The 57671-nt window shown below is 59.1% G+C and carries 48 protein-coding genes and 9 tRNA genes (2 of these 57 running past the window's edge); 46 read left to right on the forward strand and 11 right to left on the reverse strand.

Annotation, left to right across the window (positions count from 1 at the left end):
* On the forward strand, positions 1-1468 hold the 3' portion of the coding sequence (locus H8B20_RS04075) for a nucleobase:cation symporter-2 family protein (RefSeq protein ID WP_210622420.1). Its footprint begins 59 nt before the window's first position; 1468 of the gene's 1527 nt are visible here — the last part of the coding sequence; the start codon falls outside the window, past its left edge; it ends in the stop codon at positions 1466-1468.
* A gap of 205 nt (positions 1469-1673) precedes the next feature.
* On the opposite strand, the gene H8B20_RS04080 is transcribed toward H8B20_RS04075, so the two are convergent.
* Positions 1674-1749, reverse strand: a tRNA-Asn gene (locus H8B20_RS04080).
* A gap of 219 nt (positions 1750-1968) precedes the next feature.
* Here H8B20_RS04080 and H8B20_RS04085 point away from each other — a divergent pair.
* The gene (locus H8B20_RS04085; RefSeq protein WP_042558588.1) at positions 1969-2199 is read left to right on the forward strand and encodes a hypothetical protein; all 231 of its coding nucleotides are present in this window, start codon (positions 1969-1971) and stop codon (positions 2197-2199) included.
* On the opposite strand, the gene H8B20_RS04090 is transcribed toward H8B20_RS04085, so the two are convergent.
* Both H8B20_RS04090 and H8B20_RS04095 read right to left on the reverse strand, forming a co-directional pair.
* On the reverse strand, positions 2196-2396 hold the full coding sequence (locus H8B20_RS04090; RefSeq protein ID WP_115147584.1) for a hypothetical protein: 201 nt from the start codon (positions 2394-2396) through the stop codon (positions 2196-2198). The genes H8B20_RS04085 and H8B20_RS04090 overlap by 4 nt on opposite strands.
* 223 nt (positions 2397-2619) lie before the next feature.
* Positions 2620-3816, reverse strand: coding sequence for an amino acid aminotransferase (locus tag H8B20_RS04095; protein ID WP_210622421.1), 1197 nt, complete (start codon positions 3814-3816; stop codon positions 2620-2622).
* A 336-nt stretch (positions 3817-4152) separates the two neighbouring features.
* Between H8B20_RS04095 and uvrB the strand changes: the two genes are divergently transcribed.
* From uvrB to H8B20_RS04160, 13 genes are all read left to right on the forward strand, one after another.
* On the forward strand, positions 4153-6168 hold the full coding sequence (uvrB, locus tag H8B20_RS04100) for an excinuclease ABC subunit UvrB (RefSeq protein WP_115147583.1): 2016 nt from the start codon (positions 4153-4155) through the stop codon (positions 6166-6168).
* A gap of 152 nt (positions 6169-6320) precedes the next feature.
* Positions 6321-7802 (forward strand): glutamate--tRNA ligase, encoded by a 1482-nt coding sequence (gene gltX / locus H8B20_RS04105; protein ID WP_210622422.1) that lies wholly within the window; start codon positions 6321-6323, stop codon positions 7800-7802.
* Between the two features lie 249 nt (positions 7803-8051).
* A tRNA-Ala gene (locus tag H8B20_RS04110) sits at positions 8052-8127 on the forward strand.
* Positions 8128-8206: 79 nt separating this feature from the next.
* A tRNA-Glu gene (locus H8B20_RS04115) sits at positions 8207-8282 on the forward strand.
* Positions 8283-8335: 53 nt separating this feature from the next.
* Positions 8336-8411 (forward strand) — tRNA-Ala (locus H8B20_RS04120).
* 81 nt (positions 8412-8492) lie between these two features.
* Positions 8493-8568, forward strand: a tRNA-Glu gene (locus H8B20_RS04125).
* 182 nt (positions 8569-8750) lie between these two features.
* Positions 8751-9290: a TetR/AcrR family transcriptional regulator gene (locus tag H8B20_RS04130; protein WP_150594676.1), complete on the forward strand. Its 540-nt coding sequence runs from the start codon at positions 8751-8753 to the stop codon at positions 9288-9290.
* A 30-nt stretch (positions 9291-9320) separates the two neighbouring features.
* Positions 9321-10154 (forward strand): alpha/beta fold hydrolase, encoded by an 834-nt coding sequence (locus H8B20_RS04135; RefSeq protein ID WP_042558594.1) that lies wholly within the window; start codon positions 9321-9323, stop codon positions 10152-10154.
* 45 nt (positions 10155-10199) lie between these two features.
* Positions 10200-10643, forward strand: a complete 444-nt coding sequence (locus tag H8B20_RS04140) for an acyl-CoA thioesterase (RefSeq protein WP_210622525.1) — start codon at positions 10200-10202, stop codon at positions 10641-10643.
* 79 nt (positions 10644-10722) lie between these two features.
* Complete coding sequence (locus tag H8B20_RS04145) at positions 10723-11682, forward strand: tRNA dihydrouridine synthase (RefSeq protein WP_210622423.1); 960 nt, start codon at positions 10723-10725, stop codon at positions 11680-11682.
* Positions 11683-11803: 121 nt separating this feature from the next.
* Positions 11804-12250 (forward strand): Hsp20 family protein, encoded by a 447-nt coding sequence (locus H8B20_RS04150; protein ID WP_042558597.1) that lies wholly within the window; start codon positions 11804-11806, stop codon positions 12248-12250.
* Between the two features lie 186 nt (positions 12251-12436).
* Positions 12437-13135, forward strand: a complete 699-nt coding sequence (locus H8B20_RS04155) for a DUF1266 domain-containing protein (RefSeq protein ID WP_210622424.1) — start codon at positions 12437-12439, stop codon at positions 13133-13135.
* Positions 13132-15837, forward strand: a complete 2706-nt coding sequence (locus tag H8B20_RS04160) for a J domain-containing protein (RefSeq protein ID WP_210622425.1) — start codon at positions 13132-13134, stop codon at positions 15835-15837. The genes H8B20_RS04155 and H8B20_RS04160 overlap by 4 nt, the downstream gene beginning before the upstream one ends.
* Here H8B20_RS04160 and H8B20_RS04165 read toward each other — a convergent pair.
* The 3 genes from H8B20_RS04165 to H8B20_RS04175 form a co-directional block, all read right to left on the reverse strand.
* Positions 15834-17525 carry a molecular chaperone HscC gene (locus H8B20_RS04165; RefSeq protein ID WP_115147580.1) on the reverse strand — a complete coding sequence of 564 codons (1692 nt, stop codon included), beginning with the start codon at positions 17523-17525 and terminating at the stop codon, positions 15834-15836. The genes H8B20_RS04160 and H8B20_RS04165 overlap by 4 nt on opposite strands.
* Before the next feature lie 86 nt (positions 17526-17611).
* Complete coding sequence (locus H8B20_RS04170) at positions 17612-20890, reverse strand: sensor domain-containing protein (RefSeq protein WP_210622426.1); 3279 nt, start codon at positions 20888-20890, stop codon at positions 17612-17614.
* Positions 20891-20959: 69 nt separating this feature from the next.
* Complete coding sequence (locus tag H8B20_RS04175) at positions 20960-21850, reverse strand: LysR family transcriptional regulator (RefSeq protein ID WP_210622427.1); 891 nt, start codon at positions 21848-21850, stop codon at positions 20960-20962.
* A 148-nt stretch (positions 21851-21998) separates the two neighbouring features.
* Between H8B20_RS04175 and leuC the strand changes: the two genes are divergently transcribed.
* The 23 genes from leuC to H8B20_RS04290 all read left to right on the forward strand — a co-directional run bounded on the left by leuC (position 21999) and on the right by H8B20_RS04290 (position 47121).
* Positions 21999-23417, forward strand: coding sequence for a 3-isopropylmalate dehydratase large subunit (gene leuC, locus H8B20_RS04180; protein WP_210622428.1), 1419 nt, complete (start codon positions 21999-22001; stop codon positions 23415-23417).
* 10 nt (positions 23418-23427) lie between these two features.
* Positions 23428-24072, forward strand: coding sequence for a 3-isopropylmalate dehydratase small subunit (gene leuD / locus H8B20_RS04185; RefSeq protein WP_047300452.1), 645 nt, complete (start codon positions 23428-23430; stop codon positions 24070-24072).
* Positions 24073-24209: 137 nt separating this feature from the next.
* Positions 24210-24983, forward strand: coding sequence for a class I SAM-dependent methyltransferase (locus H8B20_RS04190; RefSeq protein ID WP_210622429.1), 774 nt, complete (start codon positions 24210-24212; stop codon positions 24981-24983).
* Between the two features lie 63 nt (positions 24984-25046).
* Entirely contained in the window at positions 25047-26129 is a 1083-nt protein-coding gene (gene leuB / locus H8B20_RS04195; RefSeq protein WP_042558606.1) for a 3-isopropylmalate dehydrogenase, read from the forward strand.
* A gap of 66 nt (positions 26130-26195) precedes the next feature.
* Positions 26196-27308 (forward strand): aspartate-semialdehyde dehydrogenase, encoded by a 1113-nt coding sequence (gene asd, locus H8B20_RS04200; protein WP_042558607.1) that lies wholly within the window; start codon positions 26196-26198, stop codon positions 27306-27308.
* 248 nt (positions 27309-27556) lie between these two features.
* Positions 27557-28567, forward strand: a complete 1011-nt coding sequence (locus H8B20_RS04205) for an aspartate-semialdehyde dehydrogenase (protein WP_042558608.1) — start codon at positions 27557-27559, stop codon at positions 28565-28567.
* 209 nt (positions 28568-28776) lie between these two features.
* Positions 28777-31428, forward strand: a complete 2652-nt coding sequence (locus H8B20_RS04210) for a motility hub landmark protein FimV (RefSeq protein ID WP_210622430.1) — start codon at positions 28777-28779, stop codon at positions 31426-31428.
* 226 nt (positions 31429-31654) lie between these two features.
* Positions 31655-32479 carry a tRNA pseudouridine(38-40) synthase TruA gene (truA, locus tag H8B20_RS04215; protein ID WP_210622526.1) on the forward strand — a complete coding sequence of 275 codons (825 nt, stop codon included), beginning with the start codon at positions 31655-31657 and terminating at the stop codon, positions 32477-32479.
* A 65-nt stretch (positions 32480-32544) separates the two neighbouring features.
* Complete coding sequence (locus H8B20_RS04220) at positions 32545-33165, forward strand: phosphoribosylanthranilate isomerase (RefSeq protein ID WP_210622431.1); 621 nt, start codon at positions 32545-32547, stop codon at positions 33163-33165.
* A gap of 200 nt (positions 33166-33365) precedes the next feature.
* On the forward strand, positions 33366-34286 hold the full coding sequence (gene accD / locus H8B20_RS04225) for an acetyl-CoA carboxylase, carboxyltransferase subunit beta (RefSeq protein WP_042558612.1): 921 nt from the start codon (positions 33366-33368) through the stop codon (positions 34284-34286).
* Positions 34283-35590, forward strand: coding sequence for a bifunctional tetrahydrofolate synthase/dihydrofolate synthase (folC, locus tag H8B20_RS04230; RefSeq protein ID WP_210622432.1), 1308 nt, complete (start codon positions 34283-34285; stop codon positions 35588-35590). Before accD ends, folC begins: the two co-directional genes overlap by 4 nt.
* Entirely contained in the window at positions 35574-36224 is a 651-nt protein-coding gene (locus H8B20_RS04235; protein WP_210622433.1) for an SPOR domain-containing protein, read from the forward strand. Before folC ends, H8B20_RS04235 begins: the two co-directional genes overlap by 17 nt.
* A 98-nt stretch (positions 36225-36322) precedes the next feature.
* Positions 36323-36883 (forward strand): CvpA family protein, encoded by a 561-nt coding sequence (locus H8B20_RS04240; RefSeq protein WP_042558615.1) that lies wholly within the window; start codon positions 36323-36325, stop codon positions 36881-36883.
* Positions 36884-36924: 41 nt separating this feature from the next.
* Entirely contained in the window at positions 36925-38430 is a 1506-nt protein-coding gene (gene purF, locus H8B20_RS04245; protein WP_042558616.1) for an amidophosphoribosyltransferase, read from the forward strand.
* A gap of 80 nt (positions 38431-38510) precedes the next feature.
* Entirely contained in the window at positions 38511-39722 is a 1212-nt protein-coding gene (locus tag H8B20_RS04250) for an O-succinylhomoserine sulfhydrylase (protein WP_210622434.1), read from the forward strand.
* A complete protein-coding gene (locus H8B20_RS04255) occupies positions 39719-40495 on the forward strand; it encodes an SDR family oxidoreductase (RefSeq protein WP_210622435.1) in 777 nt (258 codons plus the stop codon). Before H8B20_RS04250 ends, H8B20_RS04255 begins: the two co-directional genes overlap by 4 nt.
* 183 nt (positions 40496-40678) lie before the next feature.
* A tRNA-Val gene (locus H8B20_RS04260) sits at positions 40679-40754 on the forward strand.
* 55 nt (positions 40755-40809) lie between these two features.
* Positions 40810-40886, forward strand: a tRNA-Asp gene (locus H8B20_RS04265).
* Between the two features lie 93 nt (positions 40887-40979).
* Positions 40980-41056 (forward strand) — tRNA-Asp (locus H8B20_RS04270).
* A gap of 490 nt (positions 41057-41546) precedes the next feature.
* Complete coding sequence (locus H8B20_RS04275; protein WP_210622436.1) at positions 41547-44378, forward strand: xanthine dehydrogenase family protein molybdopterin-binding subunit; 2832 nt, start codon at positions 41547-41549, stop codon at positions 44376-44378.
* On the forward strand, positions 44371-44910 hold the full coding sequence (locus H8B20_RS04280) for a (2Fe-2S)-binding protein (RefSeq protein WP_042558620.1): 540 nt from the start codon (positions 44371-44373) through the stop codon (positions 44908-44910). The genes H8B20_RS04275 and H8B20_RS04280 overlap by 8 nt, the downstream gene beginning before the upstream one ends.
* Before the next feature lie 2 nt (positions 44911-44912).
* Complete coding sequence (locus H8B20_RS04285; RefSeq protein WP_210622437.1) at positions 44913-46148, forward strand: c-type cytochrome; 1236 nt, start codon at positions 44913-44915, stop codon at positions 46146-46148.
* Between the two features lies 1 nt (position 46149).
* On the forward strand, positions 46150-47121 hold the full coding sequence (locus tag H8B20_RS04290) for an XdhC family protein (protein ID WP_047300463.1): 972 nt from the start codon (positions 46150-46152) through the stop codon (positions 47119-47121).
* A gap of 82 nt (positions 47122-47203) precedes the next feature.
* Here H8B20_RS04290 and H8B20_RS04295 read toward each other — a convergent pair whose 3' ends face one another.
* Positions 47204-48487 carry an NAD(P)/FAD-dependent oxidoreductase gene (locus H8B20_RS04295; RefSeq protein WP_210622438.1) on the reverse strand — a complete coding sequence of 428 codons (1284 nt, stop codon included), beginning with the start codon at positions 48485-48487 and terminating at the stop codon, positions 47204-47206.
* Positions 48488-48669: 182 nt separating this feature from the next.
* Here H8B20_RS04295 and H8B20_RS04300 point away from each other — a divergent pair.
* A tRNA-Val gene (locus tag H8B20_RS04300) sits at positions 48670-48746 on the forward strand.
* A 536-nt stretch (positions 48747-49282) separates the two neighbouring features.
* Positions 49283-49738 carry a DUF2214 family protein gene (locus H8B20_RS04305; RefSeq protein ID WP_210622439.1) on the forward strand — a complete coding sequence of 152 codons (456 nt, stop codon included), beginning with the start codon at positions 49283-49285 and terminating at the stop codon, positions 49736-49738.
* Positions 49739-49960: 222 nt separating this feature from the next.
* On the opposite strand, the gene csrA is transcribed toward H8B20_RS04305, so the two are convergent.
* On the reverse strand, positions 49961-50155 hold the full coding sequence (gene csrA, locus H8B20_RS04310) for a carbon storage regulator CsrA (protein ID WP_003179932.1): 195 nt from the start codon (positions 50153-50155) through the stop codon (positions 49961-49963).
* Positions 50156-50405: 250 nt separating this feature from the next.
* Here csrA and H8B20_RS04315 point away from each other — a divergent pair, with 250 nt between their 5' ends.
* Complete coding sequence (locus tag H8B20_RS04315; RefSeq protein ID WP_042558677.1) at positions 50406-50774, forward strand: SPOR domain-containing protein; 369 nt, start codon at positions 50406-50408, stop codon at positions 50772-50774.
* Positions 50775-50860: 86 nt separating this feature from the next.
* Positions 50861-51772, forward strand: a complete 912-nt coding sequence (locus H8B20_RS04320; protein WP_210622440.1) for a siderophore-interacting protein — start codon at positions 50861-50863, stop codon at positions 51770-51772.
* Positions 51773-51823: 51 nt separating this feature from the next.
* Here the strand turns inward: H8B20_RS04320 and H8B20_RS04325 are convergent, their stop codons facing one another.
* The 3 genes from H8B20_RS04325 to H8B20_RS04335 all read right to left on the reverse strand — a co-directional run bounded on the left by H8B20_RS04325 (position 51824) and on the right by H8B20_RS04335 (position 54074).
* The gene (locus tag H8B20_RS04325; RefSeq protein ID WP_210622441.1) at positions 51824-52513 is read right to left on the reverse strand and encodes an endonuclease; all 690 of its coding nucleotides are present in this window, start codon (positions 52511-52513) and stop codon (positions 51824-51826) included.
* A gap of 4 nt (positions 52514-52517) precedes the next feature.
* Positions 52518-52718: a DUF1654 domain-containing protein gene (locus H8B20_RS04330; RefSeq protein ID WP_210622527.1), complete on the reverse strand. Its 201-nt coding sequence runs from the start codon at positions 52716-52718 to the stop codon at positions 52518-52520.
* A 267-nt stretch (positions 52719-52985) separates the two neighbouring features.
* Entirely contained in the window at positions 52986-54074 is a 1089-nt protein-coding gene (locus H8B20_RS04335; protein ID WP_210622442.1) for an asparaginase, read from the reverse strand.
* A 348-nt stretch (positions 54075-54422) separates the two neighbouring features.
* Between H8B20_RS04335 and H8B20_RS04340 the strand changes: the two genes are divergently transcribed.
* The 4 genes from H8B20_RS04340 to H8B20_RS04355 form a co-directional block, all read left to right on the forward strand.
* The gene (locus H8B20_RS04340; RefSeq protein ID WP_042558681.1) at positions 54423-54869 is read left to right on the forward strand and encodes a hypothetical protein; all 447 of its coding nucleotides are present in this window, start codon (positions 54423-54425) and stop codon (positions 54867-54869) included.
* A gap of 201 nt (positions 54870-55070) precedes the next feature.
* Entirely contained in the window at positions 55071-56027 is a 957-nt protein-coding gene (locus tag H8B20_RS04345) for a sugar ABC transporter substrate-binding protein (protein ID WP_042558682.1), read from the forward strand.
* Between the two features lie 55 nt (positions 56028-56082).
* Positions 56083-57636 (forward strand): sugar ABC transporter ATP-binding protein, encoded by a 1554-nt coding sequence (locus H8B20_RS04350; RefSeq protein WP_210622443.1) that lies wholly within the window; start codon positions 56083-56085, stop codon positions 57634-57636.
* On the forward strand, positions 57633-57671 hold the beginning of the coding sequence (locus H8B20_RS04355) for an ABC transporter permease (RefSeq protein WP_042558684.1). Its footprint extends 939 nt past the window's final position; the window shows 39 of its 978 coding nt (coding positions 1-39); the start codon lies at positions 57633-57635; the stop codon falls past the right edge of the window. The genes H8B20_RS04350 and H8B20_RS04355 overlap by 4 nt, the downstream gene beginning before the upstream one ends.

Below are 57671 nucleotides of genomic sequence, written 5' to 3' on the forward strand. Positions count from 1 at the left end.
GAATATGGCTTACGGCCTGCAACATGTTCTGACCATGTATGGCGGTATCGTCGCGGTGCCACTGATCATCGGTCAGGCGGCCGGGCTGTCGCCCGCAGACATTGGTTTGTTGATTGCTGCTTCATTGTTTGCGGGGGGGCTGGCGACGCTGCTGCAAACCCTGGGTCTACCGTTTTTCGGCTGTCAGTTGCCGCTGGTACAGGGTGTGTCGTTTTCCGGCGTTGCGACCATGGTCGCGATCGTCAGCAGTGGCGGGGAGGGTGGCTTCCAGTCGGTGCTTGGCGCGGTGATTGCCGCGTCGCTGATCGGTCTGTTGATTACCCCGGTGTTCTCGCGCATTACCAAGTTCTTCCCGCCGCTGGTGACCGGCATTGTGATCACTACCATCGGCCTCACTCTGATGCCGGTGGCCGCGCGCTGGGCCATGGGCGGTAATAGCCACGCGCCGGACTTCGGCAGCATGCAGAACATTGGTCTGGCGGCGGTCACGCTGGTGCTGGTGTTACTGCTGAGCAAGGTCGGCAGCTCGACCATCTCGCGCTTGTCGATCCTGTTGGCGATGGTGATCGGCACCGTGCTGGCCGTGTTCCTTGGCATGGCCGACTTCTCTGGCGTCACCACCGGCCCGATGTTCGGCTTCCCGACGCCGTTCCATTTCGGCATGCCGACTTTCCACTTCGCAGCGATCCTGTCGATGTGCATCGTGGTCATGGTGACGCTTGTGGAAACCTCGGCGGACATTCTCGCGGTGGGTGAAATCATTGGCACCAAGGTCGATTCCAAACGTCTGGGCAATGGACTGCGCGCGGACATGCTGTCGAGCATGTTTGCGCCGATCTTCGGCTCGTTCACCCAGAGCGCCTTCGCCCAGAACGTCGGCCTGGTGGCGGTGACCGGGATCAAGAGTCGTTTTGTGGTCGCCACCGGTGGTCTGTTTCTGGTAGTCCTCGGCCTGCTGCCATTCATGGGCCGAGTGATCGCGGCAGTGCCGACTTCGGTACTCGGCGGCGCAGGTATTGTGTTGTTTGGCACCGTGGCCGCGAGTGGTATCCGTACGTTGTCGAAGGTTGACTACCGTAACAACGTCAATCTGATCATCGTCGCGACCTCGATTGGTTTTGGCATGATCCCGATTGCTGCGCCGAGCTTCTACGATCAATTTCCGAGCTGGTTTGCGACCATTTTCCACTCGGGCATCAGCTCGTCGGCGATCATGGCGATCCTGCTTAACCTGGCGTTCAACCACTTCACTACCGGCAACTCTGACCAGCAGTCGGTGTTTGCGGTGGCGGAGGAGCGAACTCTGCGCTATCGCGATCTGGCGGCGCTGCGTGAGGGTGACTACTTCAGCGACGGCAAACTGCATGACTGCGATGGCAAGGAAGTGCCGGTGATCGAAGTGGACGCGGATCACGACCATGGTCACGGTGCACCGAAGGTGCAGATGAAAAGCAGCGAGCATGTTTGATCGCTGATCGAATAAAAAGGCCGATCTGTCGGAAGGCAGATCGGCCTTTTCGTTTTCGTGGAGATCAAAAGATCGCAGCCTTCGGCAGCTCCATCAGGGGGAATGCATTTCAAATTGTAGGAGCTGCCGCAGGCTGCGATCTTTTGATCTTTCCGAGCGCCCACAAAAAAGCCCCTGAACCTTTCGATTCAGGGGCTTTGCTATTTGGCTCCACAACCTGGACTCGAACCAGGGACCCAGTGATTAACAGTCACTTGCTCTACCAACTGAGCTATTGCGGAATTGGTGCGTATGTTACTGATTCAAAAAGAGAAGTCAAGCGTCTGTTGTTGAATTGTGCAATTCGTCAGGACGGACGGTGGTTTACCGGCAATTGGCGGTTACCAGAATCGCCTCAGGGGTCTACCATGGCCGCCCGGAAGTGGTCACACGCGCTGCCGGCCATTCGCCGAAAAGGTACGCGCCATGAATCACACATCACTGTACATCGAGGTGCTCGCATGACCACCGCTCAAATCAGCCTGCCAAAAGGCGTCGGCCCGCACGCCGAAAAACTCTTCGATGCAATCACTCAGGCCAGCACCGCTGAAGAATTGAATCGCGCTGGCGGCAAGGCTGAGGGTTTTGTCCTCGGCCTGGAAACTGCCAAGGCCATCAAAAGCCAGATTGCCGAATCGCTTTACGTTGTCTATGACGATGCCGCCAGCCAGCGTGCGAGCGAACTGGCTTAACTGCCGAAAGTGATGGTCCCCATCATCAACTTGGCGTAAGCCGCGGTGGTTGCCAGTTGCACCAGCCACAAGACCAGGCCGCCGAGAAACACCCCGGTCGCCACTTGCAGCACCAGGCTTTTTTCGCGTTTGGCCGGGGCGCGCGGGATGAAATCATCCATTTCGTCACGGTCGGCGCGCAGGTTGTCGTTTTTCATGTTGGCTCTCGCAGAATTCTCGGGTTGACTCATACCCTGTGGGAGCGAGCCTGCTCGCGAAGGCTTTGTGTCAGTCGACAATAAGTTGAATGACACAGCGCTTTCGCGAGCTGGCTCGCTCCCACAGTTAAATCTGTGTGCAGTTTAGAGGGTGTGGACTGTTTACCGGGACAAATAAAAACGGGAAGCCAGAAGGCTTCCCGTTTTTCATCACAATGCGAAATCAGATGACCTGAACAATCGCATCGGTTACAGCCTTGATGTTGCTCTGGTTCAGCGCAGCGACGCAGATGCGGCCGGTGTCCAGGGCGTAGATGCCGAACTCGTTGCGCAGGCGATGAACCTGTTCAGTGGTCAGGCCAGAGTAGGAGAACATGCCACGCTGACGGCCGACGAAGCTGAAGTCGCGCTGCGGTGCTTTTTCTGCCAGCAGGCTGACCATTTGCTCGCGCATGCCACGAATACGCAGGCGCATTTCCGCCAGTTCGGCTTCCCACTGCGCGCGCAGTTCCGGGCTGTTCAACACGGCGGCGACGATGCTTGCACCGTGGGTCGGCGGGTTGGAGTAGTTGGTGCGGATCACGCGTTTGACTTGCGACAGCACGCGCGCGCTTTCTTCTTTCGACTCGCTGATGATCGACAGTGCACCCACGCGCTCGCCATACAGCGAAAACGACTTGGAGAACGAGCTCGAAACGAAGAAGGTCAGGCCCGATTCTGCGAACAGGCGCACAGCCGCGGCGTCTTCGTCGATGCCGTCGCCGAAGCCCTGGTAAGCCATGTCGAGGAACGGCACGTGACCTTTGACTTTTACCACTTCCAGCACGTTGTTCCAGTCCGCCGGGGTCAGGTCGACACCGGTCGGGTTGTGGCAGCAGGCGTGCAGGATAACGATCGAGCCGTTTGGCAGGGCGTTGAGGTCCTCGAGCATGCCGGCACGGTTCACGTCGTGGGTGGCGGCATCGTAGTAACGGTAGTTCTGCACCGGGAAACCGGCGGTTTCGAACAGCGCACGGTGGTTTTCCCAGCTCGGGTCGCTGATCGCCACAACCGCGTTCGGCAGCAGTTGCTTGAGGAAGTCGGCACCGATTTTAAGTGCGCCGGTCCCGCCGACGGCCTGAGTGGTGATGACACGACCGGCGCTGATCAGCGGCGAGTCGTTACCGAACAGCAGCTTTTGCACGGCCTGGTCGTAGGCAGCGATGCCATCGATCGGCAGGTAACCGCGCGAAGCGTGTTGAGCGACGCGGATCGTTTCGGCTTCGATAACGGCGCGCAGAAGTGGAATTCGCCCCTCTTCGTTGCAGTAAACACCTACGCCCAGGTTGACCTTCGTGGTCCGGGTATCGGCGTTGAATGCTTCGTTGAGGCCCAGGATTGGATCGCGGGGTGCCATTTCGACAGCGGAGAACAGGCTCATTTTTGCGGCGGCTCTGAATGGAGAGTGGAGGGACGTGTCGCGCTCCAGCCGGTTGCACTAGAGCGGTGCACAAACGGGGAGCTAGTATAGAGGCCATCACCGAGCAATGGCGACAGGCGATTCGGCTTTTAGGGTAAGTTTTTCCGATTATTTCTTGACCGTTAGTCGATTGAACGTGTCAGAGTTTTTACCGGATGTAGGACGTTTGCCTTGAAAGCCAAGGCAATCGCCACCACATTCAGCACAATCCAGATTTTTCTTGCGCGACATCGGTCGTTTGCGGTCGTCCCCGTGGTGTTCCGCTTTACTCGGAACCCCGCGATCCCAGAGGTGTGTATGTCCGAATTCCAGCTAGTCACCCGCTTTGAGCCCGCCGGCGATCAGCCGGAAGCCATCCGCCAGTTGGTTGAGGGCATCGAGGCCGGGTTGGCGCACCAGACGCTGCTCGGTGTGACCGGCTCGGGAAAGACCTTCAGCATCGCCAATGTCATCGCGCAAATTCAGCGCCCGACTCTGGTGCTGGCGCCGAACAAGACCTTGGCCGCGCAGCTGTACGGCGAGTTCAAGGCGTTTTTCCCGAACAACTCGGTCGAGTACTTTGTTTCCTACTACGACTACTACCAACCCGAAGCGTATGTGCCGTCGTCCGACACCTTCATCGAGAAGGATGCGTCGATCAACGACCACATTGAACAGATGCGCCTTTCCGCGACCAAAGCACTGCTTGAGCGCAAGGACTCGATCATCGTTACCACGGTGTCTTGCATCTATGGTCTGGGTAGCCCGGAAACCTATTTGAAGATGGTGTTGCACGTCGATCGCGGCGACAAACTTGATCAGCGTGCGCTGCTGCGGCGTCTGGCCGATCTGCAATACACCCGCAATGACATGGATTTTGCCCGCGCGACCTTTCGCGTGCGCGGCGATGTGATCGACATCTACCCGGCGGAATCGGATCTGGAAGCCATCCGCATCGAGCTGTTCGATGACGAGGTCGAGAGTATTTCCGCGTTCGATCCGCTGACAGGCGAAGTCATCCGCAAGATGCCGCGCTTCACGTTTTACCCGAAAAGCCACTACGTGACGCCGCGCGAAACCCTGCTTGGCGCCATCGAGGGCATCAAGGTCGAGTTGCAGGAGCGTCTCGAATACCTGCGCAGCAACAACAAACTGGTGGAAGCCCAGCGTCTGGAGCAGCGCACTCGTTTCGATCTGGAGATGATTCTTGAGCTGGGCTACTGCAACGGCATCGAAAACTACTCGCGTTACCTGTCGGGTCGCGACTCCGGTCAGGCGCCGCCGACCTTGTTCGACTACCTGCCGGCCGACGCCTTGCTGGTGATCGACGAATCCCACGTCAGCGTGCCGCAGGTCGGCGCGATGTATAAAGGTGACCGCTCGCGTAAAGAAACTCTGGTGGAGTACGGTTTTCGTCTGCCATCGGCGCTGGACAACCGGCCTATGCGTTTCGACGAATTCGAAGGCATCAGCCCGCAAACGATTTTCGTCTCGGCCACGCCTGGCAATTACGAGGCGGAACACGCCGGTCGCGTTGTCGAGCAACTGGTGCGTCCGACCGGCTTGGTGGACCCGCAAATCGAAATCCGTCCGGCGTTGACTCAGGTTGATGATCTGCTCTCGGAAATCACCAAGCGTGTGGCGCTGGAAGAGCGCGTGTTGGTCACCACGCTGACCAAGCGCATGTCGGAGGATTTGACCGATTACCTCGCCGACCACGGCGTGCGTGTGCGTTATCTGCACTCGGATATCGACACCGTCGAGCGGGTTGAAATCATCCGTGACCTGCGCCTCGGCACTTTTGATGTACTGGTCGGGATCAACCTGTTGCGTGAAGGCCTGGACATGCCGGAGGTGTCGCTGGTAGCGATCCTCGATGCGGACAAGGAAGGCTTCCTGCGCTCCGAGCGCTCGCTGATCCAGACCATCGGCCGTGCGGCGCGTAATCTCAATGGCCGGGCGATTCTCTACGCCGATCGCATTACCGGTTCGATGGAGCGCGCGATTGGCGAAACCGAACGCCGTCGCGACAAGCAGATCGCTTTCAACCTGGCCAATGGCATCACGCCTAAGGGTGTGTTCAAGGACGTTGCCGACATCATGGAAGGCGCCACGGTGCCTGGCTCGCGCAGCAAGAAGCGCAAGGGCATGGCCAAGGCCGCCGAAGAAAACGCCAAGTACGAGGCCGAATTGCGCTCGCCAAGCGAGATCACCAAGCGGATTCGGGCGCTGGAAGAGAAGATGTATCAGCTTGCTCGGGACCTGGAGTTTGAAGCGGCGGCGCAGATGCGTGATGAAATTGCCAAGCTGCGCGAGCGTCTTTTGGCTGTGTGATTGTGCGGTGAGCTATCCGCCCTCATCGCGGCCAACGGACCTGACGGACATAAACCTGGCTTAAATACCCTGCCCGCTGGAGCGGGGCGGGTGTCGCCTGTTACCATTCGCCGCTTATTGATCTTTGCTTTTCATTCTTTTCGAGACATGCCATGACCACCGTCCGCACTCGCATCGCGCCATCGCCTACCGGGGATCCCCATGTAGGTACCGCTTACATCGCATTGTTCAACTACTGCTTTGCCAAGCAGCATGGCGGTGAGTTCATCCTGCGGATCGAAGACACCGATCAGTTGCGTTCGACCCGCGAGTCCGAACAGCAGATCTTCGACGCCCTGCGCTGGCTCGGCATCGAGTGGAGCGAAGGCCCGGACGTCGGCGGCCCGCACGGCCCGTATCGCCAGAGCGAGCGTGGCGATATCTACCAGAAATATTGCCAGCAACTGGTTGAGCTGGGTCACGCTTTCCCGTGCTTCTGCACGGCAGAAGAGCTGGACCAGATGCGCGCCGAGCAACAGGCGCGTGGCGAAACTCCACGTTACGACGGCCGCGCGCTGCTGCTGTCCAAAGAAGAAGTTGCCGCACGTCTGGCCGCTGGCGAGCCTCACGTGATCCGCATGAAAGTGCCGAGCGAAGGCGTCTGCGTGGTGCCGGACATGCTGCGTGGTGATGTCGAGATCCCGTGGGACCGCATGGACATGCAAGTGCTGATGAAGACCGACGGCCTGCCGACGTACTTCCTCGCCAACGTGGTCGACGATCACTTGATGGGCATCACCCACGTACTGCGCGGCGAAGAATGGCTGCCGTCGGCGCCAAAACTGATCCTGCTTTACGAGTACTTCGGCTGGGAACAACCGGAGCTGTGCTACATGCCGCTGCTGCGTAACCCGGACAAGAGCAAGCTGTCCAAGCGCAAGAACCCGACCTCGGTGACTTTCTACGAGCGCATGGGCTTCATGCCGGAAGCGATGCTCAACTACCTGGGCCGCATGGGCTGGTCGATGCCGGACGAGCGCGAAAAGTTCTCGCTTCAGGAAATGGTCGACAACTTCGACCTCAAGCGTGTGTCCCTCGGCGGACCGATCTTCGACATCGAGAAACTGTCGTGGCTCAATGGCCAGTGGCTGCGTGATCTGCCGGTCGAAGAGTTCGCCAGCCGTTTGCAGACCTGGGCACTGAACCCGGAATACATGATGAAGATCGCGCCGCACGTGCAGGGCCGTGTTGAAACCTTCAGCCAGGTCGCACCGTTGGCCGGGTTCTTCTTCGCCGGCGGTGTTAATCCGGATGCCAAGCTGTTTGAATCGAAAAAGCTCTCGGGTGATCAGGTTCGGCAGTTGATGCAGTTGATTCTGTGGAAGCTGGAAAGCCTGCGTCAGTGGGAGAAGGACAGCATCACCGCGACGATTCAGGCGGTGGTTGAGTCGCTGGAGCTGAAACTGCGTGATGCGATGCCGTTGATGTTCGCGGCAATCACCGGGCAGGCGAGTTCGGTGTCGGTGCTCGATGCGATGGAAATCCTCGGGCCGGACCTGACCCGCTTCCGTCTGCGTCAGGCGATCGACCTGCTGGGCGGCGTGTCGAAGAAAGAAAACAAAGAGTGGGAAAAACTGCTGGCCGCCATCGCCTGATTCCCCTGTTGGCGTGGCGGCACGCTGCGATCTTTTGACGTTGGTTTTTAAAAACAGGATCAAAAGATCGCAGCCTTTGGCAGCTCCTACCGTTCTGCGCAGGTTGTAAACCTCCCGAATTTACGGGGGGAGGGCGGTAAGTGATTGTTATGTCGGCAAAAAACTTTGATTTTTTTTAAAAATAAGTTTGACAGCCCTCCGAAGCGCCATTAAGATTCGCCCCGTCCTCAGCGATGACATCAACGATGAGGGGCTATAGCTCAGCTGGGAGAGCGCCTGCATGGCATGCAGGAGGTCAGCGGTTCGATCCCGCTTAGCTCCACCAATTTACACTTCAAGGTCTGGCCACACCGGCCTTGAAGCGATCAACACTCAGCGTTGATCAGTTGTATAGAAGGGTTTGCGTCCCCTTCGTCTAGTGGCCTAGGACACCGCCCTTTCACGGCGGTAACAGGGGTTCGAGTCCCCTAGGGGACGCCAGTTTTACAGAAGTGATGTTGCAAGATGTCACTCCGCCGCGAGGCGAAAAATCCGGGGCTTTAGCTCAGCTGGGAGAGCGCCTGCATGGCATGCAGGAGGTCAGCGGTTCGATCCCGCTAAGCTCCACCAATTTTACAAGTTCAAGGTCTGGCCACACCGACCTTGAATCGATCAGCTCTCAGCACTGATCAGTTGTATAGAAGGGTTTGTGTCCCCTTCGTCTAGTGGCCTAGGACACCGCCCTTTCACGGCGGTAACAGGGGTTCGAGTCCCCTAGGGGACGCCACGATTACCCGCTCTGCGGGATTTTATAAGGGTCATTCAATTATTGAATGGCCCTTTTGTTTGTCTGGCGTTTGGCCAACTCTCCTTTTTCCTTACACTGTGCTTCAGACCAGCGGTCATATCCTTGACTTGCAGAATATTATTATGAGAATAATATTCTAGTCGTAATATTCGGAGGCGACGATGAACGATAAAAAAGCTCAAACCCGCGAACGCATCCTCAAGGCTGCCAGCGCCGCACTGATCCAGCGCGGCCCGGCAGACCCAAGCGTGGGCGAAGTGATGGGCGCAGCCGGCCTGACGGTCGGTGGCTTCTATGCGCACTTCGAAAGCAAGGACGCGATGATGCTCGAAGCGTTCAAGCAGTTGCTGGGCCGGCGTCGCGACCTGATTGCCGACATGGACACCGAATTGACTGGCGAAGAGCGCCGCGCGCTGGTCGCTGCGTTCTACCTGTCGCGCAAGCACCGCGATTCCAGCGAATCGGCCTGTCCGATTCCTGCCTCCATTGGCGAGCTGGGTCGTTTGCCGGAGTCGTTCCGCATCGCGCTGAACGAACACCTGGAATTGATGATTGCGCAGTTGGCGTCCAGCCCTGAGGACACCGACAAAGCCCTGGCCGATGTGGCCTTGATGGTGGGTGGTCTGGCACTCGCAAGAGCGCTCGGCCCGGGAGACTTATCCGATCGATTGCTGCGCGCCGCCAAGTCGGCGGTGCGTTGACCTGAAGGCAGCACGCCTGAGGAGAGAGCGATGAACACGTTGAAGTGGGTTCGTGGCGTAAATGGCACCTTGGGCTGGATTGCACCGCAACGGGTGGCGAGTAAAATGCGCTTGGCGTTCATGACGCCGCGCGCGTTGCCCTTGCGCGATTGGGAGTTGCCGCTGCTGGCCAACTCAGAGCGAATCACTTTGCGCTTCGGCCTCTCCGCACTGCGTTGGGGGCACGGTCCGACGGTGCTGCTGATGCACGGTTGGGAAGGGCGACCCACTCAATTTGCTGCGCTGATCACCGCTCTGGTCGACGCCGGTTACACGGTGGTTGCGCTCGATGGCCCGGCACATGGTCGGTCGCCGGGGCGTGAGGCCAACGTTGTGTTGTTTGCCCGCGCCATGCTTGAAGCTGCCGCCGAACTGCCGCCCTTGCAAGCTGTTATCGGTCACTCCATGGGCGGCGCCAGTGCGATGCTCGCCGTGCAATTGGGCCTGCGCACCGAAACCCTCGTCAGCATTGCTGCCCCCGCCCGCATTCTTGGCGTGCTGCGCGGATTTGCCCGCTACGTGGGGATGCCGCCCCGAGCGCGTTCCGCATTCATTCGCCAGGTCGAGCAAGATGTCGGCATGCGCGCCGCCACCCTCGACGTCGCGCACTATCAACTGGATATGCCCGGGCTGATCGTGCATGCCGAGGACGACAATTTTGTCTCGGTCAAGGAATCGCAATTGATCCACGAATCCTGGTTCGACAGCCGCTTGTTGCGCCTCGAAAGCGGTGGTCATCAACGCGTGCTGGCCGACCCTCGGGTGATTGATGGCGTGTTATCACTGCTGACCGGTCGCAGCCTTCAGGCGCGCCAATCGGCGTGAGCATCCGTTACAATGCCCCGGTTGAATAATCTGCGGGAGTGGGGCATGGGCTGGGATCGGGCGACGCCGTTTACCATTGATCTGCAAGTAGGCGCCGAGGACATCGACGGGCTGGGGCACGCCAACAACGCGGTGTACGTGACCTGGCTTGAACGTTGCGCCTGGCGCCATTCGCAACGTCTGGGGCTGGATCTGGTCGAGTACCGGCGGCTGGATCGCGCAATGGCCGTGGTGCGCCACGAGATCGATTACCTGGCAGCGGCCTATGAAGGCGAAGAGCTGCAATTGGCGACCTGGATCGTCGATTGGGATCAACGTTTGAAAATGACCCGGCATTTCCAGCTGATCCGCCCAAGTGACCACGCGACGCTGCTGCGCGCCCAGACCACGTTCGTCTGCATCGAACTGTCCACCGGCAAGCCCAAGCGCATGCCGGCGGAGTTCATCGAAGGCTATGGCCCGGCGATCCAAACCCCAGAGTCAGCGTAAATCCCTGTAGGTGGTCGTGGGTTTAACCTGCGCAATCCAGTAAACTGCCGCACGTTTTTCCTCAAGTAGTGTTTTCCCCATGCAAATTGCTCTGGCGCCCATGGAGGGGTTGGTCGACGACATCCTTCGCGACGTGCTGACCCGCGTTGGCGGCATCGACTGGTGCGTGACCGAATTTATTCGCGTCAATGACCAGTTGCTCACCCCAGCCTACTTCCACAAGTTCGGCCCGGAACTGCTCAACGGTGCCCGCACCGCGTCCGGCGTGCCGTTGCGTGTGCAGCTGTTGGGTTCTGACCCGGTGTGTCTGGCGGAAAACGCTGCGTTGGCCTGCGAACTCGGCTCCGAAGTGATCGACCTCAACTTCGGCTGCCCGGCCAAAACAGTCAATAAATCCCGTGGCGGTGCGGTGCTGCTCAAAGAGCCCGAACTGCTCAACCAGATCGTCGAGCAGGTGCGTCGCGCCGTGCCTGCGCACATTCCCGTCACGGCCAAGATGCGTCTGGGCTTCGACAGCCCGGATGGCTCGCTCGTCTGTGCCACGGCACTGGCCGAAGGCGGCGCCGAGCACATCGTGGTTCACGCCCGGACCAAGATGGACGGTTACAAACCGCCTGCGCACTGGGAATGGATCCCGCGCGTGCAGGAAGTGGTCAAGGTGCCGGTTTTCGCCAATGGTGATATCTGGAGCGTCGAGGACTGGCGTCGTTGCCGCGAAATCAGCGGCGTGGAAGACATCATGCTCGGTCGTGGTCTGGTTTCGCGGCCGGATCTGGCCAGGCAAATCGCTGCTGCACGCGCCGGTGAGGAAGTGGTCGAGATGACCTGGGCCGAGCTGCTGCCACTGATCCAGGATTTCTGGTTGCAAGCCAAAGCGCAGATGACCGCACGTCAATCGCCGGGCCGTTTGAAGCAGTGGCTGGCCATGTTGACCCGCAATTACCCTGAAGCCACCGAGCTGTTTACCGTGCTGCGCCGTGAGACGGAACTGGATCACGTCTCGCGTTTACTTGGTCTGCCGGTCGCCGAAGTGGCCTGAAAAAAATCTGCAAATACTCTCTTGAAATCAAATCAGCGGTCCCTATCTAAGGGTTACGCGATGCCGAATTCGGGTCGCGGAGATAAAAAACCTTGCTGATTGTTTTCAGGAGATTTGAACCATGAGTACTGCATTTTCCCTCGCGCCACTGTTCCGTTCCTCGGTGGGTTTCGACCGCTTCAACGACCTGTTCGAAACGGCCCTGCGCAACGAACCAGGCAGCAGCTATCCACCCTACAACGTGGAAAAACACGGTGACGATCAATACCGCATCGTCGTAGCCGCCGCCGGTTTCCAGGAAGAAGACCTGGAGCTGCAAGTCGAGAAGGGCGTGTTGACCATCAGTGGCGGCAAGCGTGACGCCAACGAAGACGTGACCTTCCTGCACCAGGGCATCGCCCAGCGTGCTTTCAAGCTGTCCTTCCGTCTGGCCGATCACATCGAGATCAAGGCTGCCGATCTGAGCAACGGTCTGCTGAGCATCGACCTGTTGCGAGTGATCCCGGAAGAGGCGAAGGCCAAACGCATCCCGATCAACGGGACGCAAAAACCGGTTCTGCAGCACTGATTCACGCGAAGACACACAATCGTCTGAACAAGCGATGAGCCGCTGAACGAAGGCCCCGATACGTCGGGGCCTTTTTTGTGCGCGCTGCAAAAGTGTTCGCAGCGTTTGCCGCTATCGGCACGGCTCTTTACAATCCGCGCAGTTTTGCCGACCCCATTTCTCGCCGGTCGGCCTGGAGCCTTTTTCATGGATGAGATTCAACAGCGTTGGCTGTGCGCCCTGTCTGCACCGATGGTGGCGCTCAATCCCCGCGCCGAATACGACGAGCCGGCGTTTTACTCCGCACCGGAATTTATCGATTTGCAATGCAGCTGGGGTATCAATGACCGGCCGCAATTGTTGAGCATGTTCGAGCGCATGACCGACAACGGTCATGCCAGGCACCTTAAAGGCGCCTATCACGCGTGGCAGCGCTGCCTGCCCGGCGAATGGCGGGCGCTGCTGGAAACCCTTGAACCGCGTGAGCGCATTCTGTACGAGTTCGCCAGTCGCACTTTTGGCGAATGCGGGCCGGGCGGCATTCTGTCCTGGGACTATGGCCGCATGGGTTTCCTGCTGCGTTGCGCGGTGCGCAACCAATGGATTGATATGCCCGAAAGCACTTGGCTGCACGGACGGTTGGCGGTCAGGGCGCAGTATCACTACAGCAGCTGGAAATCCTATTTCAACGGATTTTTGATAGGTCGCGGATTCTGGGGGAGTGAGAACGAGGGCAACGACACCTTTGCCTGCGAGCTGGATCGACAGGGCGAGAACCCCAACAGCGTGCAAATCGCTCGTGGCCTCCAACAGAACATGCCGGTTTTTCTGGAAAACCTGCCTTGGCAACTGGACCTCGACTTGCCGCAACGTCCCGAATCGCTCAAGGAGTTCGACTGGTCATGAGTTGCTGGATCCGCTTGGGCATCGAACCCACCACCGACGAAACCCTCATTCGCAACGCCTACCGCACGCGCCTGCCGGAACATCACCCGGAGAGCGATCCCGAAGGTTTTCAGGCGCTGCGCATGGCCTACGAAAAAGCGCTTCGTCTGGCACGCGAGGGCGATGAAGAAGAACCAGAAGAATTCGAGGAATATGAAGAGCCGGAACAGACAATCATCGAGGTGCCGCAGGCCTTCGTGGATTTCTGCGAGTTGCTTGACGATCCTCTACGGCGCTTCGACTTCGCAGCCTGGCAGTCGTTTATCCGAGGTCTGGATCAACTGCCTCTCGAGTCTCTCGATGACCTCAGTTGGGGCTTGTACCATCGGCTGGCTGACGCCGGGCCGCTGTCCTATCGTTGCGCGAACCTGTTGGCCGAACGCATGGCTTGGGACCAGCAATTGCTGGATCTGTCGTTTGACGACGCTCAGCGTGTTGAAGCGTTTCTGCAACGGATCAAGGCGGGTGATCCGTTCGATACGGATCTGATGAGCGCCTGGTCAGAAGCAGCGCAGACCGAATCCCTGTGGTATGCGCGCAGTCTCGATTTCATCTTCGCCCAGCGTCCGCTCCATGAGTTCGCCGACTTTGCCAGTCGGCACACCTGCCTGCCGTTGCCGAACGATGAAACGTACATCAAGCGGCTCGTGACGCAGTTCACTCAGGCGGGCATGGGAGGGGCAGGGCTGCTGCAGTGTTGCAAAGAGCAGCAGGGCAAAAACCCTGAGGATGTCGATTGGCTCTACCTGCTCGCCTGTCAAAGCACTCTACTGGGCCTGGACGATCAGGCGTGGCCGTGCTGGATCCGGCTCTGGCAGGAGTATCGTCATCCGACGGCCGAAAGCCACTTGATGGTAATTTGCGCAGAACGTCAGCCGGACTTTCTGCCGCTGCTGATTCAGGCATTTGATCGAGCGCAGGTTTTCAGTGACTGGTCCCGCGAACTCGACCATGTCAGTCAGCAATATGGCAGCCCTTCACAAAGACCGGAAACCCTGGCGCGATGGATGGGCATTGGCAGTCTCGAACTTCAGGGTCTGGCCAAGGCCTTCGTCGACTGGCGCATGAGCGACGATGAGCTGCCGTTGCTGGCACTGTTGCTTGGCAATCATGACGACCCAAGGTTGCAGCGACTCTATCGACATGCCTGGGCACTGCATCGCGGTGACGTGCCGCTGTTACAGCAAATGCTCGACGAACCGTTGTCGGTGGATGCCCTTGAGGCGTTGGTGCTGAGCGGATTCAAGCAACAGGCTGAGCAGCATGTGCGTTGGTTGACGCAAGCACCGATCCCGTTGGCGATGAGCGCCTACACCGATGCGAACGCGGATTCGCCCCAACTGCCCGAAGCCCTGAAGGAAGGTTTTGCGCACAGCCTCTGCCGACTCTGGTTACGCAGATTGCGTCCTTACAGTCGCACCGCGCTCGAGCGCATTGCCGAAGATTTCAAACTGAACGATGCGCACGCCACCCTCGATTTGTCAGAGCTGGCGCTGCTGCTGCAACTAAGCCAGGGCGATGTGCAGTGGCCGCCGCCGGGGGCGGCAGAGGCGCTGTGGCAATGGCACGCTCAAACGCTGTTTCTGTTGGCATTGCTGGGGCAAACCGAGCGTTGGTTGCCATTGATCGACGCGCGATGGCTGGAGCAACTGCCCTACAACCCGACCCATCCGCTCAGCCGATTGCAGCCGTTGTTGCAACGCTTACTGCGTGAGCAAGGTAACTGCGAGGGCTTGCTCGGCCTGCTGCAAACGGCGGACCCGGTGCATGCGCTGCTGGCCCGACAAATGTGCGGTGTGCAGGAAGCGCTTGCCAGCCTGCGACTGTTGAGCAACGACCGCCTGTTCGAATGCATGCGCAGCGATCTGAGTGCATTTGACGATGATCTGCTGGGACGAATGCTCCTGACGGCAGTGCTCTATCACTGCGGACTGTTTGACGCCAAGCAGCGGCGCTTTCTGCTCGACAGAATTACCGAAATCGTCAATCCCCAGGATTGGTTCGACGGTTTCCGCCACAGTCTGATCAAAGGCGAGCCGGCGCGCCCACCACGCGAGGCTCTGGAAGACGAAGGCGTTAACGACATCGACGCGTTTTACCTGGCGCTCGATGTGCTCAAGGACCTGGTGCTTTACGGCAATGCCGGCGTGCCACGCCAGAAAGCCCTGATGCGCCTGCAACGCGCCAAGGACAATACGCAGAACGGGCTCGGTTTACGGTTTGCCTTCAGCGCATTGCTGTCGTGGTCCGAACGCTTGTTGATGGCCAAGGCCGACACACGTCCGGTCGCCGCCACGGCGTTCTGGCGCCTGGGCACACGGTTAGGGCGTGAGGCATTTGTCGGGCAAGTGATCGGAATCGTATTGCTGACGCCGCTGTTGGCATTGTTCAGTGGCTCAATGACTTCGGCCTTCGTCGTGTTGGCCGTGGCGCTGCTGCTGTTGCTCAGCGCCATGCTGCGGCGCCTGCACGACATGGGCCGAGGCGTCGCGACCTTTCTGATACTCGCGGGGCTGACGCCGGTTTTACCGTTTCTGCCGCTGGTGCTGTTCGGTTTTCCTGGCGAGAAGCTGCCCAACCGTTACGGCGTGCCACCGGAGAGTTTCCGTGAGGATCCATTGTCCGGTGGATTGCAGGCAGCGTTGCGCCGGCTCATTGGCTAGAGGCGCAACTCATCCAGCGCGCTGTTGAGCTGTGCGCGGTGGCTGGCGATCTCTGACGATTGCTGGCCGCCGAGCACGGTGGTGAAACTGTGCAGCCATTCGGCAATGCGCTCGCGCTCCGTCCCCAGGCTCTGCATCCATGCGCGCTCCAGACGTGCCAGCAGCGTGCGGTTGGGTAATGCATCGCGCGGGTGAACCTTGAGTGCGGCGAGCCGGTCATGACTGTTTTGTCGGGCCTGTTCATCGAGTCCGGTGGGGCTGCGGTCGATGCTGTGACTGTACCGTGCACCTGTTTCCAGCAGCGTGACGTCAACTTCGAGCAAGCCATTGATGTCGTAGCTGAAACGCACATCCAGTTGCTGCATGTGCTCGGTGGGCATCAGCGTGACATCGAAAGCGTCGATAAGAATGTTGTCGCGTACCCATGGACGTTCGCCCTGATACACCGCAATGCGGATTTTTTCCTGCCGCGGATGCGTCGTGTAATAGCGCTCCACCCGAGACGTTGGAATGATGGTGTTGCGTTCGATGATGGGCGAGAAGGCGCCTTCGATACCCTTGCCGCGCATGGTCTCGATGCCCAGTGTGTAAGGGCAGACGTCCGTCAGGATCAGCTCTTCCACCGCACCGTCGCGCGCCTTGCACGCCGCTTGCGTCGCCGCGCCGAGCGCGACAAGGGTGTCGGGATCCAGATGACGATAAGGCAGGCGCCCGAACAGCGTGGCGACCATCTGCTGCACCGCCGGCATTCGCGTGGCACCGCCCACCAATACCAGGCTGTCGAGATCACGGGGCTTGAGCCGGGCATCGCGCAGGGCTTGTTCGATCGGTGCGCGCAAGCGGCCGAGCAGTGGTTCCCAGATCTTCACCGCAGCGGCTTCATCCAGCGACCATTCAAATGTCTTGTCTGCATGGCGCCAGCTCAAATGCTGCGTGCCTTCACCGAGTTTGCACTTGAGCTGCTCCAGCGCATCACCCAGGCTGGCCATACCCTGTGCATCGACCATTGACGGGGTCAATTGCCAGGCCTTGAGGCAGGCCTGCAACAGCGCGGCGGTGAAGTCTTCGCCGCCGAGGAAATTGTCGCCGGTGGACGCATGCACTTCAATCAGCGGCAGCGCATATTCCAGCACCGTGACATCGAAGGTGCCGCCGCCCAGATCGAAAATCAGCGTGCGTTCGAATTTCTGCTCGTGCAGCCCATAGGCCATGGCGGCAGCGGTCGGCTCGTTGATCAGGCGCGTCACGGACAAACCAGCCAGTTCGGCGGCAAACAGCGTGCGTTTGCGTTGCTCGTCACTGAAATACGCCGGTACGGAAATCACTGCTTCGGATACCGGGTGGCCGAGAAAGGCTTCGGCGTCCTGTTTGAGTGAGCCGAGCACCAGTGCCGACAATTCTTCGGGGCTGAACTGACGACTGCCCAGTTCAATCTGCTTGTCGCTGCCCATGAAGCGCTTGAAAGCCGCGGCGCTGCGTTCCGGGTGCGTGGTCAGTCGGGCGCGCGCAGCTTTGCCGACCAGAATCGTGTCGTCCTCATCGAGGCTGATCACCGATGGGGTCAGCACGTCGCCGAGGGCGTTGGGAATCAACCGGGCCTGACCGTCCTGCCAGACGGCGATAAGACTATTGGTGGTGCCAAGGTCGATGCCCAGCAGGGCCGGGCGTGGGAGGGTTGCATCCTGCATGATTGATCTCGAAACGGCGCAAAAAGCGCGACCCTACAGGTTGCCGCCAACACTGGCAATTGTTGGCCGGGTGCAAGCTGAGCGCGTTATGTCAGCAGCTTTTTCAAGTCCTCCAGCGGCAATGGCCGACTGTGCAGATACCCTTGGTACAAATGGCAACCCAGGCCCTGCAAAAACTCAAGCTGCTCCGGGGTTTCCACGCCTTCGGCGATTACTTCGAGTTTCAGGCTGCGGGCCATGGCGACGATGGCGCGGATGATCTCCGCGTCGTTCGGGTCAGTGGTCGCATCGCGGATAAACGACTGATCGATTTTCAACGTGTCCACCGGCAAGCGCTTGAGGTAAGTCAGCGATGAATAACCGGTGCCAAAGTCGTCCATGGCGAAACTCACACCGAGCTTTTTCAGGCGGCGCATCTTGCTGATGGTGTCCTCCAGGTTCTGGATGACGATGCCTTCGGTGATCTCCAGTTTCAGCAGCGAGCAAGGCAGGCCGTGGCTGACCATGCTTTGTTCGATACGCTCGACGAAGTCGTTCTGGCGGAACTGGCGCGGGCTGATGTTGACGCACAAGCTGAAATTGAGCGGGTCGACCAGTTGCAGGGCGATCAGTTGTTTGAACGCCGAGCAGGCTTCATCGAGTATCCATGTGCCGACTTCCAGAATCAGACCGCTGTCTTCCAGAACCTTGATGAACTCGGTCGGTGACTGTGCGCCGAGTTTCGGGTGGTTCCAGCGCACCAGGGCTTCGGCGCCGATGATGCGGTTGTTCTGCGCGTCGATTTGCGGCTGGAAATGCACCCTGAATTCGCCGCGCGATAGCGCCAGGCGCAAGTCGGTCTCCATGCGTAGACGTTCGCTGGCCGCTTTCTGCATGGTGTTGTGATACATCTGCGTGGTGTTGCGCCCGGAATCCTTGGCTCGGTACAAGGCAATGTCGGCACGCTTGAGCAGGTCGGTCGGGGTAGAGCCGTGATCCGGGATCAGCGCCACGCCGATGCTCGGTGTGACTTGCAGGCGCTGGCCGTCGAGGAACATCGGTTCCGAGAGCAGTTCACGAAGGGTGTCGGCCAGTTCGCGTACCTGCAAGCTGACTTCATTGCGCGTGCCCTCCAGGCCACTGAGCAACACCACGAATTCATCGCCGCCCAGGCGCGCCACCGTATCCTCCATGCGCACACTGGCTTCGAGCCGCGCCGTGATGATCTTCAGCACCGTGTCGCCGACCGGATGGCCGAGTGAGTCATTGATGTGCTTGAAGTGATCGAGATCGAGAAACAGCAAGGCGCCGCGCAGGTTGTGGCGTTTGAGCAGGGCGATCTGCTGGCTCAGTCGATCCATCAACAACGCACGGTTGGGCAGGTTGGTCAGCGGGTCGTGGTAAGCCAGATGGCGGATTTGTGCTTCAGCGTTTTTCAACAGACTGACGTCTCGAGCTGTCAGCAGCAGGCAAGCCGTTTCATTCAGGTTGATCGGCTCCACCGAGACTTCCACCGTGAGGATTTCCCCGCGCTTGTTGCGCCCGAGCATTTCCTGATGGTGCACGCGGCCCTTGATCTGCAATTCGGCGAGCAGGGCCGAACGTTGTTTCTCCTCGGCCCAGATCCCGACCTGATACACGGTTTTACCCACCACTTCATCGGCGCGATATCCGGTGAGGCGACAGAAACCGTCGTTGACCTCCAGATAGCGCCCGGTGTCGCGCTCGGTGATGGTGATGGCGTCGGGGCTGGAGTGAAACGCCTTGGCGAACTTCTCTTCACTGGCCTTGAGTGCCGCTTCCGAACGTTGCTGCTGGGTGATATCGCGCAATGTGGTGACGATGCACGGTTGATCGCCAACGCTGATCTGCCGACTGGAAATCACGCAGGTCAACGACTGGCCGTCCTTGTGCTGGACGATGATCGCGACATTGCTCAGGCCTTGTTCGCGGATCACCCGTTCGATGCGCTGCAGACTTTTCGCCGATGCGTCCCACAGGCCGATGTCTTCGGCGGTGCGGCCGATTACGTCGGCGGCGCTCCAGCCAAAGGTCTGGGTGAAACTGTTGTTGATTTCGATGAACTCGCCGCTGTCCTGACGGGTGACGCAGATCGGGTCGGGGCTGACCTGGAACAGCGTGGCGAATTTCTCTTCCGAGGCCACTAGGCGTTGTTCGCGCTCGACCTGATCGGTGATGTCGAGCAAAGTGCCGGCCATGCGCAACGGCGCGCCATTGTCGTCCCGATAGAGGCGGGCGCGGCTTTCCAGATAACGTGAGCTGCCGTCCGGCAATTGCACGCGATACGTCAGTTGGTAATTGCCCGCCGGGCCTTCGCGCAGGCTGCGATAGGCGTCGCGCATGCTGTCGCGCTCCTCGCCGGGCACACCTTCGAAAAACTCGTCGAACGATTCATGGAACGGTTTCGGGTCCAGTCCGTGCAATTGCGCCGCGCGTGCCGAGCCATAGAGCATGCCGCTGGGAATGTGCCAGTCCCACGTGCCGAGCTGCGCCGAGTCGAGCGCCAGGTCGAGGCGTTCCTGGCTGTCTTTCAAGGCGTGTTCCGCAGCTTTGCGCTCGGTGGTGTCGAGGAACGTGCTCAGCAGATAAGGCTGGCCTTCGAGTTCGACCTTTTGCGCACTGAGAATGCCGTCATGGATCTGCCCGTTACTGGCGCGAAACTGCACTTCCATGCTGATCAGTTCACCCTTGGCCTTGGTCTTTTTGACCAGTTCGCCGCGCTGCTCAGGGTGCACCCACAGGCCCAGTTCCAGCGTGGTGCGGCCAATCGCGCTTTGCACCGGCCAGCCGAACAGGCTTTCGAAATACTGGTTGGCTTCGCTGATCAAACCGTCTTCCTGGCGGGTCAGCAGCACCATGTTCGGGCACAGATGAAACAGCGTGGCGAAACGTTTCTCCGAACTGCTCAGGGCTTGTTCGCGTTGCCGCTGGTGCGTGATTTCGCGAATCACCCCAATCATTCGGGGGCGGCCGTTTTTGTCTGGCAGCAGGCTGCCGTTGATCTCCAGCCAATGCAGGCTGCCATCGGGCCAGCGGATGCGGTGATGCATCGCCTGTTCCAGCGGGGCGCCGGCAATTACCGCGTGGAAGGCGCGCACGGTTTTTGCCCGGTCTTCGGGTGGCAGCAAATCCAGGTATTCGAGATCTTCCGGCAGCGGCTGGCGCGGATCGAAACCGAACAAGGCCTGCGTGCCCCGTGACCAACTGATCTGACCGCGCTCGATATCCCAATACCAGGCGCCGAGCCGCGCACCGTTCAGCGCTGCGAGCAATTGCGGCGCGCTCTCCCAGCTCTGCTCGGAATGTCGCGGGTCAATCGCTTGAATGCGCGGCATCGGCGGAATTCGGTCAACAGATTTCGGCATTATCGACAGGCCTTGAGCGGGTGGTGGCGTTTAGGCACAGGGACAGCGGCTCTATAGGATTAGCACAAGTTAGCCCTGAGTCCCTGGCAGATCGATTCGTGCATCCAGCAAGGCCATAAACGCTCTTGCCGCATTCGATAGCGTCCGTTCGGTGTGCACGATATAGCCTAGCTGGCGACTGAGCTGTATGCCCGGCAATGCGATGCTTGCCACCTGTTCATCGAGCATGGTGCGCGGAAGCACGCTCCATGCCAGGCCAATGGAGACCATCATTTTGATGGTTTCCAGGTAGTTGGTGCTCATCGCGATGTTCGGTGTCAGCCCTTGGGCCTCGAACAAACGTTGGACAATATGGTGCGTAAATGTGTTGCCGCCGGGGAAAACCGCCGGATGGCCGGCAATGTCCGCCAGACTGACGGCGCCATTACTGATCAATGAATGCTCCGGGGCGACCACGAAATCCAGCGGGTCATCCCACACCGGGGTGGCTTTGACCAGCGTGTGCGGCTCGGGCGCAAGGGTGATGACCGCCAGTTCCGCGCGGCCGTGGAGTATTTCTTCGTAGGCCACTTCCGAATCGAGAAACTGAATATCCAGCGCGACTTGTGGGTAGCAGCGGGTGAACTCCCTTAATAGCGGTGGCAAGCGGTGCAGGCCAATGTGATGACTGGTCGCCAATGTGAGGCGGCCACTGACTTCGCCGGTCAGATTGGTCAATGCGCGACGGGTGTCGTCCAGCACGTTGAGAATCTGATAAGCCCGCGGCAGCAGGGCGCGGCCAGCCTCGGTCAGGCCGACTTCGCGACCCAGTCGATCAAACAGGCGCACCTTGAGTTGCTGCTCCAGACCGGCGATACGCTTGCTGATGGCCGGTTGTGTCAGGTGCAGCCGTTCACCGGCGCCGGAGAAACTGCCGGTCTCGGCGATGGCGATAAAAGCGTTGAGGTTGGCCAGATCCATGGTGGTATTCCAGTTGGTTATCCAAAGCATAAAAAATATGAATTTGAGTTATTTAATCTAACCCCATAGGATCGACCTCACAAGCCAAAGGGTTATTGAATCTCTCAAATACCCAGGGCATAGAAACAAGCTGATGAGGAACCGTCTGATGGCCGGCAAAACGCTCTACGACAAGCTCTGGGATTCGCATTTGGTCAAGCAGCGCGACGATGGCTCTGCGTTGATCTACATCGATCGTCACATCATTCACGAAGTGACTTCGCCGCAAGCCTTTGAAGGTCTGCGTCTGGCCGGGCGCAAGCCTTGGCGCATCGATGCCAACATCGCGACCCCGGACCACAACGTACCGACGACCCCGGAGCGCAAGGGTGGCATCGAAGCCATCGCCGACCAGGTCTCGCGTTTGCAGGTTCAGACCCTCGATGACAACTGTGATGAATACGGCATCGTCGAGTTCAAGATGAACGACGTCCGCCAAGGCATCGTCCACGTGATCAGCCCGGAGCAGGGCGCGACCTTGCCGGGCATGACCGTGGTCTGCGGTGACTCGCACACCTCGACCCACGGCGCGTTCGGCGCTCTGGCTCACGGTATCGGCACTTCCGAGGTCGAGCACGTGCTCGCCACTCAGTGCCTGGTCGCCAAGAAAATGAAAAACATGCTGGTGTCCGTCGAAGGCCAGTTGCCGTTCGGCGTAACCGCCAAGGACATCGTTCTCGCGGTGATCGGCAAGATCGGCACCGCCGGCGGTAACGGCCATGCCATCGAATTCGCCGGCAGCGCGATTCGCGATTTGTCCGTCGAAGGCCGCATGACCATCTGCAACATGTCTATCGAAGCCGGCGCCCGCGTAGGTCTGGTCGCGGCGGATCAAAAAACTGTCGATTACGTCAAGGGCCGTCCGTTCGCACCGAAAGGCGTCGAGTGGGAGATGGCCGTCGAGTCCTGGAAAGACCTGGTGTCCGACGCCGACGCCACATTCGACACCGTGGTCGAACTCGACGCCGCGCAGATCAAGCCGCAAGTCAGCTGGGGCACTTCGCCGGAAATGGTCTTGGCTGTTGATCAGAACGTGCCGGACCCGGACAAGGAAATGGATCTGGTCAAACGCGACTCGATCGTCCGCGCCCTGAAATACATGGGTTTGACCGCCAATCAGGCGATCACCGACATTCAACTCGATCGCGTATTCATCGGTTCCTGCACCAACTCGCGGATCGAAGATTTGCGCGCCGCCGCTGTCATTGCCAAGGGCCGCAAGGTGGCTTCGACCATCAAGCAAGCCATCGTCGTGCCGGGCTCGGGTCTGGTGAAGGCGCAGGCCGAGTCTGAAGGTCTGGACAAGATTTTCCTCGAAGCCGGTTTTGAATGGCGTGAACCCGGTTGCTCAATGTGTCTGGCGATGAACCCGGACCGTTTGGAGTCCGGCGAGCATTGCGCCTCGACGTCCAACCGTAACTTCGAAGGCCGTCAGGGCGCCGGTGGCCGCACTCACCTCGTCAGCCCGGCCATGGCGGCGGCTGCGGCGGTGAACGGTCGCTTCATCGACGTTCGTGAATTGATTTAAGGAGCGCAGCATGAAAGCTTTTACCCAGCACACTGGCCTTGTCGCGCCTTTGGATCGTGCCAATGTCGACACCGACCAGATCATTCCCAAGCAGTTCTTGAAGTCGATCAAGCGCACCGGTTTCGGCCCGAACCTGTTCGATGAATGGCGTTACCTCGATGTCGGGCAACCGTATCAGGACAACTCCAAGCGCCCGTTGAACAAGGACTTCGTGCTCAACGCCGAGCGTTATCAAGGCGCCAGCGTGTTGCTGGCCCGCGAGAACTTCGGTTGCGGCTCCAGCCGTGAACACGCGCCATGGGCGCTGGAAGAGTACGGTTTTCGCAGCATCATCGCGCCGAGCTACGCCGACATCTTCTTCAACAACAGCTTCAAGAACGGCTTGCTGCCGATCATCTTGAGCGACGCTGAAGTCGATGAGCTGTTCAAGCAGGTTGAAGCTGAGCCGGGCTACCAATTGCAGGTCGATCTGCAAGCACAAACCGTGACGCGTCCGGATGGCAAGGTTTACCGCTTTGAGATCGATGCGTTTCGCAAGCATTGCCTGCTCAATGGTCTGGACGATATCGGCCTGACCTTGCAAGACCACGAAGCGATTGCGACGTTCGAGGCCAGGCATCGTGTGAGCCAGCCTTGGCTGTTTCGCGACGCTTGATTGATTTGAGACTGATGTAGTTAGAGCGGGTCTCTTCGCGAGCAGGCTCGCTCCCACATTGGAATGCATTTCAAATGTGGGAGTGAGCCTGCTCGCGAAGACGGCAGCCAAAACAACACAAATGTCAGGATGTGACTATGACCAGCACCGCCCAGCACAGTCAGGTTGTACAAAAGCAATTCGGTGAACAGGCCGCCGCCTACCTGAGCAGCGCCGTTCACGCGCAAGGTACCGAATTCGCACTGCTACAAGCTGAACTGGCAGGGCAGGGCGACGCCCGGTTGCTGGACCTGGGGTGTGGCGCCGGCCATGTGAGTTTTCACGTGGCGCCGCTGGTCAGGGAAGTGGTCGCCTATGACTTGTCGCAGCAGATGCTCGACGTCGTGGCGGCTGCTGCCGTCGATCGCGGCATGAGTAATATCGCCACGGTCAACGGGGCGGCCGAGCGTCTGCCGTTTGCTGATGGCGAATTCGATTTCGTGTTCAGCCGTTATTCGGCGCATCACTGGAGCGATCTCGGTGTGGCCCTGCGCGAAGTACGCCGGGTGCTGAAGCCGGGTGGTGTGGCGGCGTTCGTCGATGTGTTGTCGCCGGGCAGCCCGTTGTTCGACACTTACCTGCAAAGCGTCGAAGTGCTGCGCGACACCAGCCATGTGCGCGATTATTCTGCCGGCGAGTGGTTGCGGCAGGTCAGCGAGGCGGGTTTGCATACGCGTAGCACTGCGCGCCAACGTCTGCGTCTGGAGTACAGCAGTTGGGTCGAGCGCATGCGCACACCTGAAGTGATGCGCGCCGCGATCCGCCAGTTGCAGCAGTCGATGGGCAACGAAGTGCGCGAATATTTCGAGATCGAAGCCGATGGCTCGTTCAGTACAGATGTGATCGTACTCTGGGCTGAAAAACAGTTTTAGAACGACAAGAATTTTTCCGGGCGCGTCCGTTGATGGCGCACCGACTGAAGACACGAGGAAAGCATGAGCAAGCAGATTCTGATTCTCCCAGGCGACGGTATTGGTCCGGAAATCATGGCCGAAGCGGTCAAGGTGCTGGAACTGGCCAACGACAAGTACAGCCTGGGTTTCGAGCTGAGCCATGACGTGATCGGTGGCGCGGCCATCGACAAGCACGGCGTGCCACTGGCCGACGAAACCCTCGACCGTGCCCGCGCTGCCGATGCAGTCCTGCTGGGCGCTGTCGGTGGCCCGAAATGGGACACCATCGAGCGTGACATCCGCCCTGAGCGCGGTCTGCTGAAAATCCGTGCGCAACTGGGCCTGTTCGGCAATCTGCGTCCGGCGATCCTGTACCCGCAACTGGCCGATGCTTCGAGCCTGAAGCCGGAAATCGTTGCCGGCCTGGACATCCTGATCGTCCGCGAGCTGACCGGCGGTATCTATTTCGGCGCGCCGCGCGGCACCCGCACGCTGGAAAACGGCGAGCGTCAGGCCTACGACACCCTGCCATACAGCGAAAGCGAGATCCGCCGCATCGCCCGCGTCGGTTTCGACATGGCCATGGTGCGTGGCAAGAAGCTGTGCTCGGTCGACAAGGCCAACGTGCTGGCCTCCAGCCAACTGTGGCGTGAAGTGGTCGAGCAGGTCGCCAAGGATTACCCTGAAGTCGAACTGAGCCATATGTACGTCGACAACGCCGCCATGCAACTGGTGCGCGCACCGAAGCAGTTCGACGTGATCGTCACCGACAACCTGTTCGGCGACATCCTCTCCGACGAAGCTTCGATGCTTACCGGTTCCATCGGCATGCTGCCGTCGGCTTCGCTCGACTCCAACAACAAGGGCATGTACGAGCCTTGCCACGGTTCGGCGCCGGACATTGCCGGCAAGGGCATTGCCAATCCGTTGGCGACCATTTTGTCGGTGTCGATGATGCTGCGTTACAGCTTCAATCTGCATGACGCGGCCGATGCCATCGAGAAAGCCGTCAGCGTGGTTCTGGATCAGGGCCTGCGCACCGGCGACATCTATTCGGCCGGTTGCACCAAAGTCGGTACGCAGGAAATGGGCGACGCAGTAGTCGCCGCGCTGCGGAATCTGTAATCTCTCGGGCCCGCTGCGAAATTCAATACAAAGCAGCGGCCCACTTTTCAAGAAGGTGTAGTTGCGATGAAACGTGTAGGTCTGATCGGTTGGCGCGGTATGGTCGGTTCCGTGCTCATGCAGCGGATGCTGGAAGAGCAGGATTTCGATCTTATCGAGCCGGTGTTTTTCACCACTTCCAATGTCGGTGGCCAAGGCCCGTCCGTGGGCAAGGACATTGCTCCGCTCAAGGACGCTTACAGCATTGAAGAGCTGAAGACCCTCGACGTGATCCTTACCTGCCAGGGCGGCGACTACACCAGCGAAGTGTTCCCCAAGCTGCGCGAAGCCGGCTGGCAGGGTTACTGGATCGACGCGGCTTCCAGCCTGCGCATGAACGATGACGCGGTCATCATTCTTGATCCGGTCAACCGCAAGGTCATCGACCAGCAGCTGGATGCGGGCACCAAGAACTACATCGGCGGCAATTGCACCGTCAGCCTGATGCTGATGGGCCTGGGTGGTCTGTTCGAGGCCGGTCTGGTCGAGTGGATGAGCGCCATGACGTATCAGGCGGCCTCCGGTGCCGGCGCGCAGAACATGCGTGAACTGATCAAGCAAATGGGCGCGACCCACGCCGCTGTTGCCGAGCAACTGGCCGATCCTGCCAGCGCGATCCTCGACATCGACCGTCGTGTAGCCGACGCCATGCGCAGCGAAGCCTACCCGACCGAAAACTTCGGTGTGCCGTTGGCCGGCAGCCTGATCCCGTGGATCGACAAGGAACTGCCGAACGGCCAGAGCCGCGAAGAGTGGAAGGCCCAGGCCGAGACCAACAAGATTCTCGGTCGCTTCAAGAGCCCGATCCCGGTCGACGGCATCTGCGTGCGCATCGGCGCCATGCGTTGCCACAGCCAGGCGCTGACCATCAAGCTGAACAAAGACGTACCGATCGCCGACATCGAAGGGCTGATCAGCCAGCACAACCCTTGGGTCAAACTGGTACCCAATCAGCGCGAGATCAGCATGCAGGAGCTGAGCCCGACCAAGGTCACCGGCACCCTGAATGTTCCGGTCGGTCGTCTGCGCAAGCTGAACATGGGCACCCAGTATCTGGGCGCCTTCACCGTCGGCGACCAACTGCTGTGGGGCGCGGCCGAACCGCTGCGTCGCATGCTGCGGATTTTGCTTGAGCGTTGATCGTTTGAAGCAATGAAAAACCCGCGCCTTGCGAGAGGCGCGGGTTTTTTTATGCTTCAGATTTCTCGATTGCCTGATTTGGCGCCTTCGCGAGCAGGCTCGCTCCCACCGTTGGAATGCATTCACCTGTGGGAGCGAGCCTGCTCGCGAAGGGGTCGTTATAGGCGCCACAAATCCCCGGCAGAAATTGCCTGTGCGCCAGTCACCCGGTAAAGTGCCGCTCCCCCCGTTTCGCCAGAGGCCGCACCATGACCCAGACCCTTGATATTGCCGTGATCGGCGCCACCGGTACTGTCGGCGAAACCCTCGTACAGATTCTTGAAGAGCGTAATTTCCCGATCGGCAACCTGCACCTGCTGGCCAGCAGCGAATCCGCCGGCAGCTCGGTGCTGTTCCGTAACAAGAACGTGCGCGTGCGTGAGGTCGACGAATTCGATTTCAGCAAGGTCAAACTGGTGTTCTTCGCCGCCGGTCCAGCCATCACCCTGAGCTACGCCGCCCGCGCCCACGCCGCCGGTTGCTCGCTGATCGACCTGTCCGGCGCCTTGCCGGCCGATCAGGCGCCGCAAGTGGTGCCGGAAGCCAATGCTGATGTGCTCGCCGGCTTGAAAGCGCCGTTCCAGGTCAGCAGCCCGAGCCCGTCGGCGACCACGCTTGCCGTGGTGCTCGCGCCGTTGCTTGACCTGATCGATCTGCAATACGTCAACGTCACCGCCAATCTGGCCGTTTCCGCCCAGGGGCGTGAAGCCGTCGCCGAGCTGGCACGCCAGACCGCCGAGCTGCTGAACATGCGCCCATTGGAGCCCAAGTTTTTTGATCGGCAGATGGCGTTCAACCTGCTGGCCCAGGTCGGCACGCCTGACGCGCAAGGCCATACGCTGCTGGAAAAACGCCTGGTGCGTGAGTTGCGTCAGGTGCTGGCACAGCCTTTATTAAAGATTTCCGCAAGTTGCGTTCAAGCCCCGGTGTTTTTTGGCGATAGCCTTAGCGTGACCTTGCAGTCAGCGCAGGCCGTCGACCTGAAAAAGGTCAATGCTGCGCTGGAAGCTGCGTCGGGCATTGAACTGGTCGATGCGGGTGATTACCCGACGGCAGTCGGAGACGCGGTGGGGCAGGACGTGGTCTATGTCGGTCGTGTTCGCAGTGGCGTCGATGACCCGGCGGAACTTAATTTGTGGCTGACGTCAGATAACGTGCGCAAAGGCGCAGCACTCAACGCTGTGCAGGTTGCCGAGTTGTTGATAAAAGACCTGCTGTAAAAGATACTTGGCAACAATTTGTCGACTGATTCTAGCTGGGCGCTATGCTTGGCCGAAGCAGTTGATAACGTGTCACCCTCCGGGACTTTCCGGGGCATCAAAGAAATGATCGCGCGCGGCAGTCTGTCGTCGTCGCGCGCAATGCCTTACGGCAGCGATATTCAACATCTTCTCGCTGGCCGAGGAACGTTCAAACAAAGGATGAGGCTATGGTTCAAGTTCGCAAACTGGTGTTAGCAATAGCGGCCGCCTCGGCGCTGTCCTCCGGTATGGCGCATGCCCTCGGGCTCGGGGAGCTGACCCTGAAGTCGACCCTGAACCAGCCGCTGGTGGCTGAAATCGAGCTGCTCGACGTCAAGGATCTCACCGCTGCCGAAGTGGTGCCGAGCCTGGCCTCGCCGGAAGACTTCGCCAAGGCCGGCGTCGACCGCCAGGCCTTCCTCAATGATCTGACGTTCACCCCTGTACTCAACGCCAGCGGCAAAAGCGTTCTGCGCGTGACCTCGAGCAAGCCACTGTCGGAACCGATGGTGAAATTTCTCGTCCAGGTGATGTGGCCAAATGGCCGCTTGTTGCGCGATTACAGCGTACTGCTGGATCCGTCGAAGTTTTCGCCGCAGACCGCTGACGCCGCTGCGCAACCGGCGCCGTCGCAAACCATCACTGCACCGACCACCGGCGCCACACACCCGAAGCAATACACCACCACCCCGCGCGACACCCTGTGGGAAATCGCGGCGAAGGCCCGTAACGGCGGTTCGGTGCAGCAAACCATGCTGGCCATTCAGGCGTTGAACCCGGATGCGTTTATCGGCGGCAACATCAACCGCCTGAAAGTCGGCCAGGTCCTGCGTCTTCCGGATTCGGTGCAAAGCACTGCGCTGCCACAGTCGGCGGCCATCGCTGAAGTCGCAGCGCAAAACGAAGCCTGGCGTCAGGGTCGTCGTTATGTGGCCAAGCCTGGCACCGGTCAGCAGCAACTCGATGCGACCAACCGTGGTCGCGGCAATACGGGCGCTGTGCCTGACGCGCAAGACAACCTGAGCCTGGTTTCTGCTGAAAGCGCCAAGGCGCGTGGCAAAGGCCCGGCGGGCGACGCCAAGGCCCTGAGCGACAAGCTCGCGGTCACTCAGGAAAACCTCGACACGACCCTTCGTGACAACGAGGAACTGAAAAGCCGCATGACCGATCTGCAAAGTCAGTTGGACAAGCTGCAACGTCTGATCGAGTTGAAGAACAATCAATTGGCGAAGATGCAGGCCGAAGGGGCGGGCGCTGCGCCAGACGCTAATCCGGCGGTGCCTGCGATCACTGCCGAGTTGGCCGCCACACCGCCAGCGACACCGGCAGAAGCAGCTCCGACACCAGAGTCCGCCATTGCACCACCGGCCGAGACGCCAGTTGAGCCAGTGGTCGAGCCGGTGGTCGAAACCACACCTGTCGCTGATGACGAAAAAACCTTCAACGAACTGCTGACCAATCCGATCTTGCTGGGTCTGGTCGGTGGCGGTGCCGTGATCTTGCTGTTGTTGCTGTTGCTGCTGGCCCGTCGCCGCAAAGCCCAGCAGGAAGCCGAGAAGCATGTGCGCATGGCCCGCGCCCTGGCTGAGGAGCAAGAGTTCTCAGCGGAACAGGATCTGCCGGAAAGCAGCTTCGAAGGTCTGGAAACCCCGGCCGCGAGCGTCAAACTCAACACTCCGGCTCCGGCACCAACGCCTGCGCCAGTAGTCGCCCCGATTGTGGCGCCAATCGTCATGGCCGAGCCAATCGCTGCACCGCTGGTTGCCCCGGCAGGCGAGCGCTCCGATGACGTCCTCGACAAGGCTCAATCGCACATCAACGCCGGGCGTCTGAATCAGGCTGCTGCGTTGCTGGAAGAGGGCATCAGCCTTGAGCCGCAGCGCAGTGATCTGCGTCTGAAGCTGATGGAAGTCTATGGTCAGCAGGGTGATCGCGATGCTTTCGTAGGCCAGGAGCGTCAGTTGGTGGCCAATGGCGACAACTTCGCCAAGGTCGAAGAGCTGAAAAGCCGTTTCCCGGCCATGGCAGTAGCGGTTGCCGGTGGTTTGGCCGCCGCCGCCATTGCAGCCGAGCTGGACGCCCAGTACGTCAAGGAATTGCTGCTGGATGAGCCCGAAACGCCTGAGCCGTCGCCAGCAACGGACGATCTGGACAGCGCGTTCGACCTGAGTCTGGACGATCTCGACAACATCACTCCGGTGGAACCGGCGCCAATCGTTGAACCCGAAGCGCCTGTCGAACTGGACGAGTTCCCGTCGGACGACGATCTGAGCTTTGAATCGGTGCTGCAACAGCAGACCGACATCAAAGAGAACCTCGATGATCTGTCGGATTTCGATCTGGATCTGGACCTTGGCGCTGAGCCGGCTCCTGCTCCAGCACCGTTGGGCGATGATGACTTCCTGCTGGATCTGGATGACGGCGTGAAGGATTTGTCGCCGGTAGAGCCACCGGTCGTCGCCGATTTGCCGCAGGATGACCTGGAGCTGCCAGCCGATTTCGACCTGTCGCTGGCTGACGAGATGGACTCCAACCCGGCGGGCGAGCCTGATGCATTTGCCGCCGAGCTGGATGACGTCAACGCCGAGCTGGATCGCCTGTCGCAGAGCATCGCCGAGCCGACGGTCACCGAGGCCGATGCGGCGCTGAGTGATGATTTGGGTGAAGACGATTTCGACTTCCTAGCGGGCACCGACGAAGCAGCCACCAAACTTGATCTGGCCCAGGCTTACATCGACATGGGTGACAGCGACGGTGCGCGCGACATCCTCAACGAAGTGTTGACCGAGGGTGACGAGAAGCAGCGCGGCGAAGCCAAGGACATGCTCTCGAGCCTGTAGTAGTTTCAGTTGTAAACAAAAACGGCAGCCCATGAGGCTGCCGTTTTTGTTTGGTTCACTGGATCAAGAGATCGCAGCCTTCGGCAGCTCCTACAGGAAAACGCCGATTCTTGCGTAGGAGCTGCCGAAGGCTGCGATCTTTTGATCTTGAGGCCTTATAATGCCCGCCTTTGCAAAAACAGCAGGCTGTCCCACCTTGGCAAACATAGATAACCCGGTCGCCGAAATGGCCCCCGACGGCTTTTACCGCGTTGCGCTGGGCGTTGAATACAAAGGCTCGCGCTACAGTGGCTGGCAGCGTCAGTTAACCGGAGTGGCAACGGTGCAGGAAGCGCTTGAAAAAGCCTTGTCGAAAGTCGCCAACGCGCCCGTTTCCTTGCAGTGCGCCGGGCGTACCGATGCGGGTGTGCATGCCTGCGGACAAGTGGTGCATTTCGACACGCAGGTCGATCGCTCGCTGAAGGCTTGGGTAATGGGCGCCAACATCAACCTGCCTCACGACATCAGTGTCAGTTGGGCGCGGGTGATGCCGGCGCATTTCCATGCGCGGTTCAAGGCCATCGCCCGGCGCTATCGTTATGTGATCTACAACGATCAGATTCGCCCGGCCCATCTCAATGAAGAAATCACCTGGAATCACCGCCCGCTGGACGCAGAGCGCATGGCCGAAGCCGCGCAGTATCTGATTGGCACCCACGATTTCAGTGCGTTCCGTGCCGGCCAGTGCCAGGCGAAATCGCCGATCAAGAAGATGCACCACCTGCGCGTGACCCGTCACGGCAAGATGATCGTGCTCGACATCCGCGCCAACGCATTCCTGCACCACATGGTGCGCAACATCGCCGGCGTCCTGATGACCATCGGTGCTGGCGAGCGGCCGGTCGAGTGGGTGAAGGAAGTGCTGGAAAGTCGCGAGCGCCGGTCTGGCGGCGTGACAGCGCATCCTTACGGCTTGTATCTGGTGCAAGTCGAGTACCACGACGAATTTCCGCTGCCCGAGCGTTTTATCGGTCCTCATTTCCTTACGGGTTTCTCCGAACTTGACGGCTGACGCCCTCGAACGCTTTTGTTACCATCCGGGACTTTCCCGGATTCTGCCTCGGAGTTTTTCTCGATATGTCAGCCGTTCGCAGCAAGATCTGCGGCATTACCCGCATAGAAGATGCGCTGGCCGCCGTCGAAGCCGGGGCTGATGCGATCGGATTCGTGTTTTACGCCAAAAGTCCGCGCGCAGTATCGGTGCAGCAAGCGCGGGAAATCATCAGGGTATTGCCGCCGTTTGTGACCACCGTGGGCCTGTTCGTCAACGCCAGCCGCTGCGAGTTGGGGGAAATCCTCGATGCCGTGCCGCTGGATCTGTTGCAGTTCCATGGCGACGAAACCGCCGAAGAGTGCGAAGGCTGGCATCGTCCTTACATCAAGGCGCTGCGGGTCAAGGCCGGCGATGATATTGCCGCGGCTGTCGATGCCTACCCAAGTGCCAGTGGCGTACTGCTCGATACCTACGTCGAAGGCGTGCCCGGCGGAACCGGCGAGGCGTTCGACTGGTCATTGATTCCGCAAGGTTTGAGCAAGCCGCTGATTCTGGCGGGTGGATTGACCCCGGAAAACGTCGCAGGCGCCGTTGCTCGGGTAAAACCTTACGCAGTCGACGTCAGCGGTGGGGTCGAGGCGAGCAAAGGCATCAAGGATCACGCAAAAGTTCAGGCGTTCATCGGCGCCGTCAGGGGCATTTAGGCCTGTGCATGATGTGACGGCTGGCACACTGCCGCCGTCCACAGCTTGGTAGAAAACAGGCTGAGGGTTTTTGGGTTGTACGAAGGTCAGTTTTTCTGACCCGGCCATCCTTGATCATCGCCACACATGAATTTAGCTCAAGGGCATACACGGGGCTGCGAACCAGAGCGTTCGGGCCGCCGGTACTGGAGAAAGAAAGCATGAGCAACTGGTTAGTAGACAAACTGATCCCTTCGATCATGCGCTCGGAGGTCAAGAAGAGCTCGGTGCCTGAAGGTCTGTGGCACAAATGCCCGTCCTGTGAGGCTGTGCTTTATCGTCCGGAGCTGGAAAAGACCCTGGACGTTTGCCCGAAGTGCAACCACCACATGCGCATCGGCGCACGTGCGCGCATCGACATCTTCCTTGATGCCGAAGGTCGCAACGAACTGGGCGCCGATCTGGAGCCGGTTGACCGTCTTAAATTCCGTGACGGCAAGAAGTACAAGGATCGCCTGACCGCTGCGCAGAAGCAGACCGGCGAAAAAGACGCGTTGATTTCCGTCAGCGGCACCCTGCTGGGCATGCCGGTAGTGGTTTCGGCGTTTGAATTCAGCTTCATGGGCGGTTCCATGGGTGCCATCGTCGGCGAGCGTTTTGTACGCGCTGCCAACTACGCGCTGGAAAACCGCTGCCCGATGATCTGCTTCGCCGCTTCCGGTGGTGCGCGCATGCAGGAAGCCCTGATCTCGCTGATGCAGATGGCCAAGACCTCGGCCGTGCTGGCGCGTCTGCGCGAAGAAGGCATTCCGTTCATCTCGGTGCTGACCGATCCGGTTTACGGTGGTGTTTCCGCCAGTCTGGCAATGCTCGGCGACGTGATTGTTGGCGAACCTAAGGCCCTGATCGGCTTCGCCGGTCCGCGCGTTATCGAGCAAACCGTGCGCGAGAAGCTGCCGGAAGGCTTCCAGCGCAGCGAATTCCTGCTGGAGCACGGTGCGATCGACATGATCATCCACCGTCAGGAACTGCGTCCGCGTCTGGGCAACCTGCTGGCACAAATGACGGGTAAGCCAACGCCGACATTCGTTGCTGCGCCAATCGAGCCGATCGTCGTTCCGCCGGTGCCTGCCAACATATGACCGAGCGCACCCTTGGCGAGTGGCTCGCCTACCTTGAGCAGTTGCATCCGTCGGCCATCGACATGGGTCTGGAGCGTTCGCAACAGGTAGCGTCCCGCATGGGGCTGGGCCAGCCGGCGCCTCGGGTGATCACGGTCACCGGCACCAACGGCAAGGGTTCGACCTGCGCTTTCGTGGCTTCGTTGCTGCGGGCGCAGGGCCTGAGCGTTGGTGTCTACAATTCTCCGCACCTGCTGCGTTACAACGAGCGGGTGCAGCTCAATGGCGTCGAAGCCACTGACGCACAGCTGTGCGAAGCCTTCGCTGCGGTCGAGGCCGGGCGCGGCGAAACCTCCCTGACTTACTTTGAAATGGGCACCCTGGCGGCGTTCTGGCTGTTTCAGCAGGCCGGGCTCGACGCTGTGGTGCTGGAAGTCGGTCTGGGCGGGCGTCTGGATACGGTCAACGTGGTGGACGCCGATATCGCGCTGGTCACCAGCATTGGTGTCGATCATGCCGATTATCTGGGTGATACCCGCGAATCCGTAGCCTTCGAGAAGGCCGGGATCTTCCGTCAGGGCAAGCCTGCGCTGTGCGGCGACCTCAATCCTCCACAACCGTTGCTCGACAAGGCGCGCGAACTGGCGTGCCCGTTCTCCTTGCGTGGACGCGATTTCGATCTCGGCATCACTGACCATAACTGGCAGTGGCGCGGTACCGATGCGCAGGGCCAGGTCGTCGAGCTGCATGATTTGCCGCTACTCGATCTGCCGATGGAAAACGCCTCACTGGCGTTGCAGGCGTATCTGCTGCTCGGTTTGCCGTGGAATGCACAGCAGATTGTGGCGGCCTTGCAGGCGACGCGTGTTGTCGGGCGTCTGGATCGCCGTTCCTTCGAGTGGAATGGCAAGCGCCTGAATCTGTTGCTGGATGTTGGCCATAACCCGCACGCGGCGGAGTATCTGGCTCGCCGTCTGGCGTCGCGGCCACCGGTCGGCAAGCGTCTGGCGGTGTTTGGTTTGCTGGCGGACAAGGATCTGGATGGTGTTGTCAGCGAGTTGAGTGCTAGTGTCGAACACTGGGCAGTAGCGCCGCTGGATTCACCGCGTGCGCGCCCTGTTGCGCAATTGCAGGTGGCATTGCAGAACCTTGGCGCGTCGGTCACGTCTTACGACAGTGTTGCCGCCGCACTTGAAGGGCAGTGCGCCGTCGCAACCAGCGACGACGAGATTCTGTTGTTCGGATCATTTTATTGTGTCGCCGAGGCCCTTGAATGGTTGGCCCGGCACTCCACGGAGGAAGCGGCAAATGGCTTTGCTGGATAAAGCGTACAAACAGCGCATGGTCGGTGCCCTGGTGCTGGTGGCGCTGGCGGTGATTTTCCTGCCGATGCTGTTTTCCCGTCAGGACGAACAGCGCCAGGTGACCGTCGAGGCCCCAGCTGCCCCGCCTGCGCCTGCCATGCCGCAAGTGCAGTTGGAACCGGTCGCCGTTCCCGAGCCGCAAACCTTGCCGCAAGAGCCCGTGCCAAGCGATGACGAAATCGCCGAGCAAGTCGCGCCTTCTGCGCCGATCGCCCCGGCACCCGTTGTGCCGGCCCAGATCGCCAAGCCTGCCGCGCCGCCGCCGGTGTCCAAGCCGATTCCTGCGCCTGCCCAGCCGATTGCTTCAGCGACGACCAAGCCTGACACCACTCAGAGCCGTGTCGACGCCAATGGTCTGTCGGTAAGCTGGTCGGTGCAACTGGCCAGCCTGTCGAGCCGCGCCAGCGCCGAGAGTCTGCAGAAAACTCTGCGCAGCCAGGGCTACAACGCTTACATCCGTTCCGCCGATGGCAAGAATCGGGTGTTCGTCGGCCCGCTGATCGAGCGCGCCGAAGCCGATCGTCTGCGTGATCTTTTGAGCCGTCAGCAGAAGCTCAAGGGCTTTGTCGTGCGCTTCCAGCCCGAGCGTGGCTAGGATCTATCGTTTCGATTGAAATGCACTGAAAATCGCAGCTTACCGACAGCCATGCGCTCTGCTAAAATGCGCCGCCTTATCCGTCTGTAGGCTGCACTGTGCCATTTACCTGGGTTGACTGGGCGATCGTTGCAATCATCGCCATCTCCGCATTGATCAGTTTGAGCCGCGGCTTCGTCAAAGAAGCATTATCGCTGGTGACCTGGATCATCGCAGGAGTCGTCGCCTGGATGTTCGGTGGTTCATTGTCCGAGTACCTCGCCGGATACATCGAAACCCCATCGGCTCGCGTGATCGCGGGCTGTGCCATCATGTTTGTCGCCACGCTGATCGTGGGCGCAATGATCAATTATCTTATCGGCGAGTTGGTTCGCGTCACCGGGTTGTCCGGGACCGACCGCTTTCTGGGAATGGCCTTCGGCGCGGCGCGTGGCGTGTTGCTGGTGGTCGTCGCAGTCGGGCTGTTGAGCCTGGGGCCGGTACAGCAGGACGGGTGGTGGAAAGAGTCACAGCTCGTGCCAAAATTTCTATTGGTCGCCGACTGGTCCAAGAACCTGATTCTTGGGTGGAGCAGTCAGTGGCTTGCCAGCGGAATCAGCGTACCCGCTGAAATTCCGTTCAAGGAACAGCTCTTGCCGTCGGCCAAAACGCCGCAGTGAGTGTCGTTCAGTTCAGATCCATTAAGTAGGGGTTGCGTCGCATGTGTGGCATCGTCGGTATCGTCGGTAAGTCGAACGTCAATCAGGCGCTGTATGACGCGCTAACCGTGCTCCAGCACCGCGGCCAGGACGCTGCCGGTATCGTGACCAGCCATGATGGCCGGTTGTTCTTGCGCAAGGACAATGGCCTGGTGCGTGACGTGTTCCATCAGCGTCACATGCAACGCCTGGTCGGCCATATGGGTATCGGCCACGTCCGTTATCCAACCGCGGGCAGTTCGACTTCGGCTGAAGCCCAGCCGTTTTATGTCAACTCGCCTTACGGCATTACGCTGGCGCATAACGGTAACCTGACCAACGTTGAACAGTTGGCCAAAGAAATCTACGAATCCGATCTGCGTCACGTCAACACCAGTTCCGACTCGGAAGTGCTGCTCAACGTGTTCGCCCACGAGCTGGCCCAGCGCGGCAAGCTGCAACCGACCGAAGAAGACGTATTTGCTGCCGTGACCGACGTGCACAACCGTTGCGTTGGCGGTTACGCAGTAGTGGCCATGGTGACCGGTTATGGCATCGTCGGTTTCCGTGACCCGCACGGCATCCGCCCGATCGTGTTCGGTCAGCGTCACACAGACGAAGGCGTCGAGTACATGATCGCCTCGGAAAGTGTCTCCCTGGACGTGCTCGGTTTCACCCTGATTCGCGACCTGGCGCCGGGCGAGGCGGTCTACATCACTGAAGAGGGCAAGCTGCACACCCGTCAGTGCGCGACCAGCCCGTCCCTGACCCCGTGCATCTTCGAACACGTCTATCTGGCGCGTCCGGACTCGATCATCGACGGCGTGTCGGTCTACAAGGCGCGTCTGCGCATGGGCGAGAAGCTTGCCGAGAAGATCCTGCGTGAGCGTCCTGAGCACGACATCGACGTGGTCATCCCGATTCCGGACACCAGTCGCACCGCTGCGCTGGAACTGGCTAATCACTTGGGCGTGAAATTCCGCGAAGGTTTCGTCAAGAACCGTTACATCGGCCGTACCTTCATCATGCCGGGCCAGGCTGCCCGCAAGAAATCGGTACGCCAGAAGCTCAACGCCATCGAGCTGGAGTTCCGCGGCAAGAACGTGATGCTGGTCGATGACTCGATCGTTCGCGGTACCACCTGCAAGCAGATCATCCAGATGGCCCGCGAAGCCGGCGCGAAAAACGTCTACTTCTGCTCGGCCGCCCCTGCGGTGCGCTTCCCGAACGTCTACGGCATCGACATGCCAAGCGCTCATGAACTGATCGCCCACAACCGTTCGACTCAGGACGTGGCTGATCTGATCGGTGCTGACTGGCTGATCTATCAGGACTTGCCTGACTTGATCGAAGCGGTCGGCGGCGGCAAGATCAAGATCGAAAACTTCGATTGCGCAGTGTTCGACGGCAAGTACGTAACGGGCGACGTCGACGAGGCTTATCTGGACAAGATCGAACAGGCACGCAACGATGCCTCGAAGGTCAAGACCCAGGCGGTCAGTGCGATCATCGATCTGTACAACAACTGAGTTTCTACCGGCCCTGAGGGGCCGGTTTTGTATCTGGCAAAAGACTTTTTATTTATCGAGAACAGGCAAGGAGTGACAGCATGAGTCAGGAATGGGATGCCGGTCGTTTGGATAGCGACCTCGAAGGCGTAGCGTTCGATACCCTGGCCGTACGTGCCGGTCAGCACCGTACGCCGGAAGGCGAACACGGTGATCCGATGTTCTTCACCTCAAGCTACGTGTTCCGCACTGCCGCCGACGCAGCAGCACGGTTTGCCGGCGAAGTGCCGGGCAACGTTTACTCGCGCTACACCAACCCGACCGTGCGCGCGTTCGAAGAGCGCATTGCTGCGCTGGAAAGCGCCGAGCAAGCTGTCGCGACGGCGACCGGCATGGCCGCGATAATGGCGGTGGTGATGAGCCTGTGCAGCGCCGGCGATCATGTGCTGGTCTCGCGCAGCGTGTTCGGTTCGACCATCAGCCTGTTCGAAAAGTATTTCAAGCGTTTCGGCACCGAAGTCGACTATGTGCCGCTGGCAGAGCTGCCGGCGTGGGATGCGGCGATCAAGCCAAACACCAAGCTGCTCTTCGTCGAGTCGCCATCCAATCCGCTGGCTGAGCTGGTGGACATTACCGCCCTGGCGGAAATTGCTCACGCCAAAGGCGCGATGCTGGTGGTCGACAACTGCTTCTGCACACCTGCGTTGCAGCAGCCGCTGAAGCTCGGTGCGGACATCGTCGTGCACTCGGCGACCAAGTTCATCGATGGCCAGGGCCGTTGCATGGGCGGCGTGGTCGCCGGTCGCAGCGAGCAGATGAAGGAAGTCGTCGGTTTCCTGCGTACCGCCGGGCCAACGTTGAGCCCGTTCAACGCGTGGATCTTCCTCAAAGGTCTGGAAACCCTGAACCTGCGGATGAAGGCGCACTGTGCCAACGCCCAGCAACTGGCCGAATGGCTGGAGCAGCAGGACGGTATCGAGAAGGTTCATTACGCCGGCCTCAAGAGCCATCCACAGCATGAGCTTGCTCAGCGTCAGCAGAAGGGCTTTGGTGCGGTGGTGAGTTTTGAGGTCAAGGGCGGTAAAGAGGGCGCGTGGCGCTTTATCGATGCCACCCGGTTGATTTCGATCACCGCCAACCTCGGTGATAGCAAAACCACCATCACCCACCCGAGCACCACTTCCCACGGCCGTCTGGCGCCGCAGGAGCGTGAAGCGGCGGGTATTCGTGACAGCCTGATCCGTGTCGCAGTCGGTCTGGAAGACGTGGCCGACCTGCAAGCCGACTTGGCGCGCGGTCTGGCGGCGCTGTGATCGAATTGTCCACTGCGAAAGCCGGCACCCATGGCCGCGTTGCACTGGTCACGGGGGCCGCTCGCGGCATTGGTCTGGGCATCGCCGCGTGGCTGCTCAGCGAAGGCTGGCAAGTGGTGCTGACCGATCTCGATCGTGCGCGCGGTTCGAAAGTGGCGAAGGTGCTGGGCGAGCACGCCTGGTTCATCGCCATGGACGTTGCGGATGAAGGTCAGGTGGCGCTTGGTGTGGCCGAGGTGTTGGGGCAGTTTGGTCGGCTCGATGCGTTGGTGTGCAACGCGGCGGTGGCTGATCCCCACAACATTACGCTGGAAAGCCTTGATCTGGCCTACTGGAATCGGGTGCTGGCAGTGAATCTCAGCGGGCCGATGCTACTGGCCAAGCATTGCGCGCCGTATCTGCGGGCGCACAATGGCTCGATCGTCAATCTGGCGTCGACTCGTGCCGGACAGTCCGAACCTGATACCGAGGCATATGCGGCGAGCAAGGGTGGGTTGTTGGCCCTCACTCACGCGTTGGCCATCAGCCTCGGGCCGGAAATTCGGGTCAACGCCGTCAGCCCGGGCTGGATTGATGCGCGGGACCCGTTTGCACGCCGTGCCGAGCCGTTGACCGATTCCGATCACGCTCAGCATCCGGCGGGCAGGGTGGGCACGGTTGAGGATGTCGCGGCGATGGTCGCGTGGCTGCTGTCGAGGAATGCCGGGTTTGTCACCGGGCAGGAATTCGTCGTTGACGGCGGCATGACCAAGAAGATGATTTACAAGCCGTGAAGGGCAGCTTCGAGCTTCAAGCTGCCAGTCAAAGCACAACAGTGAAGTGACCGCTGTATGTGTTCTTGCTTTTGCTTGCTGCTCGACACTTGTCGCTAAAAGCGGTTTTTGAAAAAAACTTCAATCCTGCTATTGACTTAGGTTCGCTACCTGCGTAAATTTCGCGGCCTCGGAGATGCAAACGGGTGATTAGCTCAGCTGGGAGAGCGTCTGCCTTACAAGCAGAATGTCGGCGGTTCGATCCCGTCATCACCCACCACTTCCGGGTAACTTGCGAAAGCAAGAGGGTAGGCTGAAAGTGCCTGCACCGACGCGCAGCGGTAGTTCAGTCGGTTAGAATACCGGCCTGTCACGCCGGGGGTCGCGGGTTCGAGTCCCGTCCGCTGCGCCATATTTAACGAGTCAGACATTGTCTGGTTCGCGATTGAAAAGCACCGAAGCTTTCAATCAAACGAGTTACTTGAGCGAAAGCTCAAAGCGATACGCAGCGGTAGTTCAGTCGGTTAGAATACCGGCCTGTCACGCCGGGGGTCGCGGGTTCGAGTCCCGTCCGCTGCGCCATATCTGCTTCGAGGCCCACTGAACGCCTTGAAGCACCGAAAGCAGCCATTGGCTGATTCGGAATCGATAGCAAAGACCCTGGTCGAAAGACCGGGGTTTTTTGTGTCTGAAATTTGACCCTCCGCTTTTCTTACTGTCTTCCACCCTCCTGTGCCCAATACAAATCCCTGTGGGAGCGAGCCTGCTCGCGAAGGCGTCGGCACATTCAAAATTTGTATCCGTCGCAAGAACGCTTTCGCGAGCGCCGAGACATGCACAGTTATCTCTACGGGTTTACTGCGGTGCCACGTCGCATTGATTTTTTGATTCTTTAGTCAGAATTATGTAACTGGTTGTTTGCTGCGAGCCAAGAAACCTTTAAAGTTAACCTTTCGGTCAGCTTTGCACTGTCAACACAGCTCTTTGCTACGCCAGAAAGAGCTTCTGCAAGACTCGAGATTCCCAGTAGATAACCAGAAGGGCGGACATATAACCGCCCAGAGGATGATCCATGTCCAACCGTGAAATATCCCGGCGCTCATTCCTTCAGGGCGGGCTGGTAGCGGGAGTGAGCGTCACGCTCACGCCGCTCAGCAGTCAGGCGCTGGCTGCCTTGATGGAAAACAGCGTCACCGTGCCGTCCGAGAAGTGGCTCGGCAACAACGGTAAGGCGCGTCAGCGTAACGATGCACTGTCCAAGGTCTGTGGTAGCAAAGTGTTTGCCCGCGATATCCGATCCAAGGACATGCCGGGTTGGCCTGAGCAGCAGGGCCACGCCATGCTGCTGAAAACCATCAAGGCTGATCGCATCTATGCCGGCTACGACCTGTCGTGGCTTGGTGCAGACTTGCAACCGGATCGCATCGTTACCGCTGCTGACCTGGACAAGGACGGCATCGTCTTTCCGGAAGAACACGCTCCGGATCCGCTGCTGCCGGAAGGTAAAGTGCCGATGTTCATCGGGCACCCGGTGGCAATCCTGATCTGGAACGATTTCGAGCGTTTCCGTCAGGCCAAGAACCAGCTCAAATTCAATGACAAGGCGATTCGTTACGGTGCTCAAGTGCCGTTCTACGAACGCGACCCCTACGGCAGCTTCCGCTATGTGCGTGTAGGTGGCCCGACCTCGGCCGATGAAGACGAATTCGCCAGCCTCAAGGATTCGATACTGTTCCCGATGCTGAAAAACCGCCGTCCGGTGTGGGATGCATCGCCGAATCTGCATGGCAACCTGACCGAGCGTGGGCTGTTCTACGCCGATCGCATGAAGAAAGAGATCGACACGCCGCCGGACAACTGGCTGGTGTTCGATGAGCGCTACAAGACTCCGTCGATCGAGCCGGCCGCCATGGAGCCGGACAACGGCAACGGCTGGTATGACCCGAAGACCAAAACCTTGCACTTCGTCGTGGCGACTCAGTGCCCACTGGAAACGGCGACCGATACTGCGAAAATGATCGCACCTTCGCGCTTTGGCCTGGCCAACCTGAACATGCACCCGGGTTACACCGTGGGTTACGGCTCCAAAGACCACAACATCTTCGTTTACTACGCGGCCCTCGCTGCGCTGTACGGCGCCGGTGTGCCTGTGCGTCTGGCCAACGATCGTTACGAGCAGTTCCAGAGCGGTATCAAGCGTCACCCGTTCGACATCCGTTACCAATTGGCGGTGGACAAGAACGATTACAGCTTTAAGATTTTCCGCGCCGAAATGAGCGTCGACGGTGGTGGCCGGATCAACTACAGCCCGTCGGTAGCCGCAGTGGGTGCCACGGCAGCGCAGTCGATCTACTACATGCCGCAGAATGACCTGCAAGTTACCGCCTATCACTCGCGCGGTGTTGAGGCGGGTTCGATGCGCGGCTACGGCACCCTGCAAAGCATGGCGGCGACCGAAATGATGGTCGACGAAATCGCCAATCGCCTGGGTGTCGACGCGATCGACCTGCGTCGCAAAAACGCTCTGCGTTCCGGCATGAAAAATACCCAGGGTGCGATTCCGGCCGGCGCGCTGCGACTGCACGAGATTCTCGACAAGGCCTCATTACACGAGGTCTGGAAAAACCGCGACGCGATCAAGAAACAGCGTGAAGCGGCAGACCCGGATAACTGGTATGGCGTTGGTTTTGCCATTTGCCAGAAAGACTTCGGCACCGGTTCCGAAGCGCCGATGGCCAGCATCGAATTCACTGCCGACGGTCGCATTACCTTGCGACACATTGGCATTGAAATCGGCACCGGCATGTCCACGTCGCAAGCTTTGGTCGTCGCCGATTTCCTCGGTAGCCCGGCGCACGAAGTGAAGACTGGCGAAACCGAATGGAAGGAAATGCAGCTGATCACCAGCGGCAACCCTTACACCATGAGCCAGGCCGAGCAGGACAACCTGCTGCGCAACCCGCGCTGGGTGGGCAAATTGGCCTCGGCGTCGTCCGCGACCAACTCCGCTTACTACTTCAGTCATGCCACCCGTGAAGCAGCGCGTGTGTTGTTCAATCACGGTCTGTGGCCGGCGGCGCTGGAGATCTGGCGTCAGGGTCCTTATGGCGGCCAGGCCAACCCTTATGTGGTGCGACGTGAAGACGCGCATTGGGTCGATGGCAAACTGACCGCCAACGGCATGCAGCCGCTGAGCTTCGAAGAGTTGGCCAAACGCGCTCACGAGCGTGGCTTGGTCACTGCGGCGACAGTTCACGGTTTCAACCGCTGGAGCTGGGCCGAGGCTGAGTACAGCATCGACGGCGTGAAAGAACGTCTGCCACTCGATGGTCTGGCGGTGAAGTACGGCGACGGCGCACCGAAGGCCAAGCAAGCGTTGATGAGCACTGCCGGTTTCCACCTGCTGGATCGCCAGAACATCAACTACCCGGTGACCCAACTGAACAACGCTGCCGTGACGTACTACAGCCCGGTCGCCACGCTGGTCGAGTTGAAGGTCAACAAAGGCTCGGCGGAAGTCGAAGTGCTCAATCACCATTCGTGGGTCGAGTGCGGACGTGTGCTGGTCGAAGAACTGGTCAAGGGCCAGCTCGAGGGTGGTATCGCCATGGGCATCGGTCACGCATTGATGGAAGAGATGCCGCTGTACGAAGGTGGGCCGGGGGAGGGTGACTGGAACTTCAACCGTTACCGCTTGCCAATGGCGCGTCACGTTGCGGTGTGGAAACAGACGGCGGAAATTCTGCCGCCGCTGTCGCCAAGCGATCCGTCCAAAGGTATCGCCGAAGTGGTGATGATCCCGGTAGTCGGTGCCATCGGTAACGCCGTGGCGCACGCCATCGGTAAACGTGTTCGCGATCTGCCAATCACTGCTGCGCGCATCAAGGAGGCCCTCAATGGCTAACCGTCCGCTTCAACTGACCCTCAATGGTCAATCCGTCGGCCCGGTGGACATCCCTGATGACCTGCCGATGATCGACTACCTGCACGAATACAAGAATCTCACTGGCTCGCGCCTGGGCTGTGGTCAAGGTATCTGTCACGCCTGCGTCGTGATCGTCGACAACCCGGACGGCACCAGCGAAGAAGTGCGCACCTGCATCACCGGTGCGCATTATTTCGAAGGCAAGAAAGTTCGCACCATCGAAAGCCATGCCAAGCGTGACGAGGATGGTCAGGTCACTGAGCTGAACCCGATCCAGCAGCGTTTCGTCGACGAATTCGCCTTCCAGTGCAGCTACTGCGCCCCGGGTTTCGTCAATGCCGCGACAGTGCTGGTGGAAAAGCTGCAACGCCAGCCGATCGTCAAAAGCCAACTGGAACAAGTTATCGAGGACAGCCTCGGCCATCACATCTGTCGTTGCACCGGGTACGTGCGTTACTACAACGCTACCCGCAACGTGCTGACCGATCTCGGCCTGGTCAAGGAGGGTTAAGCATGAAGTTTTTATTGACCCGCCTGACCCTGGCGGTCGGGCTGACTGCGCCGCTGTTGTTGGCGCACGCTGATGATCAGGTCAAGCGCGGCGAGTATCTCGCCCGCGCTGCCGACTGCGTGGCCTGCCACACAGCACCGGGTGGTGCGCCGTATGCGGGTGGCCTGCCGATCGTCTCGCCGTTCGGCACGATCTACGGCACCAACATCACGCCGAGTAAAGAGCACGGCATCGGTTTGTACAGCGATGAGGAGTTCTTTGCCGCGCTCACCGAAGGCAAGCGCCGCGACGGTGCGAATCTGTATCCGGCGATGCCGTACACCTCCTATCACCTGGTGCCGCGGGAAGATTCCGACGCGATTCATGCGTATCTGAAAACCGTCGAGCCGATCGAGCGTGCTGCACCGGTCACCAGCCTGAGCTTTCCGTTCAACGTGCGTCTGGGCCTGATGGGCTGGAACATGATGTACGGCAAAGATGTGAAGCTGGATTCGGGCGAAGGCAAAAGCCAAGCGTGGAAGCGCGGCCAATACATGGTCGACGTTCTCGGCCACTGCGGCGAATGCCATACGCCGCGCGGCCTGCCGGGCGCGATGCAGATGGACAAACGCATGACTGGTGGCATCCTCAACGGTTATCTGGCGCCGAGTCTACTGGCGACCGATCTGGCTGCTCGCGGCTGGAATCATCAGGATCTGAGCACGTTCCTCAAGCACGGTATGAGTGCGCAGGGCACGATGTTCAACGAGATGTTCCCGGTGTTCCACAACAGCACTCAGGGCCTGACGGATACCGATCTGGCTGCGATGGCCACGTTCCTGCTCGGTGATCAGCCGCCGGCAGCCAAAGCGTTGGTCGAAGTGCCAGTGGACAAGCTCAGCGCGAGCGCCCAGCGCGGCCGTCAGGATTACTTGAACGTCTGCGCCGGATGTCACGCGGTCGGTGGCGAAGGCAAACCGCATATCGCGGTGGCCATGCGCGGCAACACCACGCTGCGTCTGGAAGATCCACGCAACTTGCTGCGCGTGATCGAGGATGGTATCGGCGAACAGAAATTCTCCGGGTTCGAGCACATGCAACCGATGCCGGGTTTTGCCGACAAGCTCAGTCCTGAGCAGTTGACCGATCTGCTGAACTACCTGCGCCAAGGCTGGGGTGGTCAATCCGCTGAACTGGCAGTGAGCGAAGTGCAGAAGCTGCAAGCCGACGCTCCGACCATCGAGCACAAGGCGCACTGATATGCAGCATCTCGATCTGCAAGTGGTGCGCCGCGCGCTGGAGTGGTCGGTGGCGGGGCAGCGCATCTGGCTCTGCACCGTGCTGACGACCTACGGCTCGGCACCGCGTGCGCCGGGTTCGCTGCTGGCGGTGAATGAAGGTGGGCAGTGGATCGGGTCGCTGTCCGGCGGTTGCGTCGAGGAAGATTTTCTCGAGCGCGTCGCCGAAGGTGCGTTTCTCGATGCGGTCAATGTCGTGCGTTACGGTGAAGGCGATGATCCGCGCTCGCGGGTCAGTCTGCCCTGTGGTGGCATTCTCGATGTGCTGGTAGAGAAATTTGACGCCGACTGCGACGTCCAGGCGCATTTGCGCGAATTGGAGTCGGCGCTGCTAGGTCAGCGTCGATTGATTCGCGAGGTCGATCTGGCCAGCGGTGCGCGCAGTCTGTTCGCTGATCGCGAGCAGGGTGCGCGTATCGAGCGGGAGATTGATCGGGTGCGGATCCGCATCGGTGCGGCGCAGCGTTTGTTGCTCGCCGGATATTCCAGCGTGGCGCAGGCGTGCGCCGAGTTTGCGGTCGGCCTCGGTTTCGAAGTGATCCTCTGCGATCCGCGCGATGAAGTGCTCGAGGGTGTGGTGCTCAGTGGTGTGGAGATTCGTCGGCAACTGCCGTCGGTGTTCATTGCCGATGGCGGTTGCCATCGAGATACCGCGGTCGTGGCGCTGACCCATGACCCGCGCATCGACGATCTGGCGATGATGGAAGCGGTGCGTACCGAAGCGTTCTACATTGGCGTGATGGGCTCGCTGCAGACTTCGCAGAAACGCTTCGAGCGTTTGCGTCGGATTGGCGGGCTGGGGGAGGGCGAGTTGGCGCGGATACATGCACCGATCGGCCTTAACCTGGGCAGCAAGACGCCGGCGGAAATTGCGTTGGCGGTGCTGGCGGATATCTTGCGCATACGCAGTGGGATTGCTCGGGACCAACTCTGATACTGAGTGACAGATGTCATTGTGGCGAGAGAGTTTGCTCCCTCGCCACAGTTGCTTCTGAAGAATGAAGCGGGGCGTTTGATCAGAAACCGTATTTGTCGCGCAACCCGTAATACCAAGCCCCCAGCGCCGCAAACGGCGTGCGCAGCAGTTGCCCGCCCGGGAACGGATAGTGCGGCAGATCAGCAAACGCATCAAAACGCTCCGCCTGACCACGCAACGCCTCGGCCAACACTTTGCCGGCCAGATGCGTGTACGTCACACCATGACCACTGCAACCCTGCGAGTAATAGATGTTGTCGCCCAAGCGTCCAACCTGCGGCAGGCGCGACAGGGTCAGCAGGAAGTTTCCGGTCCAGGCGTAATCAATCTTCACGTCCTTGAGCTGCGGGAACGCCTTGAGCATTTTCGGGCGGATGATCGCTTCGATGTTTGCCGGATCCCTTGCGCCGTACACCACGCCGCCGCCGAAGATCAGGCGCTTGTCGCCCGTCAGGCGGTAGTAGTCGAGAAGGTAATTGCAGTCTTCGACACAGTAATCCTGTGGCAGCAGGTTTTTCGCCAATTCATCGCCCAACGGTTCAGTGGTGATCACCTGAGTGCCGCACGGCATCGATTTGGCCGCCAGTTCCGGCACCAGATTGCCGAGGTAGGCGTTACCGGCGACGATGATGAACTTGGCCCTGACCTTGCCCTGCGGTGTATGAACCACTGGATTGGCACCGCGCTCGATACGCACGGCGGGCGATTGCTCATAGATAGCGCCGCCAAGCGATTCGACTGCCTCGGCTTCGCCTAGCGCCAGGTTTAGCGGGTGAATGTGGCCGCCACTCATGTCGAGCATGCCGCCGACGTACTGATCGCAGGCCACGACCTCACGAATACGACGTTGATCAAGCAATTCAAGCTGCGTATGGCCGAAGCGTTCCCACAGACGCTTTTGCGACTCCAGGTGGCCCATCTGCTTGGCCGACAGCGCCGCGAACACGCCGCCGTCCTTCAGATCGCACTGTATGTTGTACTTGGAGACGCGCTCGCGAATGATCCGGCTGCCTTCGAAGGCCATGTGGCCGAGCAGTTGCGCTTGCTTCGGGCCGACGGTGCGTTCGATCACATCGATGTCGCGGCTATAGCTGTTAACAATCTGGCCGCCGTTGCGTCCCGATGCGCCGAAACCGACCTTGGCTGCTTCCAGAACGGTCACGCGAAAACCGCTCTCCAGCAGAAACAGGGCGGAGGACAATCCGGTATACCCGGCACCAATCACACAGACATCCGTCTCCACATCATCCTGCAAGGCCGGACGAGCCGGTACGGCATTGGCCGACGCAGCGTAATAAGACTCTGGGTAAAGGGTGTTCGCCATCCTGCAGCCTCTGTTTAATATATTTTACGAGTGCGCCGATCCTACCCGAGTTGAAAAACCTCCGCCAGCCACTGAAAATCTCCGTTGCTGAGCGAAAATTAAATATTTTGCATATTCATAGGGTTAGGTGAAAAAAAGGTGTTGACACCCCTCCGGAATTCCGTAGAATGCCGCCTCACAGCAGGCACGTAGCTCAGTTGGTTAGAGCACCACCTTGACATGGTGGGGGTCGTTGGTTCGAGTCCAATCGCGCCTACCAAACAAAATCCGCTCTGCTGGGCGGTCTAGAAGGGCTCACCGAAAGGTGGGCCCTTTTTTGTTGTCTGGGGTTTGCAGACCTCTTGCGAATTCGTCGCTTCAGAACATCAATTCGGCAATCACCTCGACGTGCGCTTCCCTTTTTCATGATTGCCTTCTCTTTCCACATTGATGAGATGGCTTCAGAGTTGGTGCATAACGACAGCCATTCCTCCAAGTCAAACTCTCATTCCATAAAAATAGTGTGGATATTGAATGAGTTACGAGCTTTTTTAACCGACCGGTTATCGAAAAAATATTGTCGCTGAAGCGATTAATCAGTAATATCCGCTCCGCGTTCACCACCACGGTTTATGCATTTTTAATCCCAAGCTTCCATCAGCTGCTTGGGATTTTTTTTGCCTGCGATTTGGCTTTTGCAGCACTTCTCCATCACGTTCCTCAGCTGCACACCGGCGATGTGGTCCGGGCAAATCCCCACTTTTTGAACTACTACTGACTGGCCGATTTTCAACTCTTTTACAAAGGAGTGTGTCTGTGCTGGCTCACTGGTTTCTAGCGGCTATTCATCTAATGGCTTTTGCCTTGGGCTTTTGGGCAGTGCTGACGCGTGGAGCGGCGTTCAGCCGTTTGGCGTCCGGCGCGGGGGAGGTCAGGCGCGTGTTGCTCGCCGATAATCTGTGGGGCATCTCTGCGTTGATTCTGTTGGTGACGGGCGGGATGCGTGCCTTTGGCGGGTATGAGAAGGGCACTGACTATTACCTTCATCAGCCACTGTTCCATCTGAAGATGACACTGTTCGTGCTCATTCTGCTGATGGAGCTCGCGCCGATGATCACGTTGGTCAAATGGCGCATCGCGTCAGCGCGCGGTGCGGCACTCGATACCGGGCGTGCAAAGTTGTACGCGCGAATCAGCCATGTCGAAGCGTTGTTGCTGATGCTGATGGTGGTTGCCGCCACTGGCATGGCGCGTGGCGTGACATTCGCTTAGGAGGGCGAATTCCCTGCGCTCTATCGGAATCGTCCGACAGCCAGCCTTTGGAATGGCCGGTAAGATCGAGCGGTAACAGGGGATAGGGAGAATGAATCGGAAGGGGATTGGTGTGTCAGGCGCCGTGCCCAACAGAGTGGGGAGCGGGTGGCAATACGGCGCGTGTATCTCTAGCCAGTCATTGTGCTGGGCAAACGAACTGGCTACTGACTGCGATGCGGCTCAGGGTGTCTGTGGTTTGTCCGGAGCGGTCAGGCCAGCCTGAATACGCTGGTAGATCTCTTCACGGTGCACCGCAACGTTCTTCGGAGCGTTGATGCCAATTCGTACTTGCTGGCCGCTAACGCCCAGGATGGTGATGGTGATGTCATCACCAATGTTTATGCTTTCACCGACTTTGCGGGTGAGTATCAGCATGGTCTTCTCCTTGATTGCTTTGTAGGGCACCTGATTCAGACAGTGCAGAGGTCGGTGGTACGTATAGATTAGTGCGAAGTCTCACAGTTTGGGTGCCTCTTTCTGACGCGCAGATGCGGCATTAATTCCCAGGGCGTAACTATACAGAGGCTGCAATCATCAATCTCGTTGTTTCGTGCCCATTTTGCGGGGCTCGCGAAGTATTTATGAATGGTAAGATCGGCGCTTTGAGATTTCCGAGGAAACCGTTGTGCGCAAATTGGTCTGGATAGTCGCGGCACTGGCATTGGCAGGATGTGGTGAAGGCAAGAGTGTAGACGCGCAAAAGCCGAAAACGGCGGTCGCGACTGCTCCTGCTGTCGCCTCTGCTCCACAGTGGGATCTCGAGGTGCGCGGCGAAACGCCTCAGGCGGTCAGTGATCTGAGCGGCTGGCTGATAGAGCATGCGTTTGTTCCGACGGTAATCAAGGACAGCAGCGGCAAAGTGCGAATTCTGATTGGCCCTTTCAACTCCAAGGCTGAGGCCGAAGCTCGGCAGGTGCAGGTCGATGCGGCATTGGCAAAGGCCAAAAAACGGAATATCGAATCGGTGGTGATCGAGCATCCGATCCAGCCGTAGCATTGTTTTCAGCGGAGCAGCTTAAAGGGTGTCGGATGCGATTCGTCTTACTACGAGTAACTTACGATTTCTTGAAGGAGCTCCGCATGGCCGCCGCCAATCCCTACAAGCTCTTCAGTGCTGTGCTGCAGCGTAAAATCCGGTTGAGCCCGCACTTGATGCGGATCACGTTCGCCGGTCCTGAAATTGCCAGCATGGCCACCTGGGCGCCCGATCAGCGGGTCAAACTTTTTTTCCCTGCCGCAGATGGTTCTCCTGCAAATCTTGCGCAGGAGGAAGGTTGGTACGCGCGTTTCCGCTCGATGTTGGCAAGTCGCCGCCCGGCGATGCGTACTTACACGATTCGTCATCTGCGTACCGAGCAAGGTGAGGTCGACATTGATTTCGTCTTGCACGGTGAGACGGGGCCGGCTTCGCGCTGGGCGTTGCGAGCGCAGCCGGGCGAGTCGATGCAAATCCTTGCGCCTGACAACCGTTTCCCTGCGAAGGAAGCCGGAGGGTTCGAGTGGCGGCCGCCGCAGGCTCTCAAGCAAGTATTGCTGGTTGCCGACTCGACGGCGTTGCCGGCAGCCATGGGCATTCTTGATGAGATGGCTGCTCTTGCCGATCCACCCGAGACGCAAGCTTTCTTCGAAGTCGACAGTGCACAAGACATGCTTTCAGTGCCTGACTGGCCGGGGCTTACAGTGCAATGGCTGATCCGTGAGCAGGCAGATGCGACAGTCGCCGGGATGTTGATGGTTGAGGCGGTGCGGCAGGCGACTTTGCCCATTCATGCTTCGTCAGCGAGCCAGGCCATCGAACTCGCTGATGTCGATGTTGATAAAGATATTCTTTGGGAAATCGCCAATACGGCGCAAGAAGGATTTTACGGCTGGATCGCCGGCGAAAGTGCGGCTGTCATGAGCTTGCGCAAATACCTTATCAAGGACTGCGGGATCCCTCGTGAATCGCTCAACCTGATGGGATATTGGCGCCACAACAAGCCTGGTGGCTAGCCACAAAAAAAGGCCTCGAACATAACGTTCGAGGCCTTTTTTGTGCTGCGATCAGCCGCAGGCTTTCATGCTCACCGGGCCGACAAATTCGTTGCCGCGCCCCATCACGCACGCCACGCTCTGATTGCGCTGGCGTTCCCAGTCTTGCACCGGGTAGGTCTTGTCCCACGCCTCATATAGCTGCCGATCCTGTTTCGACAGACGCAAGCCGTATTGCTTGCTCATGTAGAAATAAGTACGGGCAATCATGCCGCGAATTGAAGGGCGGGGCATGACCTTCTTGGCCTTGAAGTCGACCTGGGTCAGGCAAGAGCCGTACTGGCCGGATTGCACCGGCAGCCAGCCATAGCTGAAATTGCTGCGATCGCCATTCACCTCGCCAATGCTCGGTACCAGGTTATGCAGGTCGGCTTCGGCCTTCTGGTAGATCGGGTCGTAGCGTGTGCAGTTCTTGCGTCCGCCTTCCTGCCAGCATTGGCGCTGATGGCCAAACTGCCAGGCGGGCACAATGTGCTCCCATTCGATACGTGACGCGCGCTTGGCATTTTTGCGCGGTACGTAACCACAGGCTTTCAAATCAACCCGGTTACCGGTGTATTTGCAGCCGCAATAGAACTCGGTGGACTGCGGTGCGTAAAGCTTCCAGGCGACCTTCTTGGCTTCGGAAAATGTGCGAGGTGCGCCCGCCTGGGCGCCCATGGCGATGAACAGCAAAAACAAAGCAAAACAGCGGACAATCATTGAATCAGTCTTCCTTCGGCACAACCCAAAAAATCTGCACGCCGCCATCGTCGCGGTAGGCGAGGGTAACGTTGTCGTTCTCGTCGATTTCCTCGAGCAGGCGCTCCCAGTCATCCATCGGCTCGTCCGGCAGGCGGAAGATCAGTGCGGCTTTGGCTTTTTGTGCGGTGGGGGAATTGATGATTTTTTGAACGCGCATACCCATGCGTTCATAAGCGTCAGGAGCATCAGGGGAGGTGGCCACGAGTTATCCTTATTAAGCTGTACGTGCATACAGTATTTAACTGTAAGCATTTTCGCAACTGCTTAAAATTCAAGAAAATCCTCTGACAGCGCTTTTCCCATTTTGGTGTAGGGCGAGTCGAAATTTTTGTAGGGAAGATGCACGGAGATTTGTAGGCGACGCACCACCCGCGAATCAGGCGGGTGGTGCGAGGATTGCCCCATCAAGAGTTGATCGGGCGAGGGTCAATCAGTATTCCCAGAACATCCGTTGCAGTTCTTTGCTGTCATTGGTTTTGGTCAGTGCGACCATCGCCAGGATGCGGGCTTTTTGCGGGTTCAGGTCGTGAGCGACGACCCAGTCGTACTTGTCGTCAGGTTGTTCGGCATTGCGCAGAACGAAGCCGCCAGCGTTGACGTGGGATGAACGGATGATTTGCACGCCATCTTTGCGCAGGGCTTGCAATGAAGGGACTACGCGCGAGGACACCGAGCCGTTACCAGTGCCAGCGTGGATGATGGCTTTGGCGCCGGATTGGGCGAGTGCCTTGTAGGCGGTATCGCTCACATTGCCGTAGGAATAGGCGATTTCTACGTCAGGCAGGCTCTTGATGGTTTTGATGTCGAACTCGGAATCCATGGTGTGACGCTTGGCTGGCAAGCGGAACCAGTAGGATTTGCCTTCAACCACCATGCCCATTGGGCCCCAGGCACTTTTAAAGGCCTCGGTCTTGATGTTGATCGTTTTGCTCACGTCACGACCGGACTGGATTTCATCGTTCATGGTCACCAGTACGCCTTTGCCGCGAGCTTCTTTGCTGCTGGCCACCGCGACGGCGTTGTACAGGTTGAGCATGCCATCAGCGGACATGGCGGTACCCGGACGCATCGAGCCGACGACGATAATCGGCTTGTCTGTCTTCTCTACCAGGTTAAGAAAGTAAGCGGTTTCTTCCAGCGTATCGGTGCCGTGGGTGATGACAATGCCGTCGACATCTTTGCTGTCAGCCAGCTCGGCGACGCGACGCCCCAATTGCAGCAAGTTGTCGTTAGTGATGCTTTCCGAGGCGATCTGCATGACTTGTTCGCCACGCACATTGGCCAGTTTGCTCAATTCAGGAATGCCGGCAATCAGTTGCTCGACGCCGACTTTGGCTGCCTGGTAAGTGGCGCTGTTGGCGGCGCTGGCGCCAGCCCCGGCAATAGTGCCGCCGGTGGCGAGGACCACAACGTTGGCGAGTTTGGTCTGGGTTTCGACTTCTTTTGCCTGAAGAGCAGTCGGCAGGAGCAGGAGGAGGGCCAAAGCGCCCGGGACGAAGGTGTTGAAAGCAGATTTCATTATTTTTCTCTCTAGTAGTGAGACGGTGCTGATGCAGGTTCATCTAGATGCGCCCCGAGCCGATCTGGATGCCGGGGTGCGGTGTAGGGAGCAGGATCTGTACCAGCCGTACTTTGCGTTAGAGAAATGTTTAACCTGATGATTTACATCATTATTTTATGATTTTAGGAAGAGCGCCTCGCATCGGGTATCCGGGTTTCCGAACAATGCGGCCCTTCATGTTCGGCTCTCCGAAAAGGACTACTGCTTCTGTCGAACGAATCGGGTTGCCGTATCTGGAATAGGTGCTAAAGAAACCATCGCGCTGGCCGATGCGTGTTCAGGGAAACTAAAATTTAGGGAGTTCTCATGTCACTGACGATTGGTTTATCAAATCCCGCTGCTGTCACCATCGGCGGCAAAACCGCTGCGACGATCAATGCATTGAGTCAAGCGGAAGCGGACGCTTCTGCCGAGGCGCTGGGCATCGAGAAAGAAGAGAGCAATCAGGTCAGAACCGGTGGTCCCGCGCAAGAAGACAGCAAGGCTGAAAGCGGCGACAACCTGAGCATCACAGTCAAAATGCTGCTGAAGCGGATGCAGGAATTGCAGAAGCAACTCCAGGAACAGCAACAGCAATTGGCTGCGGCACAAGCTCAGAGCTATCCGACTCCGGAGGCCAAATCGCAGGCTGTCATGTCCATTCAGGGGCAGATCGCGCAAACCAGCGGCGCGATGGCGGAAGTAGCGGGCGCGCTGGTCAAGGAAATGTCCAAGAGTTCCACCAGTGGCAATCTGGTCAGCACCACAGCATAGATAGCAAAGGGGCGAGTCGAATGATTAGTCCTACGATAAATGGTGATTTCCGATTGTTGACAAATCTCGGCCAGGTTCGCATAGTTCGATCTACGCAAACGTTTGCGCGGCTTCCCCTAGGTACAGCTCCATCGGTGGAAGCGCTGTAGCTTACGCCAGCGCAAACGTTGCTCAAAATAATCATAAGATCGGAGTGAACCCATGAAGCTGCCATTTGCTGGACGTCTTCTTGCTGTCGCTATGCTGGCTGCCACAGCCGCTGCATTACCCGTCTCTTCGGCGTTCGCCGAATCCCCGGAAAAACCCAAAGTCGCACTGGTCATGAAATCCCTGGCCAACGAATTCTTCCTGACCATGGAAGATGGCGCCAAAGCCTACCAAAAAGAACACTCCGCCGATTTCGACCTGATCTCCAATGGCATCAAGGACGAGACCGACACCGCAGGCCAGACGCGCATCGTCGAGCAAATGATTCTGGCCAAGGTCAATGCCCTGGTCATCGCGCCTTCTGACTCCAAGGCCATGGTGCCGGTGATCAAGAAAGCCGTCGATGCCGGTATTACCGTGATCAACATCGATAACCAGCTCGATCCGCAAATTGTCAAAAGCAAAAACATCAGCGTGCCATTCGTAGGCCCGGACAACCGCAAAGGTGCACGTCTGGTAGGCGAATATCTGGCCAAACAACTGAAGGCCGGAGACGAAGTGGGCATCATTGAAGGCGTGTCCACGACGACCAATGCTCAGCAGCGTACCGCTGGCTTCAAGGATGCGATGGAGGCGGCGCAGATCAAGGTGGTTTCCCTGCAGTCCGGTGACTGGGAGATCGATAAAGGCAACAAGGTTGCCGCGTCGATTCTCAGTGAGTACCCGGATGTCAAAGCGTTGCTGGCTGGTAATGACAGCATGGCCGTTGGTGCCGTTTCCGCCGTGCGTGCTGCGGGCAAGGCAGGCAAAGTGCAGGTTGTCGGCTACGACAACATCAATGCCATCAAGCCAATGTTGAAGGACGGTCGTGTACTGGCGACTGCGGATCAGTATGCCGCCAAACAAGCGGTGTTCGGTATCGAGACCGCGCTGAAAATCATCAAAGGCGAGAAGGTCGACAGCGGTACCAATGGCGTGATTGAAACGCCGGTCGAACTGGTCACCAAGTAAGTCCTCTGGCGATACAACGGCGCTCGCCCGACCGGGTGAGCGCATGGAGATTTTTATGTCAGTTTCCGCTCCGAACGCTGTCCTCTCGGTCAGCGGTATCGGTAAGACCTATGCGCAACCGGTGCTCACGGGCATCGATTTGACGCTGATGCGCGGTGAAGTACTGGCGCTGACCGGCGAGAATGGCGCCGGTAAAAGCACCCTGTCGAAGATCATTGGTGGTCTGGTTACCCCGACCACTGGCCAGATGCAGTTCCAGGGCAAGGACTATCGCCCGGGCAGCCGTACCCAGGCTGAAGATTTTGGCGTGCGCATGGTCATGCAAGAACTCAATCTTTTGCCGACATTGTCGGTGGCGGAGAACCTGTTTCTCGACAACCTGCCGAGCAACGGCGGCTGGATCAGCCGCAAGCAATTGCGTAAGGCAGCCATCGAAGCCATGGCGCAGGTTGGGCTTGATGCGATCGATCCGGACACCCTGGTCGGCGAATTGGGCATCGGGCATCAGCAGATGGTCGAAATCGCCCGCAACCTGATCGGCGATTGCCATGTGCTGATTCTCGACGAGCCGACCGCGATGCTCACGGCGCGTGAAGTCGAAATGCTTTTCGAGCAGATCACTCGCCTACAGGCGCGCGGCGTCTCGATCATCTACATATCCCACCGCCTCGAAGAGTTGGCCCGCGTGGCGCAACGCATTGCTGTGCTACGTGATGGCAACCTGGTGTGCGTCGAGCCGATGGCCAATTACAACAGCGAGCAACTGGTCACGCTGATGGTCGGGCGCGAACTGGGCGAGCACATCGACATGGGGCCGCGCAACATCGGCGCCCCGGCGTTGACGGTCACAGGTCTGACTCGTTCCGACAAGGTGCGCGACGTCTCGTTCGAAGTGCGTGCCGGGGAGATCTACGGGATTTCCGGTCTGATCGGAGCAGGGCGCACCGAACTGTTGCGGCTGATTTTTGGTGCCGACGTCGCTGACAGCGGCACGATTGCACTGGGCTCGCCAGCGCGAGTGGTGAGCGTACGTTCGCCGGTCGATGCCGTGCGCAATGGCATTGCGTTGATCACCGAAGATCGCAAAGGCGAAGGTTTGCTGCTGAGCCAATCGATCAGCGCCAACATTGCCTTGGGCAACATGCCGGAAATTTCCAGTGGTGGTTTCGTCAACAACGGCGACGAAATCTCACTGGCGCAACGACAGATCGACGCGATGCGCATCCGCAGCTCGAGCCCGACACAGTTGGTTTCGGAACTGTCCGGTGGTAACCAGCAAAAGGTCGTGATCGGTCGCTGGTTGGAGCGTGATTGTTCGGTACTGCTGTTCGATGAACCGACTCGTGGCATCGACGTCGGTGCCAAGTTCGACATCTATGCCTTGCTCGGTGAGCTGACGCGCCAGGGCAAAGCGCTGGTGGTGGTATCCAGTGACCTGCGTGAATTAATGCTGATCTGCGACCGGATCGGTGTGTTGTCGGCGGGGCGTCTGATCGACACCTTTGAGCGCGACAGCTGGACCCAGGATGATTTGCTTGCTGCCGCGTTCGCCGGCTACCAAAAACGTGATGCGTTGCTCAACGAAGCGGCGCCTAGGGATCTCCCATGAAAACTGCATCTCCTGCCAGCAAGCGTAGTGGCAAC

It is taken from the genome of Pseudomonas sp. P42, from assembly GCF_017973755.1.
Taxonomy (GTDB): domain Bacteria; phylum Pseudomonadota; class Gammaproteobacteria; order Pseudomonadales; family Pseudomonadaceae; genus Aquipseudomonas; species Aquipseudomonas iridis.

Bases quoted from the DNA above. Each gene is read 5' to 3' on its own strand.
- H8B20_RS04140 (WP_210622525.1), top strand. From the start codon at position 10,200: ATGGGCTGGGATCGGGCGACGCCGTTTACCATTGATCTGCAAGTAGGC.
- H8B20_RS04235 (WP_210622433.1), top strand. From the start codon at position 35,574: ATGGCTTTGCTGGATAAAGCGTACAAACAGCGCATGGTCGGTGCCCTG.
- H8B20_RS04340 (WP_042558681.1), top strand. From the start codon at position 54,423: ATGTCACTGACGATTGGTTTATCAAATCCCGCTGCTGTCACCATCGGC.
- uvrB (WP_115147583.1), top strand. From the start codon at position 4,153: ATGTCCGAATTCCAGCTAGTCACCCGCTTTGAGCCCGCCGGCGATCAG.
- H8B20_RS04085 (WP_042558588.1), top strand. From the start codon at position 1,969: ATGACCACCGCTCAAATCAGCCTGCCAAAAGGCGTCGGCCCGCACGCC.
- H8B20_RS04145 (WP_210622423.1), top strand. From the start codon at position 10,723: ATGCAAATTGCTCTGGCGCCCATGGAGGGGTTGGTCGACGACATCCTT.
- H8B20_RS04325 (WP_210622441.1), bottom strand. From the start codon at position 52,513: ATGATTGTCCGCTGTTTTGCTTTGTTTTTGCTGTTCATCGCCATGGGC.
- H8B20_RS04190 (WP_210622429.1), top strand. From the start codon at position 24,210: ATGACCAGCACCGCCCAGCACAGTCAGGTTGTACAAAAGCAATTCGGT.
- H8B20_RS04150 (WP_042558597.1), top strand. From the start codon at position 11,804: ATGAGTACTGCATTTTCCCTCGCGCCACTGTTCCGTTCCTCGGTGGGT.
- H8B20_RS04090 (WP_115147584.1), bottom strand. From the start codon at position 2,396: ATGAAAAACGACAACCTGCGCGCCGACCGTGACGAAATGGATGATTTC.
- asd (WP_042558607.1), top strand. From the start codon at position 26,196: ATGAAACGTGTAGGTCTGATCGGTTGGCGCGGTATGGTCGGTTCCGTG.
- H8B20_RS04095 (WP_210622421.1), bottom strand. From the start codon at position 3,816: ATGAGCCTGTTCTCCGCTGTCGAAATGGCACCCCGCGATCCAATCCTG.
- H8B20_RS04160 (WP_210622425.1), top strand. From the start codon at position 13,132: ATGAGTTGCTGGATCCGCTTGGGCATCGAACCCACCACCGACGAAACC.
- H8B20_RS04170 (WP_210622426.1), bottom strand. From the start codon at position 20,890: ATGCCGAAATCTGTTGACCGAATTCCGCCGATGCCGCGCATTCAAGCG.
- H8B20_RS04155 (WP_210622424.1), top strand. From the start codon at position 12,437: ATGGATGAGATTCAACAGCGTTGGCTGTGCGCCCTGTCTGCACCGATG.
- purF (WP_042558616.1), top strand. From the start codon at position 36,925: ATGTGTGGCATCGTCGGTATCGTCGGTAAGTCGAACGTCAATCAGGCG.
- H8B20_RS04320 (WP_210622440.1), top strand. From the start codon at position 50,861: ATGGCCGCCGCCAATCCCTACAAGCTCTTCAGTGCTGTGCTGCAGCGT.
- H8B20_RS04330 (WP_210622527.1), bottom strand. From the start codon at position 52,718: ATGGGTATGCGCGTTCAAAAAATCATCAATTCCCCCACCGCACAAAAA.
- H8B20_RS04135 (WP_042558594.1), top strand. From the start codon at position 9,321: ATGAACACGTTGAAGTGGGTTCGTGGCGTAAATGGCACCTTGGGCTGG.
- H8B20_RS04220 (WP_210622431.1), top strand. From the start codon at position 32,545: ATGTCAGCCGTTCGCAGCAAGATCTGCGGCATTACCCGCATAGAAGAT.
- H8B20_RS04280 (WP_042558620.1), top strand. From the start codon at position 44,371: ATGGCTAACCGTCCGCTTCAACTGACCCTCAATGGTCAATCCGTCGGC.
- csrA (WP_003179932.1), bottom strand. From the start codon at position 50,155: ATGCTGATACTCACCCGCAAAGTCGGTGAAAGCATAAACATTGGTGAT.
- H8B20_RS04165 (WP_115147580.1), bottom strand. From the start codon at position 17,525: ATGCAGGATGCAACCCTCCCACGCCCGGCCCTGCTGGGCATCGACCTT.
- H8B20_RS04290 (WP_047300463.1), top strand. From the start codon at position 46,150: ATGCAGCATCTCGATCTGCAAGTGGTGCGCCGCGCGCTGGAGTGGTCG.
- H8B20_RS04285 (WP_210622437.1), top strand. From the start codon at position 44,913: ATGAAGTTTTTATTGACCCGCCTGACCCTGGCGGTCGGGCTGACTGCG.
- accD (WP_042558612.1), top strand. From the start codon at position 33,366: ATGAGCAACTGGTTAGTAGACAAACTGATCCCTTCGATCATGCGCTCG.
- leuD (WP_047300452.1), top strand. From the start codon at position 23,428: ATGAAAGCTTTTACCCAGCACACTGGCCTTGTCGCGCCTTTGGATCGT.
- H8B20_RS04250 (WP_210622434.1), top strand. From the start codon at position 38,511: ATGAGTCAGGAATGGGATGCCGGTCGTTTGGATAGCGACCTCGAAGGC.
- leuC (WP_210622428.1), top strand. From the start codon at position 21,999: ATGGCCGGCAAAACGCTCTACGACAAGCTCTGGGATTCGCATTTGGTC.
- H8B20_RS04335 (WP_210622442.1), bottom strand. From the start codon at position 54,074: ATGAAATCTGCTTTCAACACCTTCGTCCCGGGCGCTTTGGCCCTCCTC.
- leuB (WP_042558606.1), top strand. From the start codon at position 25,047: ATGAGCAAGCAGATTCTGATTCTCCCAGGCGACGGTATTGGTCCGGAA.
- H8B20_RS04350 (WP_210622443.1), top strand. From the start codon at position 56,083: ATGTCAGTTTCCGCTCCGAACGCTGTCCTCTCGGTCAGCGGTATCGGT.
- H8B20_RS04210 (WP_210622430.1), top strand. From the start codon at position 28,777: ATGGTTCAAGTTCGCAAACTGGTGTTAGCAATAGCGGCCGCCTCGGCG.
- H8B20_RS04175 (WP_210622427.1), bottom strand. From the start codon at position 21,850: ATGGATCTGGCCAACCTCAACGCTTTTATCGCCATCGCCGAGACCGGC.
- H8B20_RS04295 (WP_210622438.1), bottom strand. From the start codon at position 48,487: ATGGCGAACACCCTTTACCCAGAGTCTTATTACGCTGCGTCGGCCAAT.
- gltX (WP_210622422.1), top strand. From the start codon at position 6,321: ATGACCACCGTCCGCACTCGCATCGCGCCATCGCCTACCGGGGATCCC.
- folC (WP_210622432.1), top strand. From the start codon at position 34,283: ATGACCGAGCGCACCCTTGGCGAGTGGCTCGCCTACCTTGAGCAGTTG.
- H8B20_RS04130 (WP_150594676.1), top strand. From the start codon at position 8,751: ATGAACGATAAAAAAGCTCAAACCCGCGAACGCATCCTCAAGGCTGCC.
- truA (WP_210622526.1), top strand. From the start codon at position 31,655: ATGGCCCCCGACGGCTTTTACCGCGTTGCGCTGGGCGTTGAATACAAA.
- H8B20_RS04205 (WP_042558608.1), top strand. From the start codon at position 27,557: ATGACCCAGACCCTTGATATTGCCGTGATCGGCGCCACCGGTACTGTC.
- H8B20_RS04275 (WP_210622436.1), top strand. From the start codon at position 41,547: ATGTCCAACCGTGAAATATCCCGGCGCTCATTCCTTCAGGGCGGGCTG.
- H8B20_RS04345 (WP_042558682.1), top strand. From the start codon at position 55,071: ATGAAGCTGCCATTTGCTGGACGTCTTCTTGCTGTCGCTATGCTGGCT.